This is a genomic window from Pseudomonas sp. A39 (assembly GCF_058145955.1).
Map to the genome: position 1 here is coordinate 1 of NZ_JBYVMD010000028.1, position 55,336 is coordinate 55,336.

The 55,336-nt window shown below is 60.9% G+C and carries 51 protein-coding genes and 1 other RNA gene (1 of these 52 cut by a window edge); 30 read left to right on the forward strand and 22 right to left on the reverse strand.

Going from position 1 to position 55,336, the window contains the following annotated elements; all coding sequences use genetic code 11:
* Positions 1 to 46 precede the first annotated feature (46 nt).
* The 7 genes from AC3ZU9_RS20120 to AC3ZU9_RS20150 all read left to right on the forward strand — a co-directional run bounded on the left by AC3ZU9_RS20120 (position 47) and on the right by AC3ZU9_RS20150 (position 6,439).
* Entirely contained in the window at positions 47 to 793 is a 747-nt protein-coding gene (locus AC3ZU9_RS20120) for a LytR/AlgR family response regulator transcription factor (RefSeq protein WP_015886493.1), read from the forward strand.
* Between the two features lie 136 nt (positions 794 to 929).
* Positions 930 to 1,871 (forward strand): hydroxymethylbilane synthase, encoded by a 942-nt coding sequence (gene hemC / locus AC3ZU9_RS20125; protein WP_015886492.1) that lies wholly within the window; start codon positions 930 to 932, stop codon positions 1,869 to 1,871.
* Positions 1,868 to 2,626 (forward strand): uroporphyrinogen-III synthase, encoded by a 759-nt coding sequence (locus AC3ZU9_RS20130; RefSeq protein WP_015886491.1) that lies wholly within the window; start codon positions 1,868 to 1,870, stop codon positions 2,624 to 2,626. Before hemC ends, AC3ZU9_RS20130 begins: the two co-directional genes overlap by 4 nt.
* Positions 2,627 to 2,644: 18 nt before the next feature.
* Positions 2,645 to 3,757 carry a uroporphyrinogen-III C-methyltransferase gene (locus AC3ZU9_RS20135; RefSeq protein WP_015886490.1) on the forward strand — a complete coding sequence of 371 codons (1,113 nt, stop codon included), beginning with the start codon at positions 2,645 to 2,647 and terminating at the stop codon, positions 3,755 to 3,757.
* A gap of 5 nt (positions 3,758 to 3,762) precedes the next feature.
* Entirely contained in the window at positions 3,763 to 5,004 is a 1,242-nt protein-coding gene (locus tag AC3ZU9_RS20140) for a heme biosynthesis protein HemY (protein WP_490091226.1), read from the forward strand.
* Between the two features lie 245 nt (positions 5,005 to 5,249).
* Positions 5,250 to 5,771, forward strand: coding sequence for a disulfide bond formation protein B (locus AC3ZU9_RS20145; RefSeq protein ID WP_490091227.1), 522 nt, complete (start codon positions 5,250 to 5,252; stop codon positions 5,769 to 5,771).
* Positions 5,772 to 5,980: 209 nt separating this feature from the next.
* The gene (locus AC3ZU9_RS20150) at positions 5,981 to 6,439 is read left to right on the forward strand and encodes an Rsd/AlgQ family anti-sigma factor (RefSeq protein WP_028618432.1); all 459 of its coding nucleotides are present in this window, start codon (positions 5,981 to 5,983) and stop codon (positions 6,437 to 6,439) included.
* A 53-nt stretch (positions 6,440 to 6,492) separates the two neighbouring features.
* Here the strand turns inward: AC3ZU9_RS20150 and AC3ZU9_RS20155 are convergent, their stop codons facing one another.
* Positions 6,493 to 7,170: an FKBP-type peptidyl-prolyl cis-trans isomerase gene (locus tag AC3ZU9_RS20155; RefSeq protein ID WP_490091228.1), complete on the reverse strand. Its 678-nt coding sequence runs from the start codon at positions 7,168 to 7,170 to the stop codon at positions 6,493 to 6,495.
* Positions 7,171 to 7,362: 192 nt separating this feature from the next.
* On the opposite strand from AC3ZU9_RS20155, the gene AC3ZU9_RS20160 reads away from it, so the two are divergent.
* Entirely contained in the window at positions 7,363 to 8,460 is a 1,098-nt protein-coding gene (locus tag AC3ZU9_RS20160; protein WP_490091229.1) for an AlgP family protein, read from the forward strand.
* Here the strand turns inward: AC3ZU9_RS20160 and AC3ZU9_RS20165 are convergent.
* Complete coding sequence (locus AC3ZU9_RS20165) at positions 8,457 to 8,924, reverse strand: TIGR02444 family protein (protein WP_015886484.1); 468 nt, start codon at positions 8,922 to 8,924, stop codon at positions 8,457 to 8,459. The genes AC3ZU9_RS20160 and AC3ZU9_RS20165 overlap by 4 nt on opposite strands.
* Before the next feature lie 50 nt (positions 8,925 to 8,974).
* Between AC3ZU9_RS20165 and AC3ZU9_RS20170 the strand changes: the two genes are divergently transcribed.
* From AC3ZU9_RS20170 to AC3ZU9_RS20180, 3 genes are all read left to right on the forward strand, one after another.
* Positions 8,975 to 10,885, forward strand: coding sequence for an ATP-binding cassette domain-containing protein (locus AC3ZU9_RS20170; protein ID WP_015886483.1), 1,911 nt, complete (start codon positions 8,975 to 8,977; stop codon positions 10,883 to 10,885).
* Entirely contained in the window at positions 10,885 to 11,457 is a 573-nt protein-coding gene (locus AC3ZU9_RS20175) for a mechanosensitive ion channel family protein (protein ID WP_015886482.1), read from the forward strand. Before AC3ZU9_RS20170 ends, AC3ZU9_RS20175 begins: the two co-directional genes overlap by 1 nt.
* 86 nt (positions 11,458 to 11,543) lie before the next feature.
* The gene (locus AC3ZU9_RS20180) at positions 11,544 to 12,176 is read left to right on the forward strand and encodes a LysE family transporter (RefSeq protein ID WP_015886481.1); all 633 of its coding nucleotides are present in this window, start codon (positions 11,544 to 11,546) and stop codon (positions 12,174 to 12,176) included.
* A gap of 106 nt (positions 12,177 to 12,282) precedes the next feature.
* Here AC3ZU9_RS20180 and AC3ZU9_RS20185 read toward each other — a convergent pair whose 3' ends face one another.
* From AC3ZU9_RS20185 to AC3ZU9_RS20200, 4 genes are read right to left on the reverse strand one after another with little or no spacing between them, the layout of a single operon-like run.
* Complete coding sequence (locus AC3ZU9_RS20185) at positions 12,283 to 13,023, reverse strand: hypothetical protein (RefSeq protein WP_046034882.1); 741 nt, start codon at positions 13,021 to 13,023, stop codon at positions 12,283 to 12,285.
* Positions 13,024 to 13,026: 3 nt separating this feature from the next.
* Entirely contained in the window at positions 13,027 to 13,614 is a 588-nt protein-coding gene (gene lpoB, locus AC3ZU9_RS20190) for a penicillin-binding protein activator LpoB (protein ID WP_015886479.1), read from the reverse strand.
* A gap of 35 nt (positions 13,615 to 13,649) precedes the next feature.
* Complete coding sequence (locus AC3ZU9_RS20195) at positions 13,650 to 14,021, reverse strand: YcfL family putative periplasmic lipoprotein (RefSeq protein WP_015886478.1); 372 nt, start codon at positions 14,019 to 14,021, stop codon at positions 13,650 to 13,652.
* A gap of 10 nt (positions 14,022 to 14,031) precedes the next feature.
* Positions 14,032 to 15,426, reverse strand: coding sequence for a COG3014 family protein (locus AC3ZU9_RS20200; protein ID WP_015886477.1), 1,395 nt, complete (start codon positions 15,424 to 15,426; stop codon positions 14,032 to 14,034).
* 267 nt (positions 15,427 to 15,693) lie between these two features.
* Between AC3ZU9_RS20200 and AC3ZU9_RS20205 the strand changes: the two genes are divergently transcribed.
* Positions 15,694 to 17,589, forward strand: coding sequence for an FTR1 family protein (locus tag AC3ZU9_RS20205; protein WP_102061193.1), 1,896 nt, complete (start codon positions 15,694 to 15,696; stop codon positions 17,587 to 17,589).
* A 2-nt stretch (positions 17,590 to 17,591) separates the two neighbouring features.
* Positions 17,592 to 18,047 carry a YaiI/YqxD family protein gene (locus tag AC3ZU9_RS20210; RefSeq protein WP_015886475.1) on the forward strand — a complete coding sequence of 152 codons (456 nt, stop codon included), beginning with the start codon at positions 17,592 to 17,594 and terminating at the stop codon, positions 18,045 to 18,047.
* A 352-nt stretch (positions 18,048 to 18,399) separates the two neighbouring features.
* Here the strand turns inward: AC3ZU9_RS20210 and elbB are convergent, their stop codons facing one another.
* Entirely contained in the window at positions 18,400 to 19,065 is a 666-nt protein-coding gene (gene elbB, locus AC3ZU9_RS20215) for an isoprenoid biosynthesis glyoxalase ElbB (RefSeq protein ID WP_093542621.1), read from the reverse strand.
* A gap of 116 nt (positions 19,066 to 19,181) precedes the next feature.
* Here elbB and AC3ZU9_RS20220 point away from each other — a divergent pair, with 116 nt between their 5' ends.
* Positions 19,182 to 20,417: a sterol desaturase family protein gene (locus AC3ZU9_RS20220; protein WP_015886473.1), complete on the forward strand. Its 1,236-nt coding sequence runs from the start codon at positions 19,182 to 19,184 to the stop codon at positions 20,415 to 20,417.
* Here AC3ZU9_RS20220 and AC3ZU9_RS20225 read toward each other — a convergent pair.
* Positions 20,398 to 21,033, reverse strand: a complete 636-nt coding sequence (locus AC3ZU9_RS20225; protein ID WP_015886472.1) for a DedA family protein — start codon at positions 21,031 to 21,033, stop codon at positions 20,398 to 20,400. The two genes, AC3ZU9_RS20220 and AC3ZU9_RS20225, sit on opposite strands and share 20 nt — an antisense overlap.
* 207 nt (positions 21,034 to 21,240) lie before the next feature.
* Between AC3ZU9_RS20225 and hemB the strand changes: the two genes are divergently transcribed.
* Entirely contained in the window at positions 21,241 to 22,254 is a 1,014-nt protein-coding gene (gene hemB / locus AC3ZU9_RS20230; protein ID WP_046034885.1) for a porphobilinogen synthase, read from the forward strand.
* Positions 22,255 to 22,272: 18 nt separating this feature from the next.
* Positions 22,273 to 24,495 carry a polyphosphate kinase 1 gene (gene ppk1 / locus AC3ZU9_RS20235; protein WP_015886470.1) on the forward strand — a complete coding sequence of 741 codons (2,223 nt, stop codon included), beginning with the start codon at positions 22,273 to 22,275 and terminating at the stop codon, positions 24,493 to 24,495.
* Positions 24,496 to 24,733: 238 nt separating this feature from the next.
* On the opposite strand, the gene ppx is transcribed toward ppk1, so the two are convergent.
* Positions 24,734 to 26,236: an exopolyphosphatase gene (gene ppx / locus AC3ZU9_RS20240; protein ID WP_015886469.1), complete on the reverse strand. Its 1,503-nt coding sequence runs from the start codon at positions 26,234 to 26,236 to the stop codon at positions 24,734 to 24,736.
* A gap of 443 nt (positions 26,237 to 26,679) precedes the next feature.
* Between ppx and AC3ZU9_RS20245 the strand changes: the two genes are divergently transcribed.
* The 4 genes from AC3ZU9_RS20245 to AC3ZU9_RS20260 all read left to right on the forward strand — a co-directional run bounded on the left by AC3ZU9_RS20245 (position 26,680) and on the right by AC3ZU9_RS20260 (position 31,224).
* Positions 26,680 to 27,330: a DUF1120 domain-containing protein gene (locus AC3ZU9_RS20245; RefSeq protein WP_490091230.1), complete on the forward strand. Its 651-nt coding sequence runs from the start codon at positions 26,680 to 26,682 to the stop codon at positions 27,328 to 27,330.
* Between the two features lie 133 nt (positions 27,331 to 27,463).
* Positions 27,464 to 28,162 carry a fimbria/pilus chaperone family protein gene (locus tag AC3ZU9_RS20250; protein WP_080943257.1) on the forward strand — a complete coding sequence of 233 codons (699 nt, stop codon included), beginning with the start codon at positions 27,464 to 27,466 and terminating at the stop codon, positions 28,160 to 28,162.
* Between the two features lie 7 nt (positions 28,163 to 28,169).
* Positions 28,170 to 30,686 (forward strand): fimbria/pilus outer membrane usher protein, encoded by a 2,517-nt coding sequence (locus AC3ZU9_RS20255; protein ID WP_052308691.1) that lies wholly within the window; start codon positions 28,170 to 28,172, stop codon positions 30,684 to 30,686.
* A 4-nt stretch (positions 30,687 to 30,690) separates the two neighbouring features.
* On the forward strand, positions 30,691 to 31,224 hold the full coding sequence (locus tag AC3ZU9_RS20260) for a DUF1120 domain-containing protein (RefSeq protein ID WP_490091239.1): 534 nt from the start codon (positions 30,691 to 30,693) through the stop codon (positions 31,222 to 31,224).
* Here AC3ZU9_RS20260 and AC3ZU9_RS20265 read toward each other — a convergent pair.
* The 4 genes from AC3ZU9_RS20265 to AC3ZU9_RS20280 are packed head-to-tail and all read right to left on the reverse strand — an operon-like array spanning position 31,211 to position 34,044.
* A complete protein-coding gene (locus tag AC3ZU9_RS20265; protein WP_046034888.1) occupies positions 31,211 to 31,942 on the reverse strand; it encodes an amino acid ABC transporter ATP-binding protein in 732 nt (243 codons plus the stop codon). The genes AC3ZU9_RS20260 and AC3ZU9_RS20265 overlap by 14 nt on opposite strands.
* A complete protein-coding gene (locus tag AC3ZU9_RS20270; RefSeq protein ID WP_490091231.1) occupies positions 31,929 to 32,579 on the reverse strand; it encodes an amino acid ABC transporter permease in 651 nt (216 codons plus the stop codon). Before AC3ZU9_RS20270 ends, AC3ZU9_RS20265 begins: the two co-directional genes overlap by 14 nt.
* Complete coding sequence (locus tag AC3ZU9_RS20275) at positions 32,576 to 33,244, reverse strand: amino acid ABC transporter permease (protein WP_010207407.1); 669 nt, start codon at positions 33,242 to 33,244, stop codon at positions 32,576 to 32,578. The genes AC3ZU9_RS20270 and AC3ZU9_RS20275 overlap by 4 nt, the downstream gene beginning before the upstream one ends.
* A 14-nt stretch (positions 33,245 to 33,258) precedes the next feature.
* Positions 33,259 to 34,044, reverse strand: coding sequence for a transporter substrate-binding domain-containing protein (locus tag AC3ZU9_RS20280; protein ID WP_015886462.1), 786 nt, complete (start codon positions 34,042 to 34,044; stop codon positions 33,259 to 33,261).
* 255 nt (positions 34,045 to 34,299) lie between these two features.
* Between AC3ZU9_RS20280 and AC3ZU9_RS20285 the strand changes: the two genes are divergently transcribed.
* The 6 genes from AC3ZU9_RS20285 to AC3ZU9_RS20310 all read left to right on the forward strand — a co-directional run bounded on the left by AC3ZU9_RS20285 (position 34,300) and on the right by AC3ZU9_RS20310 (position 41,573).
* Positions 34,300 to 34,995: a FadR/GntR family transcriptional regulator gene (locus tag AC3ZU9_RS20285; RefSeq protein WP_015886461.1), complete on the forward strand. Its 696-nt coding sequence runs from the start codon at positions 34,300 to 34,302 to the stop codon at positions 34,993 to 34,995.
* Between the two features lie 121 nt (positions 34,996 to 35,116).
* Positions 35,117 to 35,446 (forward strand): thioredoxin TrxA, encoded by a 330-nt coding sequence (gene trxA / locus AC3ZU9_RS20290; RefSeq protein ID WP_015886460.1) that lies wholly within the window; start codon positions 35,117 to 35,119, stop codon positions 35,444 to 35,446.
* Positions 35,447 to 35,680: 234 nt separating this feature from the next.
* Positions 35,681 to 36,940 (forward strand): transcription termination factor Rho, encoded by a 1,260-nt coding sequence (rho, locus tag AC3ZU9_RS20295; protein WP_003176825.1) that lies wholly within the window; start codon positions 35,681 to 35,683, stop codon positions 36,938 to 36,940.
* A 156-nt stretch (positions 36,941 to 37,096) separates the two neighbouring features.
* On the forward strand, positions 37,097 to 39,079 hold the full coding sequence (locus tag AC3ZU9_RS20300; RefSeq protein WP_093542614.1) for an acyltransferase family protein: 1,983 nt from the start codon (positions 37,097 to 37,099) through the stop codon (positions 39,077 to 39,079).
* 59 nt (positions 39,080 to 39,138) lie between these two features.
* On the forward strand, positions 39,139 to 40,605 hold the full coding sequence (ubiD, locus tag AC3ZU9_RS20305) for a 4-hydroxy-3-polyprenylbenzoate decarboxylase (RefSeq protein ID WP_490091232.1): 1,467 nt from the start codon (positions 39,139 to 39,141) through the stop codon (positions 40,603 to 40,605).
* A complete protein-coding gene (locus tag AC3ZU9_RS20310; RefSeq protein ID WP_015886457.1) occupies positions 40,605 to 41,573 on the forward strand; it encodes a CDP-6-deoxy-delta-3,4-glucoseen reductase in 969 nt (322 codons plus the stop codon). Before ubiD ends, AC3ZU9_RS20310 begins: the two co-directional genes overlap by 1 nt.
* A gap of 177 nt (positions 41,574 to 41,750) precedes the next feature.
* Here AC3ZU9_RS20310 and AC3ZU9_RS20315 read toward each other — a convergent pair whose 3' ends face one another.
* Positions 41,751 to 42,233 carry a hypothetical protein gene (locus tag AC3ZU9_RS20315; RefSeq protein WP_015886456.1) on the reverse strand — a complete coding sequence of 161 codons (483 nt, stop codon included), beginning with the start codon at positions 42,231 to 42,233 and terminating at the stop codon, positions 41,751 to 41,753.
* 325 nt (positions 42,234 to 42,558) lie between these two features.
* Here AC3ZU9_RS20315 and AC3ZU9_RS20320 point away from each other — a divergent pair, with 325 nt between their 5' ends.
* Together AC3ZU9_RS20320 and AC3ZU9_RS20325 are read left to right on the forward strand one after the other, a co-directional pair.
* A complete protein-coding gene (locus AC3ZU9_RS20320) occupies positions 42,559 to 44,946 on the forward strand; it encodes a TonB-dependent receptor plug domain-containing protein (RefSeq protein WP_093542609.1) in 2,388 nt (795 codons plus the stop codon).
* 27 nt (positions 44,947 to 44,973) lie between these two features.
* Entirely contained in the window at positions 44,974 to 45,627 is a 654-nt protein-coding gene (locus AC3ZU9_RS20325; protein WP_015886454.1) for a gamma-glutamylcyclotransferase, read from the forward strand.
* Here the strand turns inward: AC3ZU9_RS20325 and glpT are convergent.
* Both glpT and AC3ZU9_RS20335 read right to left on the reverse strand, forming a co-directional pair.
* A complete protein-coding gene (gene glpT / locus AC3ZU9_RS20330) occupies positions 45,624 to 46,961 on the reverse strand; it encodes a glycerol-3-phosphate transporter (RefSeq protein WP_015886453.1) in 1,338 nt (445 codons plus the stop codon). The two genes, AC3ZU9_RS20325 and glpT, sit on opposite strands and share 4 nt — an antisense overlap.
* A 295-nt stretch (positions 46,962 to 47,256) precedes the next feature.
* Positions 47,257 to 48,234 (reverse strand): NADPH:quinone oxidoreductase family protein, encoded by a 978-nt coding sequence (locus AC3ZU9_RS20335; RefSeq protein ID WP_490091233.1) that lies wholly within the window; start codon positions 48,232 to 48,234, stop codon positions 47,257 to 47,259.
* Between the two features lie 150 nt (positions 48,235 to 48,384).
* Here AC3ZU9_RS20335 and AC3ZU9_RS20340 point away from each other — a divergent pair, with 150 nt between their 5' ends.
* Positions 48,385 to 48,792 carry a flagellar basal body-associated protein FliL gene (locus tag AC3ZU9_RS20340; RefSeq protein ID WP_015886451.1) on the forward strand — a complete coding sequence of 136 codons (408 nt, stop codon included), beginning with the start codon at positions 48,385 to 48,387 and terminating at the stop codon, positions 48,790 to 48,792.
* Positions 48,793 to 48,889: 97 nt separating this feature from the next.
* Here AC3ZU9_RS20340 and AC3ZU9_RS20345 read toward each other — a convergent pair whose 3' ends face one another.
* From AC3ZU9_RS20345 to AC3ZU9_RS20360, 4 genes are all read right to left on the reverse strand, one after another.
* Positions 48,890 to 50,008, reverse strand: coding sequence for an ABC transporter permease (locus AC3ZU9_RS20345; RefSeq protein ID WP_102061186.1), 1,119 nt, complete (start codon positions 50,006 to 50,008; stop codon positions 48,890 to 48,892).
* Entirely contained in the window at positions 50,008 to 52,725 is a 2,718-nt protein-coding gene (rbbA, locus tag AC3ZU9_RS20350) for a ribosome-associated ATPase/putative transporter RbbA (protein WP_490091234.1), read from the reverse strand. Before rbbA ends, AC3ZU9_RS20345 begins: the two co-directional genes overlap by 1 nt.
* Entirely contained in the window at positions 52,722 to 53,687 is a 966-nt protein-coding gene (locus AC3ZU9_RS20355) for an HlyD family secretion protein (protein ID WP_046035028.1), read from the reverse strand. The genes rbbA and AC3ZU9_RS20355 overlap by 4 nt, the downstream gene beginning before the upstream one ends.
* 69 nt (positions 53,688 to 53,756) lie before the next feature.
* Complete coding sequence (locus AC3ZU9_RS20360) at positions 53,757 to 54,206, reverse strand: EVE domain-containing protein (RefSeq protein ID WP_015886447.1); 450 nt, start codon at positions 54,204 to 54,206, stop codon at positions 53,757 to 53,759.
* Between the two features lie 194 nt (positions 54,207 to 54,400).
* Here AC3ZU9_RS20360 and AC3ZU9_RS20365 point away from each other — a divergent pair, with 194 nt between their 5' ends.
* Complete coding sequence (locus AC3ZU9_RS20365) at positions 54,401 to 54,547, forward strand: hypothetical protein (protein ID WP_015886446.1); 147 nt, start codon at positions 54,401 to 54,403, stop codon at positions 54,545 to 54,547.
* 7 nt (positions 54,548 to 54,554) lie between these two features.
* Here AC3ZU9_RS20365 and AC3ZU9_RS20370 read toward each other — a convergent pair whose 3' ends face one another.
* Entirely contained in the window at positions 54,555 to 55,184 is a 630-nt protein-coding gene (locus AC3ZU9_RS20370; RefSeq protein WP_015886445.1) for a 5-formyltetrahydrofolate cyclo-ligase, read from the reverse strand.
* 56 nt (positions 55,185 to 55,240) lie between these two features.
* Positions 55,241 to 55,336, reverse strand: a non-coding RNA gene (gene ssrS / locus AC3ZU9_RS20375) — 6S RNA; it runs 83 nt beyond the window's last position.

Genomic DNA, 55,336 nt, shown 5'->3' on the forward strand with positions numbered 1-55,336 from the left:
GTCTACGCTATCCTTGTGCGAGACTCACGCAGGAATCCAGCGCAATATGAATGTCCTGATCGTTGATGACGAACCCCAAGCCCGCGAGCGACTGAGCCGTTTGGTCAGTGAACTCGAGGGTTATGCAGTACTAGAGCCGAGCGCCACCACGGGCGAAGAGGCGTTGACGCTGATCGACAGCCTCAAGCCGGATGTGGTGTTGCTCGATATCCGTATGCCAGGCCTTGATGGCCTGCAAGTTGCCGCCCGATTGAGCGAGCGAGAGTCACCACCCGCTGTGGTGTTCTGCGCAGCCGGTGAAGAGTTCTCTGCGGAGACGCTTGAAGCCAGTGGTGTCAGCTTCCTCACCAAACCGGTGGCGGGCGAAACCTTGCTCAAAGCCCTTAAAAAGGCCGAGCGCCCAACCCGCGTCCAGCTTGCTGCCCTGACTCAGCCTGCCGCCCAAAGTGGTAACGGGCCGCGCAGCCATATCAGCGCACGCACACGCAAAGGTATCGAGCTGATCCCCTTGGGCGAGGTGGTTTATTTTATTGCGGATCACAAGTACGTGACCTTGCGCCACCAAGGCGGTGAAGTCTTGCTCGATGAACCGCTCAAGGCCCTTGAGGATGAATTCGGCGACCGCTTCGTGCGTATCCACCGCAATGCGCTGGTGGCCCGCGAGCGAATCGAGCGCCTGCAACGTACGCCCCTGGGGCATTTTCAGTTGTTCCTCAAAGGGCTTAACGGCGATGCGTTGATCGTCAGCCGACGCCATGTCGCCGGCGTGCGCAAAATGATGCAGCAGCTTTAGGCCGAGGCGTGGCGAGGTCTGCAGTCGTTATCCCGGTGCGACGTGGCCAGGGAGGCCGCGCACTTGCTGATACAAATCAAGGCATATTTGCCTGAGCTGTTATTATCTGCCGTATCTATTCAGTACGGATTGATCCATGTCCTCTCGCGAAATCCGCATCGCCACCCGTAAAAGCGCCCTGGCCTTGTGGCAGGCCGAATACGTCAAAGCACGCCTGGAGCAGGCCCACCCCGGCCTCAAGGTGTCCCTGGTGCCCATGGTCAGTCGCGGTGACAAACTGCTCGACTCGCCACTGTCGAAAATCGGCGGCAAGGGCCTGTTTGTCAAAGAGCTGGAAACCGCGCTGCTGGAAAACGAAGCGGACATTGCCGTGCACTCGATGAAAGACGTGCCCATGGACTTCCCCGAAGGCTTGGGCCTGTTTTGCATCTGCGAGCGTGAAGACCCGCGTGATGCCTTCGTTTCCAATACTTACGCGTCCCTGGATGCGCTGCCTTTGGGCAGCATCGTCGGTACGTCGAGCCTGCGTCGCCAGGCACAGTTGCTGACCCGCCGCCCGGACCTGCAGATCCGCTTCCTGCGCGGCAACGTCAACACCCGCCTGGCGAAGCTGGATGCGGGTGAATATGACGCGATCATCCTCGCAGCGGCTGGCCTGATTCGGCTGGGTTTCGAAGACCGTATCACTTCGGCCATCAGCGTCGAGGACAGCCTGCCTGCCGGTGGGCAGGGCGCCGTCGGCATTGAATGCCGTACCGCCGACAGTGATATCCACGCCCTGCTCAAACCCCTGGATCACCACGACACTGAAGTGCGCGTCACGGCTGAGCGTGCCCTGAACAAGCACCTCAACGGTGGCTGCCAAGTGCCGATCGCCTGCTACGCCGTGCTCGAAGGTGAAAACCTGTGGTTGCGTGGCTTGGTCGGAGACCCGGAAGGCGGCAACCTGCTGACCGCCGAGGTCCGTGGTCCGCAGTGTGATGCTACGGCGTTGGGTATCCAGGTGGCGCAAGCGCTGCTGGATAAGGGCGCTGGTGCGATTCTGCAGAAAGTCTACGGCGAGGCCGGCCCGCAGTGACCGAATGGCGTGTGCTGCTGACGCGGCCTGCCGAGGAATCGATGGCCCTGGCGGCCTCGTTGTCCGAAGCCGGTATTTTCAGCAGCAGCTTGCCGTTGCTGGACATCGAGCCGCTCCCCGTCACACCTGAACAACAAGCCGTCTTCCGTGACCTGGGTCGCTACTGTGCCGTAATCGTTGTCAGCAAGCCGGCCGCGCGCCTTGCCGTGCAGCAGTTGGGTCAAGCCTGGCCGCATCTGCGATGGTTCAGTGTCGGTGCCGCCACCGCGCAGGTACTGGCCGAGCACGGCCTTAACGTTCAGTATCCCCCTACAGGCGATGACAGTGAGGCCCTGCTTCAATTGCCTGCTTTGCGCGAGGCTATCGCACCCCCACACGCCCGAGTCTTGATTCTGCGGGGTGAGGGTGGTCGGGAGCTGCTGGCGGAGCGTTTGCGCGAGCAAGGTGCTAGTGTCGACTATCTGGAGTTGTATCGCCGTTTGCTTCCGGCCTACGACGCCGGTGTACTGATGCAACGCATCCAGTTGGAACGCTTGAACGGCCTGGTGGTCAGCAGTGGACAGGGTTTTTTACACCTGCAAGCCCTGGCTGGCCCCGATTGGCCACAGGTGGCGCAGCTGCCGTTGTTCGTGCCTAGCCCGCGGGTCCAGGAGATGGCGCGGGCCGCTGGCGCAGAAAAAGTTGTGGATTGTCGCGGTGCGAGTGCCGCGGCTTTGTTAGTGGCGATACGGAGCTATACCGTTCCCACTCTCTGAAACGCAAAGGACGGATACGTGAGCGAAACAGCCTTGCCTAAAGATGAAACCCAACCCGCACTTGATGCGCCGGTTGCGTCACCGGTCACCGCGCCGCGCCGTGGTAATGGCCTGGCAATCGTCGCCCTGTTGCTCGGCGCCGCGGGTGTTGCCGCCGGTGGTTGGGGGATCTGGCAGGTCCGCGCCCTGCAGGCCAGCAGCCAGCAGCAGTTGGGCCAGGTGCAGACCCTCGATGACCAATCCCAGTCCCTCAAGCAAAGCCAGCAGCAACTGGCTGCGCGGCTGGCGCAGTTGCCGGGTGCGGATGAGCTGGAAGAGCGCCGTCGCCTGGTCGCCCAGTTGCAGGGTGATCAGCAGCGTCTGAGCCAGCGCCTGGAGACGGTGCTCGGGTCCAGCCGCAAAGACTGGCGCTTGGCCGAGGCCGAGCACTTGATTCGTCTGGCGAGTCTGCGCCTGTCTGCCCTGCAGGACATCAACAGTGCCCAGGCGCTGGTCCAGGGGGCCGACGAGATTCTTCGCGAGCAAAGCGATCCGGGTTCCTATGCCGCCCGTGAGCAATTGGCCAAGAGCCTTGCCGCGCTGCGCAGCACCGAGCAGCCGGACCGCACCGGGCTGTACCTGCAATTGGCAGCCTTGCGTGACCAAGTCGTGCAACTGGCGGCCATTGCCCCCGAGTATCAACTGACCGATCCTGCTTCCGAGGGGCGACCAACTACCGATACGCAAAGCCGTTGGAGCCAATGGTGGGAGCAGATTTCCCGTTACTTCCGTATCGACTTCAACCCCGACGATAACATTCGCCCACTGCTGGCCGGCCAAGGCCTGAACCAAGTGCGCCTGGCCCTGAGCCTGGCCCTGGAGCAAGCCCAATGGGCGGCGCTCAATGGCGAGTCGGCCGTCTACAGCCGCTCGCTGGGCGAGGCGCGCAGTGTGTTGCAGGACAACTTCAACCAGGACAACCCGCAGAGCAAGGCGATGCTGGCGCGTATCGCCGAACTTGAGCCGAAGGCGGTATCGGTGGTGACGCCGGACCTGGCCGCGAGCCTGGCTGCCGTGCAGGCTTACCTTGAGCGTCGTCATCTGTCTGCCGACGAAGCCAAGGCGGCGGCGACGTCGGCGAAGCAGGAGTAGAGCCGATGAAGCGTTTCTATGTGATCCTCGTGCTGGCGATTGCAATCGCGCTGGCACTGGCTGTAGGCATTTCGAAACACACCGGCTACGTGCTGATTACCTACCCGCATGTGCTGCATTACGAGTCGAGCCTGTGGGCGACGCTGGTGGCGGTATTTGCCGTCGGTTTGGCGATCTACCTGATCCGGGTGCTGTTGAGCCTGATTACCACCTCCGGCGGCGTGGTCAACCCGTGGTCGCGGCGTAACCGCAGCCGTCGTGTACAGGTCGCCATCGAGCAAGGCCAGATGGACCTTGCCGAAGGCCGTTGGGCCAGTGCCGAGCGCCACCTGCACCGTGCCGCCGAGGCCGAGCGCCAGCCGCTGCTGTACTACCTCGGCGCGGCGCGTGCCGCAAATGAACAGGGGCGCTACGAAGAGTCCGACGGCTTGCTGGAGAGAGCGTTGGAACGTCAGCCTCAGGCCGAGCTGGCGGTTGCCTTGAGCCATGCGCAATTGCAACTGGACCGCGGCGATACGGACGGCGCACTGATCACCTTGCAGGCGATGCACGAGCGCCATCCTCATAACGCCCAGGTCCTGCGTCAATTGCAGCGCCTGCATCAGCAGCGCGGTGATTGGTCGTCGGTGATCCGCTTGCTGCCCGAACTGCGCAAGGACAAGGTGCTGCCCGCCAGCGAGCTGGCCGAGCTTGAGCGTCGCGCTTGGGGGGAGAACCTGAGTCTCGCAGCCCAGCGTGAAGAACAGGGCGAAGCAGGCTTGCAGTCGCTTGAGCGGGCCTGGCAACAACTGACGTCCGCTCAGCGCCAAGAACCGCAACTGGTCTTGGCCTACGCCGAGCAACTGCGCCAGTTGGGTGCTGACACCCAGGCCGAAGAAGCGTTGCGTGGCGCGATCAAGCGCAGCTACGACAGCCACCTGATCCGACTGTACGGCCTGTTGCGCGGCAGTGATCCGGCCCGGCAGTTGAAGTTTGCCGAAGGTTGGCTCAAGGACCACCCCGGTGATGCCAGCCTGCTGCTGACGCTGGGTCGCCTGTGCCTGCAAAACAGTCTATGGGGCAAGGCGCGGGATTATCTGGAAAGCAGCCTCCAAGTGCAGCGCAATCCTGAGGCCTGTGCCGAGTTGGCGCGCTTGTTGGCTCAACTGGGTGACACCGAGCGCAGTAACCAGCTGTTCCAAGAGGGGCTGGGGCTGCTGGATAACCGATTGCTGGCGTCACCGCTGCCTGTTCCGGCGCGGGTCTGACGTAGGAAAGCGACGAGGGTTGGCTCAGCTATATCCAGCGGGCCACCTTTCGTTGCTTCGAAAACACTGCAAAAGACGGGTTTAGAGCGTTTGTGGGCAAGGTCCGACGCTCGATTGCGCAACGTCTTTCATCTTCTGGCGGCAAGTCCTTAACCGCTCGCGGAATCGTCTGCTCTAGTACGTATTGAAAGGGGTAAGGCCTTTCCTCTACCGTAGCGACCTATCTTTCGCGATGCGGATAAAGCATGTCTTTGGCCCCTTCACGCTCCTTGTTTTTCTTTGCGTTCCTGGCGGGTACGCTGACATTGGGCGCGTCCTTTTACCTCGAGTTCGGTGCTTCGTTGCGTCCTTGCTTCCTATGCCAGATGCAGCGGGGGTTCCTGGCGGCTTTCACATTGAACAATCTGGCCGCCACCCTCCATAACCCCAAGCGTAGCGTTATCTGCCGGTACGGGCTGGCGAGCATTAGCTTCGCGCTGCTCGGTGCCATTACCGCCGTGCGCCAGGTACTGCTACAAAATGCCGCGCCGGACCAGACGGCTGACTGCTGGCCCAGCCTGCACTACATGATCGAAAACCTGTCGTTTTGGCAGGCGCTGCAATTGACCGTCAAAGGCAGCGTTGACTGCATGGACATCAATTGGACGCTGTTTGACTTGAGCCTGCCGGAGTGGAGTCTGTTGTTCTTCCTAGGGATGTTGATCTTGGGCTTTATGCAGTTTTCACGGCTGTTTTTGAGCCAGCATTTGCGCCCGTTGGGGCGCTGAAAGGCAGTCGCAGTTTGTAGGACGGGATTAAACACTTGTATGAACTTTCTCTCCTGCGTACCTTGAAGCCATAGTCATGCGGGCATAATCTGGCCCGCACGTGTTATTGAAACCGTTTGTCAGATGTGGCCTTGTCCGGCTGCCGCTTTATCCTTGAAGTGTTGCGCGGGCACCAGGCGGCAGCGCCCCTATAGGGAAGAGAGATCATCATGCTGGAAAGTTGTCAGAATGCTCAGGAACGCTGGGGTGGGGTGCACAAGCTGATCGACAGCTGGCTGAAGGCACGTCACGAACTGGTTCGGGCCTTTGATGCTCTCGGTGCCAAGCCCGAGGCACTGGCGCAGAACCGTGAACCGTTGCAGGATTTCTGCGGTGTGTTGGTGGACTACGTGTCAGCCGGCCATTTCGGCGTCTACGAACAGCTGACCAAGGAGGCGGAAGCCTTCGACGATCAGCGTGGCCTGGAATTGGCTGAGACCCTTTACCCGCGCATCGATGCCATTACCGAGAAGCTGCTGGCGTTCACCGACCTGTGTGATGCCGGGCAATGTGTTGCAGAGAAATTCAAAGAATTGGGCGCACTGCTTCACGAGCGTTTCGAATTGGAAGACTGCCTGATCGAAGTGCTGCACAACGCCCATAAGGAAGAGCCTGCCACTCAGGCCTGACCCTCGATAGCTATATAAAAAACGGTGCGCATGGCGCACCGTTTTTTATTGGCTCAGTGTCGGGTACCGAGCAATTCGATCTCGAACACCAGGGGGGTATAAGGCGGGATCAATTCACCTGCACCGTCGGCGCCATACGCCTGGGCTGATGGGATCACCAGGCGCCATTTTGCCCCCACTGGCATCTGCTGCAACGCAGTGCTCCAGCCGCTGATCACACTATCAAGACGAAACCACTGAGGTTGGGTGCTCTGGTCGAACACCGTTCCATCGGGTAACCGCCCCACGTATTTCACTTGAACTTGATCGCTGGCCGTTGGCTTGTCGCCAGTGCCGGGAGTGAGTTCGGTGAGCAGGATTCCATTCGCCAATTCGCGCACGCCTTTTGCGGCTTTCTCTTTGCTCAGGAATTGTCGTTCGGCAGCCAGGGCTTTTTCGCTTTGAGGTGCCTGCGTATCTGCTTCATTCTGCGCTTCGTGCTGGGCCAGAATCTGTTCGATGCGCGCGTTATCCAGCGCCAGCGGCTTGCCTTGATAGGCTTGCTTTAGGCCGTCGATCAACGCCTGGATCTGCAGGTCAGGGACCTCCTGGCGCAGGCGTTCACCGAGGCTTGCGCCCAGGCTGTAGGCGAGGTCATGCTGATTTTGTTCAGTGGTTTTGGATGGTGATTGCTCGCTCGCATTGGCCACCGAAATCGCCAGGCCAAGCACAAGAAAAAGGTAACGCGACATGGGTGGTCTCCCGCCGAAAGTGCGACGGATTATGCCAGTGTGAGCCGGTAAAAAGTGCCGCGTACTTTCGTTATAACGATAAGAATTTTCGTACGGTGCAACGCAAGGCAAACGATACTGTCAACATGCCCTAGCGGCGGTAAGAGCAGAGGGCTAGTATGAGCCGCACCCACGTCAGCCAGGAGGTAAACCATGTCGGCCAAACAGAAGCCTGTTAATACCCCGTTGCATTTACTCCAACAACTTTCGGGCAGCTTGCTCGAACATCTGGAAAGCGCCTGTTCCCAAGCGTTGGCCGATGCAGAAAAACTGCTCGCCAAGCTGGAAAAACAGCGCGGTAAAGCGCAAGAAAAGCTGCACAAATCCCGCACCAAATTGCAAGACGCCGCTACTGCCGGCAAGGCCAAGGCCCAAGCCAAAGCCAAGGACGCAGTCAAAGAACTTGAGGACCTGCTGGACGCCCTCAAGGATCGCCAAGCTGAAACCCGCGCCTACATTTCCCAACTCAAAAAAGATGCTCAGGAAAGCCTGAAACTGGCCCAGGGCGTTGGTCGTGTGAAGGAAGCTGTGGCTAAGGTGCTGGGCGCTCGTACCCCTGCAAAAGCTGTTGCAGCAAGCGCGGCGAAAAAGCCGGCGAGCAAAGCTGTTGCTGCTAAGGCACCTGCTAAAGCCGCAGCAAAACCCGCTGCCAAAACCGCTGCTGCAAAACCAGCTGCTAAAACGGCTGCTGCAAAACCAGCCGCCAAGCCAGCTGCTAAAACCGCTGCTGCAAAACCAGCCGCCAAGCCAGTTGCTAAAACCGCTGCTGCAAAACCAGCTGCCAAGCCAGCCGCTAAAACCGCCGCTGCGAAACCAGCTGCCAAGCCAGCCGCTAAAACCGCCGCTGCGAAACCAGCTGCCAAGCCAGCCGCTAAAACCGCTGCTGCGAAACCAGCTGCCAAGCCAGCTGCTAAAACGGCTGTTGCAAAACCAGCCGCCAAGCCAGTTGCTAAAACGGCTGCTGCAAAACCAGCCGCCAAGCCAGCCGCTAAAACCGCTGCTGCGAAACCAGCTGCCAAGCCAGTGGCTAAACCGGCTGCTGCAAAACCAGCCGCTAAGCCAGCTGCCAAACCTGCTGCTGCAAAGCCAGCCGCCAAGCCAGCCGTTACCAAACCCGCTGCCGCAAAACCCGCACCGGCCAAGCCAGCAACACCTGTTGCCGCCCCGACAGCGTCCACCGCTCCAACTGCACCGGCCAGCAACACGTCTGCACCGGTAGCGCCAAGCACCACCCCAACCAGCGCTTCCTAAGCGCTGGTGGCCACGACGCGCAGCCGCTGCAGCGCGTCGTGGTCAAGGTTGGCGGCATCCTCAGCCGCCAGTCCTTCCAGCCACAGTTGCTGATTCATCGCTTCGCCAGTCGGCCACGTTTGTGCCAACGCTTCCAGTCGCATCAACAGCTGCCGTTCGGCGTCCAGCTCCAGAGCCTTGACCCGCTCGCGTAACCCCGCTAAATCCTCATCCTGCTGCGCCATGGCGCGCCATTGCATGCGTACGCGTCGTAGCGGCTCGATCACCTGTGCCTGCCAGGGCCTGGCGATTTGTTTCAGCGCCTGCATGCGCTCGGCGGTCACTGTCACAGCGCGCTGCTCCAGCCACGCGCCACACAGCAACAGGCACACATCCGCCCCTTGCTCCTGCAAGCGCAGGCAAGCGACTTCGACGTCCGGGCGGGCGTAAGTCGAGAGGGCAAAGCTCCACAGGTCAGCGTACATATTCACACCCAAGCCAGCGGCCAACGAAGCTGGTAGACTCCGCCGCCATTATGATCCGACTTCAAAGCCTAACATTACAGCGTGGCCCGCAACGTCTTCTCGAAGACGCCGAGCTGACCCTGCACGCCGGTCACAAAGCCGGCCTGATCGGTGCCAACGGTGCCGGCAAATCCACGTTGTTCGCCCTGTTGCTGGGTGAGCTGACCCCGGACTCCGGGGACTGCTTGCTGCCGGCCGACTGGCGTATCGCCCATATGCGCCAGGAGATCGACACCCTGGACCGCATCGCGATCGACTACGTGCTCGATGGTGACCTGCGCCTGCGCCAGGTGCAACACGACCTGGCCGAGGCCGAGAAAGCCCAGGATGGTGCCGCTCAGGCCCGCCTGCACTCGGAACTCGACAGCGCCGACGGCTACACCGCCGACGCCCGCGCCCGCAAGATGCTCGCCGGTCTTGGCTTTACCAACGAACAGATGGACCGCCCGGTCGCCGACTTCTCCGGCGGCTGGCGCATGCGCCTGAACCTGGCGCAGGCGCTGATGTGCCCCTCGGACCTGTTACTGCTCGACGAACCGACCAACCACTTGGACCTCGATGCGATCCTGTGGCTGGAAGACTTCCTCAAGAACTATCAGGGCACCTTGCTGCTGATTTCCCACGACCGGGACTTCCTCGACGCCGTGGTCGACAACATCGCCCACGTCGAACAGAAGAAAATCACGCTCTACCGGGGCGGCTACACCGCATTCGAACGCGCCCGCGCCGAACGTCTGGCCCAGCAGCAGCAGGCCTTTGAAAAGCAGCAGGCGCAGCGTGCGCACATGGAAAGCTATATCGCCCGCTTCAAGGCCCAGGCCACCAAGGCCCGCCAGGCCCAGAGCCGGATCAAGGCCCTGGAACGCATGGAAGAGCTGTCGGCGGCCCACGTCGATTCGCCGTTCGACTTTGTGTTCCGCGAGTCGGCGAAGATCTCCAGCCCTCTGCTGGACTTGTCAGATGCCCGCTTGGGGTACGGCGACAAAACCATCCTGGAAAAAGTGAAGCTGCAGCTCACGCCAGGTGCGCGCATCGGTTTGCTCGGCCCTAACGGTGCGGGCAAGTCGACGCTGATCAAGAACCTGTCGGGCGAGCTTTCGCCCCTGGCCGGGCGCTTGACCCGTGGCGAGAACACGGTGGTGGGCTACTTCGCCCAGCACCAGTTGGACTCCCTCGACGCCAAGGCCAGCCCGTTGCTGCACTTGCAGCGCCTGGCGCCGACCGAGCGCGAGCAAACCCTGCGCGACTTCCTCGGTGGTTTCGACTTCCGTGGCGCGCGCATCGATGAGCCGGTGCTGAATTTCTCCGGCGGCGAAAAAGCCCGCCTGGCCCTGGCGTTGATCGCCTGGGACCGCCCGAACCTGCTGCTGCTCGACGAACCGACCAACCACCTGGACCTGGAAATGCGCCTGGCGCTGACCATGGCCCTGCAAGAGTTCAGTGGTGCGGTACTGGTGGTGTCTCACGATCGCCACTTGCTCAAGAGCACCACGGATAACTTCCTGCTGGTGGCGGACGGTAAGGTCGAAGAATTCGACGGCGACCTGGATGACTACGCACGCTGGCTGACGGATTACCGCCTGCGCAATGCGCCGGTCAGCAATACCCCGGTCAACCCCGACAAGACTGACAAGAAAGCCCAACGTCAGGCTGCCGCTGCGTTGCGCCAACAATTGGCGCCGCACAAGCGTGAAGCCGACAAGCTGGAGGCCGAGTTGGGCAAGGTGCACGAGCGCCTGGCCAAAATCGAAACCAGCCTGGGCGACAGCGCCGTCTACGAAGCTGCCCGTAAGGACGAGTTGCGCGACCTGCTGGCTGAACAGGCCAAGCTCAAGGTCCGCGAAGGGCAATTGGAGGAGACTTGGATGGAAGCCCTCGAAGTGCTGGAAACCCTGCAAGCGGAGCTGGAGGCGCTGTCCTGATGGAAGCGTTGCAACTGCCACTGCCGGCGCAATGGATCGAACCCGTGTGGATCGGCGTGCAAATCCTGCTGATTCTGCTGGCCGGCTACCTCGCCCAGCGTTTTGTTGCCAAAGGCCTGACGCGCCTCGGTGAGCGTTACCCGTTCCCACCGCAATTGTTGATGCCGCTGCGCGGTGGCTTGCGCTGGCTGATCATGGGCAGTGCGCTGATCTTTGTGCTGGGTCGCCTGGGTGTGTCTGCAACGGTGTTGTGGACGGCGCTGTCGGGGTTTGTCGCGGTGGCGGCGGTGGCGTTCTTCGCCATGTGGTCGGTGCTCTCCAACCTGCTGTGCGCCATTCTGATCTTCACCGTCGGGCCGTTTCGCCTGGGTGACATCGTCGAGTTGGTGGACACCGTCGACAAACCGGGTGTGAAAGGCCGCGTCGTGGCGATCAACCTGCTCTACACCACGCTGGTCGAAGTAGCGGAAGCCGGAACCGACAGCGCGATGGTGCAAGTGCCCAACAGCTTGTTCTTCCAGCGCTCGGTGCGACGTTGGCCAGGTACCCATGTGTTTCCGGGCGACCGCTAGCAGTCATACTGTAAAAATCTATAGCCATTCTTTGGTCGGCGGAGTTAGCTTAAGGCACAACAGCAAACTCCCTCCTGAGGTGTGCAATGGCACTCGATACGTGGCTGGCCTTTTTCCTGGCCAGTTGGATCATCTCCCTTTCCCCTGGCGCCGGCGCCATCGCCTCGATGTCCAGCGGCCTGCAATACGGTTTCCTGCGTGGTTACTGGAACGCCATTGGCCTGCAACTGGGCCTGGCGATGCAGATTGCCGTCGTTGCTTGCGGCCTGGGTGCCATTCTGGCGACGTCGTCCACGGCCTTCTATGTGATCAAATGGTTTGGCGTGGCGTACTTGGTGTACCTGGCCATCAAGCAGTGGCGCGCCTTGCCCATGGACATGACCGATGACGCGGCCGTGCGCCCGATCGGCAAGCCGATGGCGATGATGTTTCGTGGGTTCCTGGTGAACGCCAGCAACCCGAAGGCTTTGGTGTTCATGCTGGCGGTGCTGCCGCAGTTCGTGAATCCGCAGGCGCCGCTGCTGATCCAGTACCTGATCCTGGGCGCGACGATGATCTGCGTCGACATGGTCGTGATGGCAGGCTATACGGGGCTGGCGTCGAAGGTGTTGCGCTTGTTGCGTACGCCTAAGCAGCAGAAGCGTATGAACCGCACGTTTGCCGGGTTGTTTGTGGGCGCTGCGGGTTTCCTGGCCAGCTTGCATCGCGCAACGGCGTAAACCGCACGCCAACTGAAGACACCGAATCAAAAATGTGGGCGCGGGCAAGTCGAATCGTCGCACCGCCGCTCCCACATTGGTTTTGTGTTGGCAGTGAGTTCTAGGCTCAGCGCAAAATCTTCGGTGCTTCATCCCTTGGCAGGTTGTTGCGTAGCGGCGGCTGGCCGGGGTCTTGATACCCACCACCCAACTGTTCCGCCAACTGCCGGGCCACATCTTCACCCAAGGCTTTCGACACTTCCTTCACCACGCGCGGCCGGTTCAGGCTCACGCGTATGTCACGGCTGTTCACCAGCTTGGTGTCCTGGCCTTCACCCATGGCGGTAAACGCCGAGGTGATCTCGTAGGTGCGCGTATTGATCAGGCTGAAATCCGCCACCAGCGTCAGGCCCAGCACCGCCGAGTAGCTGTTGGTGTGGTCCAGGGCGTTGATGTCCTGGGTGAAGTCGATGTCTGACAGTGTGCCGAACAGCACATAGTCGGCGCCCTTGAAATTACCGGCCTTGATGCGTTTGATCACGTCGTAGACGTCACCCTTGGCATCGGCGGTGTAGGGCGTGCCCTGCACCAGTTGGAACTGCCGGGACTTGAGGATCTCGCCCTTGATATCACCGCTGAATTTACGCAGCTCGGTCTGTTCGATGTAGCTGGTACGGCTTTCGTACTCGCTGTAGTTCGACGCCCCACTGGCGTGGTAAGCGCTGGCCTGGAAGTTGTTGCTCGCCGAAACCTGGTGGATGTATTCCTCGACCCGCGCCTCGTAGGCCAGGTCGGTCACCGCGATCTTCGGGGCGGCCGAGGCGCCGAAGGCACACAGCAGGCCGATCATGCCGATCCATGCACGCATTACTTAGCGCTCCGTGGTTTTGCGGATTTCTTTTTCGTCCATCCATTCGGCCAGGCCGCTCTCGACGTCGATCAGCTGCAGGCTGAATTTGTAGAACACGTCCTTGTAGTCCGAGCTGCGCTTGACGATGGAGCTGATGGAGCCTTCCAGGCGGTACTTGGCGGCGACCATATTGCCGGTCTTGCTGACGGTGGACTTCTTGTACAGGCCGCTCTGGTTCTGAAGCTTGAGCTGGTCGACCTGGCTCTGCATGTCGGTGTTGTCGCTGGCAAAGCGTGCGGTGCCGGTCTTCATCAGTTGGGTCTTGATCGACGTGGTGATTTCACGGGTGTCGATGTACTCACTGGTCTTGTTCTTCACGTCGTATACCTGCACCACCGGACGGCCTTGCAGGATGCCGGACTGAGCCAGGGAGCGGGTCATGCTTTCGGCGATCATCTGCAGGTCGGTGGAACCGAACTCATTGGTCACCAGTTCCACTGCCTTGGTATCGCCGTAGCTGATGTTTTTACCGCCCAGTACCGGGGAGGTGTTGGCGCAGCCGCTGGCCAGGACGGCGACGACGGCAAGGATCGAGAAGCGTGCAAACATTGGGAAATCTCTCAGCAGCAAAAAGGATGGACGGCTCAAGGGGTTTTCACTTCAAGACGGAAGTCCGCCGCCTGCGGCACATTGGCAATCGCAGGCAGGAAGGTCGCCTGGTTGGCGTACAGGTTCAGCACTTTCCAGGTTTCTTCATCGCCCACCGGGAAGCCGTCGGCACCCAGCCAGGCAAAGCGGTAATACATCATCTGGTTGCTGCTGGTGATGTTGCTCAACTGCACCTTGGCAGTGAGGAAGCCGTTCTCGCGGGCCACGCGAATGGCACCGACCGCGATGCCCTTGAACTTGCCCATCACCACGATTTTGCTCGCGGCGCTGCCAGGCTCCGGCGGCGGCGGGGTGGCACAGCCGGCCAGCAGGACCAGCGCCAGGGCGCCGAGGATGAAATGACGCATAACGTGCTCCTTAAGGTTGTTTGAGGGCGATGGCCTGGTTGGCGGTGTTCGGCTCCACGTGGGCGGCCAGGCCGCCGGCGAATACCTGGTTGCCGACCACGCGCAGGGTGATGACCTGATAACGCTGATCGGCCTTGACCGTCACCCGCGTGCCGCCCAGGGCGTTGGGCAGACTGACCTGATGCTCGCCATGCTTGAGGCGCAGGCGGGTCACCTGGGTCAGGTCCGGCAGGGTACGCCACGTGCGGGTGTCGGCGCCTTCGGTGACGGCCGAGGCGATACCCAGCACCAGGCCCGCCATGGGGTTGGTCTTGTTCAGGTTGTTTTGCGCCACGCCACGGGTGACCGCACGCACGGTGGTGCGCAGGATGATCCCCGGCATGTCATCGCGCAGGGCGCGGCGGGACATGGCCGTGGTGCTGTTGAGTGCAGTGAGGTTCTGTTGCTGGCCGTCGACGCCAATCTGCGCGAAGGTTGCGGTGGACGTATCAGCCTTGATCACCGGGAACGACAGCGGGGTGATCACCAGGTTGCCATTGATCGGGATCGGCAGCGGCAGGCGAATAGAGTCGCGGGCTGGTGCCAGGCCGCTCTGTACCACGATCAGCACGTCGGTTTCATCGGCGCCGACCTTGGATTTGTCCAGGTCCAGCAGGGCCTTTTCCAATAATGGCGTGTTGGGGCGCAGTTCAACGGCCTTGCGATAGCCGGGTGCCGCCAGGTCTTTTTCGCCGAGGGCTTCGTAGACAAAGCCAGCCAGGTAATGGCTGAACGCACTCTGGTAGCTGTTTTTCAGGCCGACCACTTCCGGCGCGTCCAGGGTTTCCACCGGGTAGCCGCGCAGGTCTTTCATCTGGGTGGTCACGCCTTCGCGCTGGGCTTCGTCCTCGCGCTTGAGGTATTCCTTGTCCCGCAGGTCGGCGATCACGGCTTCACGTTCATGGGTTTTCTTGATTTCGGTGCGTGCGCCGTCGAAGTCGTTCAGGGCCAACAGGTTCAGGGCCATCTGCGTGGTCAGCATGACCTTTTCGTAGTCATAGCCTTCGTAGCGACGCACCTTGTCATTGGCCAGGAAGCTGCCAAATTGGGCGAGGTACCTGGCGCTGTCGAACTTGACCGACTCTTCCCACTTGTAGACTTGCAGGTCGGCGCTGCGCCAGGCGGTCTGGCTGCCGGTCAAGTCACCCTTGGCACGCAGCAGCTCGCCCTTTTCGAAGAAATAGAGCAGGTCCTTGTCGTCGCCGGTGTTGTTCTTTTCCAGCAGGGTCAGGGCGGCGTCGACATTGCCGGTGGCCAATTGCTGATTGGTGGCTTGCAGCTCGGTATCGTAGCTGCGGAACATCGAGCAGCCGGACAACAAGGTCACCGCCGCGAGCGCGAGCGAGGGTAAGGCGCGAAATGCCATGCAGACTTCTTCCCTGAAAGTATCAACCGATGTGGTCACTCCTCATAAAAACGAGGAATGAAATTCCCTTTCGCACTAACAGGGCGCGGCATTATAAGCACCATTACTGGCAAAACAATGGCTTTTTGCCCCGACGAAGTCGCCAAACGCCACTAGTCCGCTTCTAAAAATGCCCCGCCCCCACCAACACCCAATCACTTACGCCTTGAGTCAAACCCATTAAGGCTCAACAATGTGTTACTTCGTATTTCCCTTTGAGATTCGTTCATGACTGCCCCCTTCCGTTTTCTCGCCTGGCTGATGTTGCCGGCGTTGATGTCGTGCAGCTTCAACCTGATGGCCGCGACTGCCGAGGGCGCCCCACAAGCCCTGCATTTGCTGGACTACATTGGCGCTGACTATCCTCCGACGGTGGAGGCGGGCAAGGTTATCGATGAATCCGAATACCGCGAACAACTGGAGTTTCTCGGCGTGTTGCAGGGCCTGGTGGCAGAACTGCCACAACGCCCGGAGCGCGCGGCGTTGGTCAAGGGCGTCGACGAACTGTTAGCGGCTGTAACTGCCCATCAAGACGGCGCGACAGTCGCTCGCCAAGCCCGTCAATTGGGCGCCCAGTTGGCCGTGGCCTATGAAGTCAGCCAGGCCCCGGCGATCACCCCTGATCCCACGCGCGGTGCGCCGCTCTACGCCCAGCATTGTTCGGTATGCCACGGCACTGCTGGCGCCGGTGACGGCCCGGCCAGCGTAGGCATGACGCCGCCACCCGCCAACCTGCGGGACGCCGTACGCCTGGACCGCCTGAGCCTTTACGCGATCTACAACACCCTTGGCCTGGGCGTCGAAGGCACTGACATGCCGTCCTTCGCCGACCAACTGGACGACCGCCAGCGCTGGGACCTGGCCACCTACATCGCCGGCTTCACCGCCGACCCGGCCGCTGCGAAAAGCGAGCAACCGTTCAACCTCGCCGACCTGGCCCGCCAGACCCCCAATGAAGTGCTGGCCGCCAGCGGTCCCGCGGCTGCCGCGACGTTCCGCGCCCAGCGTGCGCAACCGCCGCAGGTCAAGCGTGGCCCGGCGCAGTTGCTGGACTACACCGCCAGCACGCTGGACAAGAGCCTGGCGGCGTTCCAAAAGGGTGACCACGAACAGGCTTACGACCTGTCGGTGGCCGCGTATCTGGAAGGTTTCGAGCTGGTAGAAAGCTCGCTGGATAACGTTGACGCCAACGTGCGCAAGGACACCGAGAAGGCGCTGATGGCCTACCGGCAGTCGTTGCAGGACGGTTTGCCGGTCGAGCAGGTGCAACAACGCCTGGACGTGGCCAAGGGCAAGCTCACCGAGTCTGCCGGCTTGCTAGGCAGTGATGGCCTGAGTTGGTCGTTGAGCTACATCTCCGGCTTGCTGATCCTGTTGCGCGAAGGCCTGGAAGCGATCCTGGTGCTGGCCGCGATCCTCGCGTTCCTGCGCAACACCGGCCAGCAGTCGGCGGTGCGCAGCGTCAACGTCGGTTGGGGCCTGGCGCTGTTGGCGGGTCTGGCGACCTGGGCGTTGGCGGCGTATGTGATTGACGTGAGCGGCGCCCAGCGCGAATTGCTTGAAGGCTGCACAGCCCTGTTCGCCAGTGTGATGGTGCTGTGGCTCGGCGTGTGGATGCACGATCGCCGCCACGCCGCCGCTTGGCAGGACTACATCAAGAGCAGCCTGGTGGGCGGCGGCGGGCGGTTCGGCTTTGCGATGCTGGCGTTCTTCTCGGTGTACCGCGAGTTGTTCGAAGTGATCCTGTTCTACGAAACCCTGTGGCTGCAAGCTGGCCCGGCCGGGCACAACGCGGTGTTGGCCGGTGGCGCCACGGCGCTGGTGTTGCTGGTGGGCCTGGCGTGGGTGATCCTGCGCGGTTCGGCGAAGCTGCCGCTGGCGTTGTTCTTCGGGATCAACGCGGCATTGTTGTGTGCACTGTCGGTGGTGTTTGCCGGGCATGGCGTGAAGGCGTTGCAGGAGGCCGGCATTTTTGGCACGCGGCCGGTCGCCTTCTTTGACTTCGACTGGCTGGGCATCCACGCCGATGCGTACTCGCTGAGTGCGCAGGCCGTGGCGATCCTGGCGATTGTGGTGCTGTATGGCCGCAGCCGTTTGGCCGAGAAGCGCCGGGTGATGGCTTAAGTATGCGGGTGTGGATCGATGCCGACGCCTGTCCTCGGGCGGCCAAGGACCAAGTGGTGAAGTTTGCCCTCAAGCGCCAGTTCGAAGTGGTACTGGTGGCCGGTCAGAGCCAGATTAAGCCGAGCTTTTCTTGCGTGAAGTTGATCGTGGTGCCCAGTGGCCCGGATGCGGCGGATGACTACCTGGTGGAACACGCGGTGCCCGGCGAGTTGGTGATCTGCAGCGATGTGCCCCTGGCCGACCGCTTGGTGAAAAACGGCGTCACGGCCCTCGACCCACGCGGCAAGGAGTTCAGCCCGGCGAACATGAGCGAACGCTTGGCGGTGCGCAACCTGTTCACTGATCTGCGTGAGCAAGGCCAGATGGGCGGAGGGCCACCGCCGCACGGGGAGAAGGAGAAGCAGGCGTTTGCCAATGCGTTGGACCGGATCCTGACGCGGTTAATGCGCCAGGCCTGACCCTGTGGCGGGGTGGTTGTGCCGAGCAGGCTTGTTGTGGTGAGGGTGCTTGTTGTGGTGGTCAGGCTTGTTGTGGTGAGCGGGCTTGTGTGGTGCGGGCTTGTGTGGTGAGCGGGCTTGCCCCGCGCTGGGCTGCGCAGCAGCCCCAATTCAGCCGACGCGGTGAGTCCGTTAGAACATGACTGCCGGGTTTAGGGCGGCTTCGCCACCCAGCGCGGGGCAAGCCCGCTCACCACAACAAGCTCGCTCACCACACAAGCCCACCCACCCACAAGCCTACTCACAACAACAGGCCTGCTCACAAAACAGGCCCGGTCACCAGAACAAGCCCGCTCACCACAGTAGGGGGCTATCAGTCGTTCTCGTGGGTCAGTTCCAGCACCCGGTCCACCAGCTTGTTGATCCCCGACGCGACCTCGCTGATGTTCTTGCCGAGCATATAGGCCGGCGTGCTCACCAGTTTGCGTGCCGTGTCTTCGACGATATCTTCCACTGCACATTCCTGGTGTGTGGCGCCCATCTTGTCCAGCGCGGCAGCGGTGTCGGCACAGTTGCCGATGGTGCAGGTCACGCCTGGGCCGTAGATTTTGGCCGCCAGGGCCGGTGAAATGCAGATCAGCCCCACAGGCTTGCCTGCTTCGGCAAACGCCTCGGCCAGTTCCAGCACTTGCGGGTTGACGCTGCAGCCGGCGCCTTCAACGGCAAAGTTCGAGAGGTTTTTCGCCGCGCCGAACCCGCCGGGCACGATCAGCGCATCGAAGTCTTCGGCGTTGGCGTCGCGAAGGTTCTTCACGTTACCCCGTGCGATCCGGGCCGACTCCACCAGTACATTGCGCGACTCGGGCATCTCTTCGCCGGTGAGGTGGTTGATCACGTGCAATTGCGCGATATCCGGGGCAAAACATTGGACCTGAGCGCCACGCTGGTCCAGGCGCAGCAAGGTGATCACGCTTTCGTGAATCTCTGCGCCGTCGTACACGCCGCAGCCGGAAAGGATCACTGCAATCTTTTTGCTCATGGGCATTTCTCCTGGGTTCTTGGCGTTAAATGTCTACTAATTTGTCATCTGTTGCCAATGGGATCTCGCGCCGCTGCACCTAATCTTGATGTAACAAAAATAGACCGGACCAGACCATGGACTTTGTGCCTTACGCGGTACCGTTTTTCGTCGTCTTGATCATCGTGGAGCTGCTTGCCGACCGTTGGCGCGGCGAGCGCAACTACCGGGTGGCGGATGCTATCAACAGCCTCAGCACCGGGGTGTTGTCGACGACCACGGGGTTGTTGACCAAGGGTGTGGGGCTGTTGACCTACGCGTTCGCCCTCAAGCATCTCGCTGTCATCGAACTGCCTGCCCAAAGTGTCTGGACCTGGGTGTTCGCGTTTGTGTTCTACGACTTCTGCTATTACTGGCTGCACCGCATGGGCCACGAGCGCAACATCCTGTGGGCCGCGCACTCGGTGCATCACCAGAGCGAGGACTACAACCTCAGCACCGCACTGCGCCAGACCAGCACCGGCTTCCTGCTCAGCTGGATCTTCTACCTGCCCCTGGCTGTACTGGGCGTGCCATTGGTGGTGTTTATCAGCGTGGCATCGCTCAATTTGCTGTATCAATTCTGGGTGCACACCCGGCATGTGCCGAAGCTCGGCTGGTATGAGTGGTTTTTTGTCACGCCGTCCAATCATCGGGCCCACCATGCACAGAACGCTCTCTACATGGATCGTAACTACGGCGGGGTGTTCATTATTTGGGACCGACTGTTCGGCACCTTCCAAGAGGAAGACGACAACGAGCCGGTGATTTTCGGCGTGACCACGCCGCTGGCCAGCTGGAATCCGCTGTGGGCCAACCTGCAGTTTTATGCACAGTTATGGCGTGACGCACGGCGCACCGAGAGCCGGTGGGACAAGCTGCGCATCTGGTTCATGCGCACCGGCTGGCGCCCGGCGGACGTGAAGGCCAAGTACCCGTTGGCCAAACATGACTTGAGCCAGTTCCGCAAATTCGAAGTCCCGCTGGGTGTGCGCCAGCAGGTCTATATCGCCCTGCAGTTTGCGGCGTATGTAGGTTTTGGCAGCTATTTGATGAATGTTGGCGAAGGCTTGCCCACGGCGGCGTTGATCCTGGGCTGGAGTGCGATGGCGCTGGGGCTGTTTACGTTGGGCGTGGCCCTGGAGAACCGCCCGTGGGCGTGGAAGGCCGAGCTTTTGAGGCTGGCACTGAATGTGCCGCTGGTATGGCTGGCGCCGTTGACCGGGCTATGGCCCGCCAGCAACCTGGGCTGGCTGGGCCTGCTGAGCTACAGCCTGCTCAGCGTGATCGGCCTCTATTGCTGCAGAGGCCGGTTTACTCGACTGGCGTCTTAGGGGCTTCGACAGGGGCGGGTTCGGCGGCCAGTCGGGCCTTGGCTTCGGCGCAGGCCTCACGGGCAATACGCGCATTCTTGAAGCGGCGGCGCAGCCACAGGCCGAAGCCCAGTACCAGCAACGCACCCAATACCCACAGCTCATATTTCTTGACGCTACCGAGCATGCCTTCCAGTACGGCACCGAAGTGATACGCCGCAGCACCCAGGGCGGCAGCCCAGATCGCGGCTCCAATACCGTTGAGGATCAGGTAGCGCAGGGGTGGGTAGCCGGAAAGGCCGATCGCCACCGGCATGACCGTGCGCAATCCGTAGACAAAGCGAAAGCTCAGCACCCAGATATCCGGATGTTTGCGGATATGCTCCAGGGCCTTGTCGCCCATCAACTGCCAGCGTGGCTTGCGCGCTAACAGCTTGCGCCCGTGTTTGCGGCCCATGTAATACCAGAGCTGATCGCCGGCGTAGCTGCCGAAAAAGGCAACCACGACCACCAGGTTGATATCCATGTACCCACGGAACGCCAGGAAGCCTGCGAGCACCAAGATGGTCTCGCCTTCGAAGAAGGTGCCTAGGAAGAGGGCAAAGTAGCCGAAGTCATGCAGAAATTGTTGAAGCATGGTCTGGGTGCTGGCGAAATGAACGCGCAGCCTACGCCTTCACGAAGATTCATGAAAGTATCGAGATGTGTCACGAAGTGAACAATTCCTACGGAAATGACGAATGCGACTACAGGTCGCATCGTTAAGCACAACTGTCATACCTTCGTCATAATGGCCGCTTATAACTGCAACGCTCGCCCGTGAACCCGGGCTCAGGAGTCTGTCGTGAGCTTTACCCCTGCCAATCGCCTGTTTCCCGCCACCCGTCTGCGTCGCAATCGTCGAGATGATTTCTCTCGTCGCCTGGTACGTGAAAACGTGCTGACGACCAATGATCTGATCCTGCCGGTGTTTGTGCTGGACGGTGAAAATCGTCGCGAAGCAGTGGCTTCGATGCCCGGTGTGGAGCGCTTGACCATTGACCTGCTGATTGAAGAAGCCGCCGGTTGGGTCGAACTTGGGATTCCGGCATTGGCGCTGTTCCCGGTCACGCCGCCTGAACTCAAGTCTTTGGATGCTGCCGAAGCCTGGAACCCGGACGGGATCGCACAGCGCGCCACCCGTGCCTTGCGCGAGCGGTTCCCGGAGCTTGGGGTGATCACCGACGTGGCGTTGGACCCGTTCACCACCCACGGGCAGGATGGCATTCTTGACGAAGACGGCTATGTTCAGAACGACATCACTGTCGACGCGCTGGTAAAGCAGGCGTTGTCCCACGCAGCGGCAGGCGCCCAGGTGGTTGCACCGTCGGACATGATGGACGGCCGCATCCAGGCGATCCGCGAAGCCCTGGAGCTGGCCGGTCACGTCAACGTGCGGATCATGGCCTACTCGGCCAAGTACGCCAGCGCCTATTACGGCCCGTTCCGCGATGCGGTGGGCTCGGCGCTGAACCTGGGCAAGGCCAACAAGGCTTCGTACCAGATGGACCCGGCCAACAGCCATGAAGCCCTGCACGAAGTGGCGGCAGACCTGGCCGAAGGCGCTGACATGGTGATGGTCAAGCCGGGGATGCCTTACCTGGACATCCTTTACCGGGTCAAAGAAGAATTCAAAGTGCCGACTTTCGTCTATCAGGTCAGCGGCGAATACGCGATGCACATGGCTGCAATACAGAATGGATGGCTGAGTGAAGGGGTGATTCTTGAATCCCTGACAGCCTTTAAACGCGCCGGGGCTGATGGCATCCTGACTTACTTCGCCGCCCGCGCCGCCCAATTGCTTAGAGAGCAACAATAGCCCTCACAGGAACACTCGATGAATACCGAAGGACTCACAGAAGTTGCCGTAAAAGACGCTCACCCGGTGGTTGAACAGGTCAGCGAGACCCCGCCGGAGCACGAGCCTGCCGCGCCGGTCGTGGTCGCCGAGCCGCCCGTACCGGCCCCGGTGGTCGCCGTGACCAACCTGGATGACAGCAGCCTGTACATCCACCGCGAGCTGTCACAACTGCAATTCAACATCCGCGTGCTGGAGCAGGCGCTGGATGAGTCCTATCCGTTGCTGGAACGGCTGAAGTTCCTGCTGATCTTCTCCAGCAACCTGGACGAGTTCTTCGAGATCCGCGTCGCCGGCCTCAAGAAGCAGATCACCTTTGCCCGCGAGCAAGCCGGCGCCGATGGCCTGCAGCCGCACCAGGCCCTGGCACGCATCAGCGAGCTGGTGCACGGCCATGTGGACCGCCAGTACGCGATCCTCAATGACATCCTGTTGCCGGAACTGGAAAAACATCAGGTCCGCTTCATCCGCCGCCGTCACTGGACCACCAAGATCAAGACCTGGGTGCGCCGTTACTTCCGTGACGAGATTTCCCCGATCATCACCCCGATCGGCCTCGACCCGACGCACCCGTTCCCGTTGCTGGTGAACAAGAGCCTCAACTTCATCGTGGAGTTGGAAGGTATCGACGCCTTCGGTCGTGACTCCGGCCTGGCGATCATCCCGGCGCCGCGCCTGTTGCCACGGATCATCAAGGTACCCGAAGAGGTGGGGGGCGCTGGCGATAACTATGTATTCCTGTCGTCGATGATCCATGCGCACGCCGATGACCTGTTCCAGGGCATGAAGGTGAAGGGTTGCTACCAATTCCGCCTGACCCGTAACGCCGACCTGGCGCTGGACTCCGAAGACGTCGAAGACTTGGCCCGTGCCCTGCGCGGTGAGCTGTTCTCGCGGCGCTACGGCGATGCGGTGCGCCTGGAAGTGGCCGACACCTGCCCCAAACACCTGTCGGACTACCTGCTCAAGCAATTCAACCTGTCCGAGTCCGAGCTGTACCAGGTCAATGGCCCGGTGAACCTGACGCGCCTGTTCAGCATCACCGGCCTGGACAGCCACCCGGAGCTGCAATACACGCCGTTCACCCCGCAGATCCCGAAGCTGCTGCAAAACAGCGAGAACATTTTCAGTGTGGTGAGCAAGCAGGACATCCTGTTGCTGCACCCGTTCGAGTCCTTCACCCCGGTGGTCGACCTGCTGCGCCAGGCTGCCAAGGACCCGCACGTCTTGGCCGTACGCCAGACCCTGTACCGTTCCGGCGCCAACTCGGAAATTGTCGACGCCTTGGTCGACGCCGCGCGTAACGGCAAGGAAGTCACCGCGGTGATCGAGCTGCGTGCGCGGTTCGACGAAGAATCCAACCTGCAGCTGGCCAGCCGTCTGCAGGCGGCGGGTGCGGTGGTGATCTACGGCGTCGTGGGCTTCAAGACTCACGCCAAGATGATGCTGATCCTGCGCCGTGAAGCCGGTGAGATCGTGCGTTACGCCCACTTGGGCACCGGCAACTATCACGCCGGCAACGCCAAGCTCTATACCGACTACAGCCTGCTGACGTCCGACGATGCCTTGTGTGAAGACGTCGGCAAGTTGTTCAGCCAGCTGATCGGCATGGGCAAGACCTTGCGCATGAAGAAGCTGCTGCACGCGCCGTTCACCCTCAAGAAGGGCATGCTCGACATGATTGCCCGCGAAACCCAGTTCGCCCTGGAGGGCAAACCGGCGCACATTATTGCCAAGTTCAACTCGCTGACCGATCCGAAGATCATCCGCGCGCTGTACAAGGCCAGCCAGTCCGGCGTGCGTATCGACCTGGTGGTGCGTGGCATGTGCTGCCTGCGTCCGGGCATTGTCGGGGTGTCGCACAACATTCATGTGCGCTCGATCATCGGCCGCTTCCTGGAACACACACGGGTGTTCTACTTCCTCAACGGCGGCGAGGAGCAGATGTTCCTCTCCAGCGCCGACTGGATGGAGCGCAACCTCGATAAGCGTGTGGAGACCTGCTTCCCGGTGGAAGGCAAGAAGCTGATCATGCGGGTCAAGAAGGAGCTGGAAAGCTACCTGACCGACAACACCCACAGCTGGAGCCTGCAGTCGGACGGCCGCTACGTGCGCAACACACCGACCGGCAACCAGAACCCGCGCAGTGCGCAGGCGACGCTGTTGGAGAAGTTGGGTAGCCCGATCCTGTCGGTGAATTAATCCAGGCTAACGCGACCCCATGTGGGAGCAGGCTTGTTGTAGCGAGCAGGCTTGTGTGGTGAGCGGGCTTATGTGGTGAGCGGGCTTGCCCCGCGCTGGGCTGCGAAGCAGCCCTAAAACCAAACGCCGCATTCTGTCTGACAGAATGCGGCGTTTTTATTGGGGCCGCTTCGCAGCCCAGCGCGGGGCAAGCCCGCTCACCACATAAGCCCGCTCACACAGTTGTTTGCGGTGTTCATCAGCGCAAATTAAGGCTGAACCCCACCCGCGTCAGCCACTCCGCTTCCTGGCCAAAATCTGCCTGGGTCAGCTGGTTCTCATCCAGCCAGCCTTTCGGGAACACCACGTCCAGGCTGTCGCCGTCGGCGCGCAGGGTTACCTGAGGCATTTCCTGGGTGCCGCGAATGTGGTGGAACAGGATCGCAAAGCGCAGCAGCACGCACAGGCGAATCAGCTTGATGCCTTCGTCACCGAATTCAGCGAACTTGTCCCTGGGGATGTTGCGGCGATGGCCGCGCACCAACAGGGCGAGCATCTGCTGGTCTTCCCGGGAGAAACCCGCCAGGTCCGAATGCTCGATCAGGTAGGCGCCGTGCTTGTGGTAATGGTAGTGGGCGATATCCAGGCCCACTTCATGCACCTTGGCGGCCCAGCCCAGCAGCTCGCGCCATACACCGTCTTCCAAGTCCCAATCCTCGGCCACCTGGTCGAAGGCGTGCAGCGCTTTGCGTTCCACGCGGGCGGCTTGTTCCAGATCGACGTGGTAGCGCTCCATCAACGAGGTGAGCGTGCGCTCACGCACGTCTTCGTGATGGTGACGCCCCAGCAGGTCGTAGAGCACGCCTTCGCGCAGGGCGCCGTCGCAGTGGTCCATGCGCTGAAGTTCGAGGGCGTCGAAGATCGCTTCGAGAATCGCCAAGCCGGCCGGGAAGATAGTACGACGGTCGGGCTTGATGCCGTCGAAGTCGATTTTTTCTGCATCCCCCAGCTTGAACAGTTTGCGCTTGAGCCACGCCAGGCCTTCGGCGTTGACCTCGCCGGTGCCATGGCCGCCGGCTTTCAGGGCCAGGCCGATGGCGCGGATGGTGCCGGACGAACCGATGGCTTCATCCCAGGTCAGGCGGTGCAGGGCGTGCTCGATGCTCATGATCTCCAGTCGCGCCGCCGTGTAGGCCTGGGCATAGCGCGCCGGGGTGATCTTGCCATCCTTGAAATAGCGTTGGGTGTAGCTGACGCAGCCCATCTGCAGGCTTTCGCGCAGCAGCGGCTCGAAGCGCTGGCCAATGATGAATTCGGTGCTGCCGCCGCCAATGTCGGCGACCAGGCGTTTGCCAGGGGTGTCAGCCAGGGTGTGGGACACGCCGAGGTAGATCAGGCGCGCTTCTTCACGGCCGGAGATGACTTCTACGGGATGCCCGAGGATTTCCTCGGCGCGCCGGATGAATTCGCCGCGGTTGCGGGCTTCACGCAGGGCGTTGGTGCCGACGATTCGCACGGCGCCCAGGGGCATGCCGTTGATCAGTTGGGCAAAGCGCTTGAGACAATCAAGCCCACGTTGCATGGATTCTTCATTGAGTTGGCGCTCATCGTCGATCCCGGCAGCCAGTTGTACTTTTTCGCCGAGCCGCTCAAGGATGCGGATTTCGCCGTTCTGGGCCTTGGCCACGACCATGTGAAAGCTGTTCGAGCCCAGGTCGATGGCGGCGATCAGGGACAGATTCTTGGCTTGGGATTGCGGCATGGTTAGGGGGTCTCGGTCGATAACCCAGCCATCGTGCCACGATCGACCTTTGGTGCCAACGCGTACGGCTTCGGTAATTTTCATGTAGGTGTCTGTGAGGAATTCTTGTAGGTAATGTAGGGAGGTTTCTGAACCACCCTTGAATAGAGCTTCACTTTTGTAGGAATTATTAACCTTTTGTTGTCATTTTGCTGTTTATGATTTTGCCTACAAGGGAGCGATTAATAACTTATTGGTTTTGTATTTACGCCTACCTGGTGTTTTGGCTTGGCTCACTATTTGTTTTTACGGTTCCCACAATGACTGGCGTCTAATCTGATTCTTTAATCAGGTGCCAAAACGACAGACTGTCATCCGGCAATTACGCCGTGGTGTTATTTATTTAGGGTCGGAATGTTCGGCCTTCGTGAATGCACCGATTCATTACAGATGACAGGTTGACTATGAAAAAAATGCTTGGTGTGACAGTGGGGACTCTTTGCCTGGTCGCGAGTATCGGGGCTCATGCAACGAATGTTGCTGAACTGATTGTACGCGGGACTATCAAACCGGTGGCTTGCAACCTTAGCCTCGCCGGTGGCGGCATCGTTGATTACCAGACAATTCCCGCCGCAAGCTTGTCGCCGACGCAGTTCACTTCTCTTGCAGCGAAAACGGTCGGCTTGAGCATCAGTTGCGGCCAAACCCCAGCGCAGTTCCGAGTGGCACTGAGTGACCTGCAATCCGCCAGCAAGGTGACAGGCATCCTCGGTACCGGGTTCACCGAGGCGCAGAACTACGGCCTGGGTCTCGCCAATAGCAAGCGTACCGGTGGGTACTCCGTCACCCTCAAAAATCTGCAATCGTCCAGCGGGACCCTGAGCCCTATCATGCGCAGCAGCTCGGGCGCTGCCTGGCAGAGCAGTGACGGTAAAGTCGCCCAATCACCCGCCCAGTATTCGTGGCGTAGCGGTACCAGTGTGGTACCTGCATCCGTCACCAGTCTTACGGGCACACTTGAAGTGAAAGCCGTTATCAACCGCACACAGGATTTGGACCTGACCCGCGATGTAACGTTGGATGGTCGCACCAGCCTGTCAGTGGATTACATCTAAGTACGTCATTAACGGCCGACATTAACGCAAAGGTACTTATCTATCTCTGTTAAATGTCGGCTGTTTTAACGTGTGCGTTTATTGGTGTTTGATTTTATGGCCGTGGGGAAAATCGGTGAATGTTCTATCAATAATGGTTGTGTCGTTGCTGCGCTATATAAGCTTGTGCCTCTTTTGGTGTGGTTTGGCAGTCGCAGACGGAATGCAACCCGAAACAACCGTTGTCATTCTTAATGAAGAAGAGGGTGAGGCAACGCTTAATGTTAAAAATACCGACCCTGGCCCTGCGTTGCTCCATTCGGTCATACAAAACATACCCGAAGACCTGGAACCCTTGTTGATCGTAACGCCCCCGATTACTCGGGTCGAAGCGGGCGACACCCAACTTGTTCGCTTCATCAGTACCACGAAGAAACCGCTCAAGACCCAGCGCCTGAAACGGGTTTCCTTTGAAGGTATCCCCGAGGCACGTGCACCCGGCGGTGCGACCATTGGTATCACCCTGCGCCAGAGCCTGCCCTTGATCCTGCACCCTAAAGGCTTGCCCAGGCATGACGCGCCCTGGCAGTTGCTGACATGGAAGCGTGAAGGGGATCAGTTGAGGGTCCACAACAACAGCGCTTACGTCGTACGCCTGGGGATGGAAGTACAACTGCATCCGCAGGCAAGCGTTGCAACGTTGCCGCGAACCTACATCCTCCCGGGCGAAGTGCTGACGCTTGCGTCGGCAGGCCCGGTGGCGGGCGTGGTGGCCGTGGGGATTCAACCGGCCACGGTCTACGGGTTTACGGTGGATACCTACCGCGCACCCGTTACGGCTGATGCGGATTGACGCGCCTATGAAGAAGAGCAGGCATACCCGTCGCTCTGCCAATAGCGTGCCGAGCAATGTTTCCCAAGCGCGTTCCAGGATTCTGCTGGGGCTTGCGACGCTGTGGAGTCTGCCCGGTACCAGCGTAGCGGTCGGGCTGGGGGAAGGTTTTGATCTGGCTGCGTTGACCTCCCTTGGCATTGATCCACAGGTGTCGGAATACTTTCGTAGCGCCGCGCGCTTTCGCGAAGGTGTCCATGTGGTCGGGCTGCGAGTCAATGGCACCCCGCTGGGGTTGGTTGATGCACGTTTCGATTACCAGGGCCAGTTGTGCTTCACCCCTGCGTTACTGGCAAAGGCCGGTCTGGTCACCCCGTCCAGGGTTCTGCGCGAGGGCATTACCCCTGACCAGGCCTGCCATGACTTCGTCGGGGAATACCCGGCGACCATGGTGCGGCTACGCCCCAGCAGCGATGAGATCACCCTGGTGGTGCCCACGCAGTCCCTGCGCGAGCCCGAGTGGGAGACCGGGAATTTTTCCCAGGGGGGCGCGGCAGCCCTCTTTAACTACGACATATTGGGTTTCGATACCCACTCGCGCGGTGGGCCAAGTCGCTTCGTATCGGCCTATACCGAGGCGGGTTTCAACCTGGGTAATTGGATTGTCCGCAGCCGCCAGTTTTATGTGTCCGACAATGGCAAGACGCGCACCGAGCAGGTGAATGCTTATGCCCAGCGTGATATCGCGGCGTTGCAGTCGACCTTCCAGGTGGGGCAGATTTCCAGCAACAACCCGATATTTGGCGGTGTGCAACTGACGGGCTTGCAGTTCTCCCCGGATGGCCAGCAGCGCACCGGCGCGGGCGACAGCAACGTCGTGGTGGAAGGGCTGGCTCAAAGCCAGTCTCGGGTCGAAGTCCGCCAATCGGGCGCATTGATCCACTCCACCCTGGTGCCGGAAGGTCCGTTCAGGCTCACCGGTTTGCCATTGCTGAACAGCACCAGCGACCTTGACGTGAGCGTGATTGACGTGCGTGGGGCCAAGCGCAGTTTCGTGGTGCCCGCTGCTTCCTTTCGTGGTGGGGCGCCGGTGGAGCCGGGGTACTATTTTTCCCTCGGCAAGGTGCGTGAGACGTCCCTCGACAACCGGGAGTCCCCTGTGGTCGCCATGGGCAGCGGCACCTGGGGATTGGGCCAGCGATCATCGTTGGGCTTCGGTCTGCTGAGTACCGATGAGTACCAGTCGGCAGGCGGCTCCCTGAGCAGTGTATTTTTCCACCAGGTGACCGTGGGTGTGCGGCATAACCTGTCCCGTGATGCTCAAGATGAGGTGGGAGGCGCACGTAGCACGCTGTCTTTGGGGACTCCGTTATTTGCCAACCTTGATATCAACCTGAGTGCCTCGGCACAGAGCCGCGGCTACCGGGAAGTACTGGACGCCGGCCAGGCGTCGCGAGGGTACGATCTGGATGCGCGTTTCAAGCGCCAGTACACGGCAGGTTTGAGCTGGGCGGACCCGTCCCTGGGCGGTTTCTCCCTCGGCTTCACACGTAACTCGCAATTTGACGGGCACTCCAACGATCACCTCTTTGCCTCGTGGAACAACACCTTCAACGGCGTGGGGGTAGCCCTGATCGCCGACGCTCAGGTAGGTGCGACCGAGCCTCGGCGCCTGGACCCGGTTCGGGGCGGTCGCCGTGACGAGCGGCTGGACGAGGGCACGTCTGTCCGGCTGCAGGTCACGGTGCCGCTCGGCGATGATCGGCGTGTGAGCGCTTACGTCAGTCGTCGAGGTGACCGGCTGGATGCCGGCACCGCCCTCAGCGAGCGGGTCAACGACTATGTGAACTACGAGGTCGGTGTTGATCGGGACCTGAAAGAACGAGAGCAAAGCGTGCGTGGCCGTGTGGACATCTTGCCGCTCTATACCCGCGTGAGCCTGGGCGTCGATCGTGACCCGTCGAACACCAACTATTCCGGCCAACTGCAAGGCGGCATCGTGGCCCATGAGCACGGCGTGACCTTCTCGCCGTATGCGGTGCAGGACACCTTTGGCATTGTCTCGGTGGGCGATATCGGTGCGGCAAAGGTCTCGACGCCCCAAGGACCGGTATGGACCGATTTCAGTGGCCAGGCCGTGATCCCCGGGCTGCAGGCTTACAGCAACAACCATCTGCAGGTGCAGACCCAGTCGCTGCCCAAGCGCGTCGACTTGAAGAACGGGACCAAGGTGCTCGCCGCTGGTCGGGGTTCAGTCAATATTCTCAACTTTGATGTGGTGAAAGTCCGTCGCCTGTTGCTTGAAGCTCAGGATGAACAAGGTCGGCCCTTGCCTCAAGGGGCTGCTGTGTTTGGCCAGGACAACAACTTTGTAACCAGCGTGGTGGGTGAGGGCATGATTTTCCTCAGCAACATCGATGGGCCGCAAACCCTGAAGGTTTCATTGCCGGATTCGCAATCCTGCCTGCTGCAAGTCAACCCGGAGCAAGAGCCTGACGATGACCAACTCTACGAAACCGCACCCGTGGTATGCCATGTTCGCTGAACGGATGGACGGCCCGCGTGCCGCTGGCGTGTGTCTGGTGGTCGTCGCTCTGCTGGTGAACCAGGCGCGGGCTGAAGACTGCCGGATGACCTTGAGCGAGCCCCGGGTCGATTACGGGGTGATTCGTCCCTCGCAAACGTCGTCCGGTCGCTCGACACTGAGGCTGGATACGCAGCGTACGCTGCACCTGAGCGTGCTCTGCGCCAACCCGGCGGCAATGGCATTGCGCTTCAGTGGTGCGCCTACCGATGCCCAGGGTTTTCAGTTTGGCCGGCAAGGACGCTTCATGTTGAGCCTGAGGCGGGCTCAGGTCGACGGCAGGCCGGTGGCGTGGCAACCCGATGAAACGGCTGACGGGCGGCTGTTACCTGGCCGCACATTGGTGGCGAGCGCAGCCGGTGTGCCAGTGACGGGCCGCCGGTTGACGGCCCAGGTAGAGATTGAGGTTCACTTGCCCGCCGATGCCCTCTCGGTGCGGCGGGAGGTGCTGCTGGAGGGGCATGGCCAATTCGAACTGGTCAGTCCTACTGTTCCGTAGAGCCGATGAAGTTGGCCAGTTCGGCCGTTTGCGGGTTGGCGAACAGCTGCTTGGGGTCACCCACTTCATGCACCTTGCCCTGGTGCATGAACACCAGCTTATCGCCGACTTCCCGCGCGAAGCGCATTTCGTGGGTCACCATGATCAGGGTCATGCCGTCCTTGGCCAGTTGGCGCACCACGCTGAGCACTTCGTTGACCAGTTCCGGGTCGAGGGCCGAGGTGATTTCGTCGCACAGCAACACCTTGGGCGACATCGCCAGCGCGCGGGCAATCGCCACGCGTTGTTGCTGGCCGCCGGACAGGCGATCGGGGAAGGCGTCGAATTTCTCGCCCAGCCCCACGCGTTCGAGCATTTGCCTGGCCAATTGGGCGGCCTTGGCCTTGGGCACCTTCTGCACCACTTGTGGCGCAAGCATGACGTTTTCGCCGACAGTCAGGTGCGGGAACAGGTTGAACTGCTGGAACACCATGCCGACTTTCTGCCGCAGGCTGCGCAGGTCGGCGCGGGCGGCGTCCAGGTATTCGCCATCGACTTCGATCACGCCGTCGTTGATGGATTCCAGGCCGTTGAGGGTTCGCAGCAAAGTGGACTTGCCCGAGCCGCTGCGGCCGATGATCGCCACCACCTGGCCCTCTTCAACGGTCAGGTCGATGCCCTTGAGTACGTGGTGATCGCCGTAATACTTATGCAGGGCGGAAATTCTAAGCAGAGGCATGCAGTCTCCTTTCCAGGTAGCGCGCACTGAGGGACAAGGGGTAGCAGAGCAAAAAGTAACCAAGGGCCACCAGGCCGTAGACCATGAAGGGCTCGAAGGTGGCGTTGGCGAGCATGCCGCCGGTCTTGGTCAGTTCGGTAAAGCCTATGATCGAAGTCACGGCGGTGCCTTTGACGACTTGCACCGAGAAGCCCACCGTTGGCGCCACGGCAATTCGCAGCGCCTGGGGAAGGATCACGTAGCGCAGTTGCTCCAGTGGGTTAAGCGCCAGGCTGGCCGACGCTTCCCATTGCCCATGGGCAATGGAGTCGACGCAGCCGCGCCAGATTTCGGCCAGGTAGGCGCTGGTAAACAGGGTCAGGGCAATGGCCGCCGCCAGCCAGGGCGAGATATCCACGCCGAGCAGGGCAATGCCGAAAAACACCAGGAACAGCTGCATCAGCAGCGGTGTGCCCTGGAACAGTTCGATATAGGTGCGCGCCACGTTGCGCGAGAAGGCTTTGCGGCTGATGCGCATCGTCATCACCAGCAAACCGATCACGCCGCCACCAACAAACGCCACCAGCGACAGCAGGAGTGTCCATTGCAGGCCGGTGGCCAGGTTACGCACGATGTCCCAAAAGGAAAAATCACTCATCGGCTGTTCCTCATCACGAAGCGTCGACCGATCCAATTGAGCAACTGGCGAATCATCAGCGCCATGCACAGGTACACCAGGGTGGTCAGGGCATAGGTTTCGAACGCACGGAAGTTACGCGACTGGATAAAGTTGGCGGCAAAGCTCAGCTCCTCGGTGGCGATCTGGGAACACACCGCCGAACCGAGCATCACGATGATGATCTGGCTGCTCAGCGCCGGCCACACCTTGCCCAGCGCCGGCAGCAGCACCACATGACGGAAGGCTTCGAAACGCGTCATGGCCAGTGCGGCGGCGGCTTCCAGTTGCCCGCGGGGAATGGCTTGGATGCCGGCGCGGATGATCTCGGTGGAGTAGGCCCCCAAGTTGATCACCATCGCCAGCACAGCGGCTTGCCACTCGGTAATTTTCAGCCCCAATGACGGCAGGCCGAAGAAGATGAAGAACAGCTGCACCAGGAACGGTGTGTTGCGAATCAACTCGACATACACACCGAAGCACCAGGCGAAGGGCTGGATCTTCCACGCCCTCACCACCGCTCCGACGGTGCCCAGGGCTACCCCCAGGATCGCACCGATCGCTGTCAGCTCAAGGGTGAACAGTGCGCCGCGCAGCAGCAGGTCGGTATTGGCCAGCACCGGCACAAAGTCGAATTGATAGGCCATGGGTAAGCTCCGCCTTAGAGATCAGCAGGCAATGGTTCTTTGAGCCACTGCATCGCGTTCTTTTCCAGGCTGCCGTCGGCCTTGGCCGCAACCAGGATCTGATTGACCTTCTCCAGCAGGGCGGGCTCGTTCTTGTTCACGCCCACGTACACGGGGGAATCCTTGAGCTTCACCTTCAACGCCGGCACGCGTTTCGGGTTGCGCTCGCTGATCGCCACCATCACCACGTTACCGCTGGCAATCAGGTCGACCTGGCCGGCCAGGTAGGCGGCGATGGTCGAGTTGTTGTCTTCGAAGCGTTTGATCGTGGCTTCCTTGGGCGCGACGGCGGTCAGCTCGATGTCTTCAATGGCGCCACGGGTCACGCTGATGGTCTTGCCCTTGAGGTCGTCGACGCTGCTGATGGCGGCATCAGGCGGACCGAACACGGCCAGGTAGAACGGCGCGTAGGCCTTGGAAAAATCGATGACCTTTTCGCGCTCGGGGTTCTTGCCCAGGCTGGAAATCACCAGGTCGACCTTGCCGGTGGTGAGGAACGGAATACGGTTGGTGCTGTTCACCGGGGTCAGCTCCAGCTTGACCTTGAGCTGGTCGGCCAACAGCTTGGCGGTGTCGATGTCGAGGCCGCGAGGCTTCATGTCAGGGCCGACCGAGCCGAACGGCGGGAAGTCCTGGGGCACGGCGACCTTTAGGGTGCCACGGGCAACGATGTCGTCCAGACCATTGGCCTGGGCGGGTGCCTGGCTCAGCATCAGGCTGGCGAACAGGGCAGTAAGCAGGGCGCTGTAGCGCTTGGTCATGGCAACTCTCCGAGAAGGGCGAAGGGATTTTCTGGATTTGCCCAGTGCACAGCCCATGCCAGTACCGCTCAGATCGTCTGTAAGGCTGGTGTTTATTGAGCCGAGGTGGTCTTACTGGTCTGAACAGTTGTCGGGCTTTTCGCACCCTTTTCGAGCGCTGGCAGAATCGGGCGAGCGCCTTTGGGGCGTGGCTTGCCGCCTGCCGCGAATAGCTTTACAACTAGCCGCTCAGTTGACTGGAACCTTGAGTTTTTTATGAATTCCATCGCCCAAGCCGTACCGGAAGCGGCCCTGCAGGCCATCCGCAAACTGATCAAGGAGCAAGGCTTCGGGCCGGGCGATGCGTTGCCGTCCCAGCGTGACCTGGCCGTGCAGTTGGGCGTGAGCCGGGCGTCGTTGCGCGAGGCGTTGTCGTCACTGAGTGCCTTGGGAGTGGTGAGTGTGCAGCCTGGCAAGGGGGTGTTCGTGCAAGCGCCTGAGGAATCGCCAGGGTTTGCCTGGCCGTTCGCGGCGCAGGCCACGCCGCTGGATATCTTCCAGTTGCGCTACGCCCTTGAGGGGTTTGCGGCGGGGCTGGCGGCGGTCACGTTGACGACGGATGAACTGGACCGCCTGGAAGACAACGTCGAAGCGATGCGCAAGGTGCTCAAGGTCGGCGACTTTGAAGCCGCCGCGCGGCTGGACTTTGAATTTCACCAACGCATCCTGCTGGCCAGCGGTAACCAAGCCATGGTGAGTATCCTGAGCGCCAGCGCCGAGGTGTTCCTGGAGAGCCAGAAACTACCGTTCATCCGGCCGGAGCGGGCCATGGAAACCTGGCAGGAGCACCGCAAGATCCTGCGTGCCCTGGCCCGGCGCGCCAGTGCGGCGGCGCAGAAAACCATGCAGGAACACGTGCGCAATGCGGCGTTGCGCACGGGCATCGCCTTCGTGACTCCCGTAACGCCGTGAGTTGGGCTATACGCAAACTCATGCGCCACCATAGCAAGACTCAATCAGAGGCGGCTTCCTGAACGGGGGAAGGGCGGCTATGATGGGCCACGTTTTTTTTGCTTACAATCCGGAGACATCCATGAGCAACGATCTTATCAAGCACGTCACCGACGCGACCTTTGAGGCCGAAGTACTCAAGGCTGCTGGCCCGGTGCTGGTTGACTACTGGGCTGAATGGTGCGGCCCTTGCAAAATGATCGCTCCAGTCCTGGACGACATTGCGACCACCTACGAAGGCAAGTTGACCATTGCCAAGCTGAACATCGACGACAACCAGGAAACCCCGGCCAAGCATGGCGTGCGTGGTATTCCTACGCTGATGCTGTTCAAGAACGGCAACGTCGAAGCCACTAAAGTAGGCGCGCTGTCGAAGTCTCAGCTGCAAGCTTTCCTCGACGCGAACATCTAAGCGTCGTCAAAAAAGCCCCGCAAATAGCGGGGCTTTTTCGTGAAACAGGGCTAGACGCTCCCAAACTCAGGTGGTACATTCGGCCCCGCACTGGTTTCTCCACTGCCCCCTGCAAGCCGTCGCCGACGCATTCCTTTTCGATTAGTACGCGATCCTGTCGCCTTCTCTGCGGCGCGGCCTCATTAAGCCAAAAGCTTAATTTCCCCCCTCCATAAATGATTACGTCATTCCTATATGAATCTGACTGAACTCAAGCAAAAGCCGATTACCGACCTGCTCCAACTGGCCGAAGAAATGGGCATAGAAAATATGGCCCGTTCGCGCAAGCAGGACGTGATTTTCTCCCTGCTGAAAAAGCACGCGAAAAGCGGCGAGGAAATCTCCGGTGATGGCGTGCTGGAGATTCTCCAGGACGGCTTCGGCTTCCTCCGCTCTGCAGACGCCTCCTATCTCGCCGGCCCAGACGATATCTACGTCTCGCCGAGCCAGATCCGTCGCTTCAACTTGCGCACCGGCGACACCATTGTTGGCAAGATCCGCCCTCCGAAGGAAGGCGAGCGTTATTTCGCCCTGCTCAAGGTCGACACGATCAACTTCGATCGTCCCGAGAACGCGAAAAACAAGATTCTCTTCGAGAACCTGACGCCGCTGTTCCCGACCGTGCGCATGAAGATGGAAGCCGGTAACGGTTCCACCGAAGACTTGACCGGCCGTGTCATCGACCTGTGTGCCCCGATCGGCAAAGGCCAACGTGGCCTGATCGTCGCACCGCCAAAGGCCGGTAAGACCATCATGCTGCAGAACATTGCAGCGAACATCGCACGTAACAATCCTGAAGTTCACCTGATCGTGCTGTTGATCGATGAGCGTCCGGAAGAAGTGACCGAAATGCAGCGCACTGTGCGCGGCGAAGTGGTTGCCTCCACGTTCGATGAACCGCCAACCCGCCACGTGCAGGTTGCCGAAATGGTGATCGAGAAGGCCAAGCGCCTGGTCGAACACAAGAAGGACGTGGTGATCCTGCTCGACTCCATCACCCGTCTGGCCCGCGCCTATAACACCGTGATCCCGAGCTCCGGCAAGGTATTGACCGGTGGTGTCGATGCCCACGCCCTGGAGAAACCGAAGCGTTTCTTCGGCGCCGCGCGGAACATTGAGGAAGGCGGCTCGCTGACCATTATCGCCACCGCACTGGTTGAAACCGGTTCGAAGATGGACGAAGTGATCTACGAAGAGTTCAAGGGTACCGGCAACATGGAACTGCCCCTGGACCGTCGCATCGCGGAAAAACGCGTGTTCCCGGCGATCAACATCAACCGTTCCGGTACCCGCCGCGAAGAGTTGCTGACTGCCGATGACGAACTGCAGCGTATGTGGATCCTGCGCAAGCTGCTGCACCCGATGGACGAAGTCGCTGCCATCGAGTTCTTGATCGACAAGCTGAAAACCACCAAGACCAACGATGAGTTCTTCTTGTCGATGAAGCGTAAGTAAAACCACGTTTCAGGTCCGAAAAAATGGCGCCCTCAGGGGCGCCATTTTTTTTGTGTCGAAAAGGGGAGGTTTGAGTGCCTCAAGTGTCAGTTAAGAAACAAAAATAGGTGAGTGCGGCTACGCTCATCCCCATTCGTATCTGGCTGACCATTGTTTATGACCGTTCTTGCTTATCGAAGAGACATCGACGGCCTGCGTGCCATTGCTGTCCTGGCAGTCGTGCTGTTCCATTTTGGCGTTCCAGGCGTCACTGGCGGTTTTGTCGGCGTCGATGTGTTTTTCGTGATTTCCGGTTTTCTGATCACCTCGATCATCTGGCGCGAACGTCAGGCCGGGCGTTTCAGTTTCGTGGAGTTCTGGGCGCGCCGTGCCCGGCGTATTCTGCCGGCGCTGTTTGTGATGATGGCGGCGACGCTGGTGGTGGGTTGGTTCCTGCTGGCGCCCAAGGACTACGAAGCGTTGGGGCGCTCGGCGCACTATCAGGCGACCTTCAGCTCCAACCTGCTGTTTGCACGCCAGCACGGTTATTTTGATGCGGCCTCCGACATCAAGCCGTTACTGCATACCTGGTCGTTGGCAGTGGAAGAGCAGTTCTACATTGTCTTTCCGCTGTTGCTGACCCTGCTTTCAAGCCGTTTGAAACACTGGCGGCTGGCGTTGCTGGGTGTGTTGCTGGTGTCATTCGGCATGAGCGTCTGGGCGGTCACGCATCAGCCGCAAAAAGCGTTCTATCTGCTGCACCTGCGTGCCTGGGAGTTACTCGCCGGGGCCATGCTGGCGGTGATGCCCCTGCGTGACTGGCGCGCCCCGCCCGCCCTGGCCCAAGGGATCAGCCTGGTCTCCCTGGCGTTGATCCTGATTGCCGTGTTCGGTTTCGATCGACACACGCCGTTTCCTGGTGCTGCCGCGTTGCTGCCGGTGCTGGGCGTGGTCGGGTTGATCTGGGCCAACGGGCAGCAACACACCTGGGTCGGGCGCTTGTTGAGCTCTCGGGTGATGGTGGGCGTGGGGCTCATTTCATATTCCTGGTACCTGTGGCACTGGCCGGTGTTCGTGTACGCCAACTATGCGGCGGTGGACGGTTTGAGCCCGTTTGAGTTGGCGGGCCTGATGCTGGTGAGCCTGGTGCTGGGCTATCTGTCCTGGCGATTCGTGGAGGCACCGTTTCGCGAAAAGCGCTTGCTGGCGGGCCGCAAGGCGATCCTGGCGGCGGGTCTCGCCGGGATCCTGTGCCTTGGTTTTACCGGTTTGGCGTTGCGTGAAGCCAAAGGGGTGCCCTGGCGCCTGTCCGAACAGGCGCTGCGTTATGCCCAGGCGAAAACATGGAGCCCGGCGTTGATGGCGTGCATGGCCGACAAAAACACGCCGGATGAACGCCTGTTTTGCCACTTCGGTCCCAAAAACAGCTCAGTGTCCGCGCTGGTCTGGGGTGACAGCCATGCCACCGCATTGATTCCGGCACTCGAGGACGGCGCCAAACGTCACGATATCAGCCTGGTGCAGGCGAGCTTCGCTGGCTGCATGCCGTTGGATGGCCTGGAGAATATTGCCCGTTGCGCGCATTTCAACCAGCGGGTCGAGAAAGCCATGGCCGAACAGCCGTTCAGCGATGTAGTGCTGGTGGCGCGCTGGAGCCTGTACCTCTATGGGCAAATGTCAGGGGACAAAGAGCATGCGCTCAAAGACCCCGCCACCGGCAACTACGTACGCGCCGTGGCTGAAGAGCGCTTCGCCCAGGGCCTGCGCGAGCGCATTAAAGGGCTGCGCGCCGCCGGGCATCGGGTGTGGCTGGTCAAGGAGGTGCCGTTGCAGGAAATCATTGTGCCGTACCGCCTCAGTCGCCTGGCCATGATGCACCGTCCGGTGGACAAGGAAGGGCTGCCCGTGGAGGAACATATGAAGCGCCAGGCCTTTATCACTCAGTTGTTTGACGAACTGGCGGCGGCCGACAGCGGCGTGACCGTGTTGGACCCCGCGCCCCTGCTGTGTGGCGCCGATGGCCTGTGCCGGGTCGAGCTCAATGGTCGCGCGTTGTACACCGACGACAACCACCTCTCTGACGTGGGCGCGCGGCACATCGAGGCCTTCCTGGAACCGCTGTTCAGTTCCTTGCAATCACGGCGGCTGACGGCCAATTAAGCTGCCAGCTGCCTTCAGAGCAGGTAGGATGTACGCCTATTTTACGGGTGGCATGGTTAATGAAATTCAAGGATCTTCGGGATTTCGTGCAGCAACTTGAGCAGCGCGGAGAGTTGAAACGTATCCAGACGCCGATTTCCCCGGTGCTGGAAATGACTGAGATTTGCGACCGTACCCTGCGCAACAAGGGCCCGGCGCTGCTGTTCGAGAACCCGACCGGCTTTGATATCCCGGTGCTGGGCAACCTCTTCGGTACCCCCGAGCGCGTGGCTTTTGGCATGGGCGCCGAGTCGGTCAGCGAGCTTCGCGAGATCGGCAAGTTGCTGGCCTTCCTCAAGGAGCCCGAGCCACCCAAGGGGCTGAAGGATGCCTGGTCGAAGCTGCCGATCTTCCGCAAGATCATTGCCATGGCCCCCAAGGTGGTCAAGGACGCGGTGTGCCAGGAAGTGGTCATCGAAGGCGATGATGTCGACCTCGCCATGCTGCCGGTACAGACCTGCTGGCCCGGCGACGTCGGCCCGCTGATCACCTGGGGCCTGACCGTCACCAAAGGCCCGAACAAGGATCGCCAGAACCTCGGTATCTACCGCCAGCAAGTGATCGGCCGCAATAAGGTGATCATGCGCTGGCTGAGCCACCGTGGCGGTGCCTTGGACTTCCGCGAGTGGTGCGAAAAACACCCTGGTAAACCGTTCCCGGTCTCCGTGGCCCTGGGTGCCGACCCGGCCACCATCCTCGGGGCCGTGACCCCGGTGCCTGACAGCCTGTCCGAATACGCTTTCGCTGGCCTGTTGCGCGGCAACCGTACCGAGCTGGTGAAGTGCCGCGGCAACGACCTGCAAGTGCCGGCGACTGCTGAAATCATCCTCGAAGGCGTGATTCATCCCGGCGAAATGGCGGATGAAGGCCCTTACGGCGACCACACCGGCTACTACAACGAAGTCGACAGCTTCCCGGTGTTCACCGTCGAGCGCATCACCCATCGGATCAAACCGATCTACCACAGCACCTACACCGGCCGTCCGCCGGATGAGCCGGCCATTCTCGGCGTGGCGCTCAACGAAGTGTTCGTGCCGATCCTGCAGAAGCAATTCCCGGAGATCACCGACTTCTACCTGCCGCCGGAAGGCTGCTCGTACCGTATGGCCATCGTGACCATGAAGAAGTCGTACCCCGGTCATGCCAAGCGGGTAATGCTCGGTGTGTGGTCGTTTTTGCGACAGTTCATGTACACCAAGTTCGTTATTGTCACCGACGACGACATCAATGCCCGCGACTGGAACGACGTGATCTGGGCCATCACCACGCGCATGGACCCCAAGCGCGACACGGTGATGATCGACAACACGCCGATCGACTACCTCGACTTCGCGTCGCCCGTGTCTGGCCTGGGGTCGAAGATGGGCCTGGACGCTACCCACAAATGGCCGGGTGAAACCACCCGCGAGTGGGGCAGAGTGATCGTCAAGGATGAAGCCGTCACCGCGCGTGTTGATGCGATCTGGAAAGAATTGGGAATAGATTGATGCGTGTAACCCTGCAACCTTCCGGCGCTGTGCTGGAGCTGGTCCCTGGCGAGCGAATCCTCGAAGGTGCGCGCCGCCTGGGCTACGAATGCCCCCAGGCCTGCCGCAACGGCGTGTGCCATGTGTGCGCGGCGCTGTTGGTGGAAGGCCGCGTGCAGCAAGCCGGTGAGGTGCGTGACCACGGCGAGTTCTACACCTGCATCGCTGAACCGCTGGAAGACTGCATTGTGTTGTGGGATGGCGTGCTGGCGCCGGGAGAGTTGCCGTTGCGCAAGTTGTCGTGCCAATTGAGTGAATGTGTAGAGGTCGGTGGCGACGTGTGGCGTGTGCGCCTGCGGGCGCCAGCCGGCAAGGCGGTGCGTTACCACGCCGGGCAATACTTGATGATCGAGCGGGAGAATGGCGAGAAGTCGGCGTTTTCCCTGGCGTCGGCGCCCCATGCCGGGCGCGAGCTGGAGCTGCATGTGCTGGCCCGCGAGGACAGCGCGCGTAGCTTGCTGGAGCAACTGCAGCGCAATCAGATGGCCCGTGTGGAGCTGCCGTTCGGCGACACCCATTTGGCCGAGTTGCCGGATGGGCCGCTGGTGTTGATCGCCGCCGGCACCGGCATGGCGCAGATGCATAGCCTGATCGAACATTGTCGCGCGTCCGGCTTCAAGCACCCGGTGCACCTGTACTGGGGCGTGCGTCGCCCGGAAGATTTCTACCAGATAGAACACTGGGACCAGTGGCTGCAACTGCCCAACCTGTTCCTGCACAAAGTCGTCAGTGACTTGTGCGGCTGGGAAGGGCGCTGCGGGTTGCTGCACGAAGCGGTGTGCGAAGACATCACCGACCTCAAGTCGGTGCACGTCTACGCCAGCGGTTCACCGGCGATGATCTACGGCACCCTGGATGCCCTGGTCGAGGCCGGTATGGATGCGCACCAGATGCGTGCCGATGTGTTTGCCTACGCGCCACGGCCCTGAGCCGGGCAAAACATCACGGTTGCATGCCGATCAAATTGTGCGGGCTTGCTGTGGCGAGCACGCTGGCTTGCGCTGGGGGGCGAAGCGCCGCCCAAAGAGCCGGCTCCAGCTGCGCTGTCGAACGGGAGCAAGCTCCCTCGCCCCAGTAAGCCCGCTACCACGCTGGACGGTGCCTGCTTAGAATCGCAATCCCGTCGTCACCATCGCCGCATTGAACCCCAGCAACACCAACTCCGCCGCCACCGGCCCGTAATGCGTGCCCACGGACGGAATGATCACCGGCGCCACGCCGAAACGATTCAACGGGATCTTGTCGCGGTACTTGCCGCGATAACCTTGGATCGCCCCGCCTGTCAGCTTCAAATACACCGGATAGTCGGCCATGTCATAGCGCTTGCCCGCATAGGCGTAGTACGAGCGTTGGCGGAACGAGTTGCGGAACGTCGCCCCGCCGTACACAAAACCGGATGCTTCGTTGCGCTCCAGGCCGATCAGATCCTGGTTGTTGTTGTGGTCCGGGTCGGGCGCGAAGTGCCGCGTGTAGACGCTGGTCTGTGCATACCAGAAGCCTTTGTCGTCCTCGGTAGCGGATGTTTCGCCCGCCAGTGCGGTGGTGGCCTGGGCCAGCAGCAACAGGCCAGGCAGTCGGAATTTCTTCATGGGTGCGACCTCGGTAGTCGATTATTGGGCGGCTAGGTGGGTCGTGATGTGTGCGTTATTTTGAGGGTTTGGCACGTTCCCAGGCTGAACCGGGGCTGAAAGTAGCGAGATTGGCGCGCTCAATCCTGATGAATGGGCGGTTTTGCTTATGCATTCGCTTATTCTTTAAAGGTATTTAATTTGTTTCATAAATATCATTAGGCTATATATCAACGGACTACCGAACACTCACAACAACCAATCACTGACCGCCACCGCCCGCCAGCCGGACCGATCGTACGAACTCAGAGCACGACGTTCTGGTTTTTGATTCAAGGGGAGCGGTATGGGGAGCTACAAGCAACACGCGCTGTACACGGCGATTTTGTCGGCCAATTTGCTGACCGCTGTGGGTTTCAATCCCGTCTTTGCGGCCGAAACGTCCGCCACCGATACACCCAAGCTCGACACTGTGATCGTCACCGGTACCCGCGCCCAGGAGCGTACGGCCAGTGCTTCGCTGTCACCGATCGATGTGATTTCCGGAGATACCTTGCGCAGCACGGGTTCCGATGAGTTGGGCGCGGTGTTGGCGCGGCTGATTCCGTCGATCAATTTCCCACGCCCAAGCCTGGTGGACGGCGCCGAACTGGTGCGTCCTGCGCAATTGCGCGGCCTGTCGCCGGATCAGGTGCTGGTGCTGGTCAATGGCAAACGTCGCCACACCAGCGCCTTCGTCAACCTGGGTGGGGCGGTGGGCCGTGGCTCTGCACCGGCGGACTTGAACGCGATCCCGCTGTCGGCGGTGGACCATATCGAAGTGCTGCGCGACGGCGCGTCCGCCCGCTATGGCTCCGATGCGATTGCCGGGGTGATCAACGTGATCCTCAAGCACGCCGACCAGGGCGGCTCGATCTCCACCAAGTTCGGCGAGTACAAGAAGGGCGACGGTATCCAGCGTAATGTCAGCGGCAATACCGGCCTGGCGCTGGGCGACAACGGCTTTATCAACCTGTCGGCCGAAGGCGCCGATAACGATTACACCAACCGCGCCGGCAATGATTACCGCCCAGCCAGCATCGGTTCCACCACCTACGGCCAGCGCGTGTTCCGCCAGGGCGAGCCGGCCACCGATGAAGGCAAATTCCAGTTCAACTCGGAATATGCCTTCAACGATGCCGCCGAGTTCTACAGCTTCGGTGGCTACAGCAAACGGCGCGGGGAGACGGCAGCGTTTTACCGGGCGAGCAACGCCTCCAACAACATCGCGGCACTCAACCCCAACGGCTACCTGCCGCTGATCAAGGGCAACCTGGAAGACACCTCGCTGGTGGTGGGCCTGCGTGGGCTATTGGCCTACGACTGGCATTACGACCTGTCGGCCAACTACGGCAAGAACCAGTACGAGCTGGGCACCGAAACCATCAACACGTCCCTGGGCCTGGCCACGCCGCGCAAGTTCAACAACGGCACCCTGAGCAACGATCAGAAGCAGATCAGCCTGGACCTGTCGCGTGAGTTCGACGTGGGCTTCCTGCCTTACCCGGTCTCCGTGGCCTTTGGTGGCGAATACCTGCACCAGGGTTACGAGATCGAAGCGGGTGAGCCGGCGTCCTACTTCCAGACCGGCAGCTCCGGCCTGGGCGGTTTCCGCGACGCCGACGCCGGTACGAGCACACGGCATAACTGGGCGCAGTACCTGGACCTGGAAACCAATTTCACCGAAAAACTCAGCGCCTCCGCCGCCGTGCGCCATGAGGACTACAGCGACTTCGGTTCCAACGTCAGTGGCTCGCTGTCGGCCCGCTACGACTTCACCCCGCAGGTGGCCTTGCGCGGCAGTATTTCCAATGGTTTCCGCGCGCCGTCCCTGGCCCAGCAGAACTTTGCCTACACCTCATCGCAACTGATCGGCAGTACCGTCCAGGAAGCGGGCACCTTCCCGGCCAACAGCCAGGTGGCTCGCTTGCTCGGCGCCGAAGACCTCAAGGCTGAAAAGTCGCGCAACTACAGCCTCGGCCTGGTGCTGGAGCCTGCCGATGACCTGACCGTGACGCTCGATGTGTACCGTATCGACATCCGCGACCGCATCAGCCTGTCGTCAAACCTGAACCTCAACCCGGCGGCGATTGCCTACCTGCAAGCCAATGGCGTGGGCAACATCAACTACACCAGCGCCCGCTACTTCACCAACGCGACCGACACCAGCACCGACGGTGTCGACCTCGTGGCCAACTATCGCTACCAGTTCGATAACGGTATCCGCTGGAACAGCACCGTGGGCTATAACTACAACCACACCAAAGTCACCGACGTAAAAGCCAACCCGGCGATTCTCGACAGCCTGGGTGTGAACCTGTTGCGCGTGGACCGTCGCGAGCGTATCGGTTTGCTCGGCGATACCACGCCACAACACAAGCTGAGCCTGGGTAACGACTTCACGTTCGGCCGTTGGGCGCTGCACAGCAACCTGGTGCGCTATGGTGAATTCACCAGCTACCAGGCAGACAAGGTCAATGACCAGACCTTCAAGGCGGCCTGGGTGCTGGACCTGTCGGCAGACTACAAGCTGAAGAACTGGACCTTCACCCTGGGCGGCGACAACGTCACTGATAAGTACCCGGAGAAGGTCAACGCCTTCGCCAGCAGTGGTGGCAATTTGGCCTATAGCACTTTTTCGCCGTACGGTTACAGCGGCGCGTTCTATTACGGTAAAGTTGCCTATAACTGGTAAGAGCACAGGAGACCTAAGCGATTTGCCATGACCGCCATTGAAACCGATCTTTTGCAATTGGCTTACCCTCCGCGACTCGATCTTGGGCCGCAACTCACTCACGAACAATTGATGAGCTCGATGCAAGCCACCATGGCTCGGCATAAGGGTGGGCCGGTCTGGCTGTTTGCGTATGGTTCGCTGATCTGGCGGCCTGAATGCTCGTCGACTGAGCGCGTGCGGGCGCGGGTTCACGGTTATCACCGGGGCCTGTACCTGTGGTCTCACGAGCATCGGGGCACGCCGGAGTTGCCGGGGCTGGTGTTTGGTCTGGACCGTGGAGGCTCTTGCAGTGGGTTCGCTTACCGCTTGCCGGAAGATCAGCTGGAGGCCTCGCTGTATGCCCTGTGGCAGCGCGAGATGCCTTACCCCTCCTATCGGCCGCACTGGCTCAGTTGCCGTCTTGAGGATGGCAGTACCGTGCAGGCGCTCGGGTTTGTATTGGAGCGACACCTGCCCAGCTACGCCGGCAACCTGCCCGACATCGTGCTGAACCATGTGTTGCAAAGCGCTTGCGGGCGTTACGGCACCACTCGCGATTATGTCGAGCAGACCGTCAACGCCCTGCGTAGCCACGCCATGCCAGATAAAAACCTGGAGGCGCGGCTCAAGCGTTGTGCAAAGGATTGCTCAGGCGATTAACGCGCCGAGCTGACGCTGTTGGTGTGCCACAGCGTGGGGATCAGGAAGGCGATCGCCAATACGCACGCGCCAATCAGCAGCACAAAACCACCGTCCCAGCCGAAATGGTCCACGGTGTAGCCCATGGCCGCGCTCGCCGCCACCGAACCGCCCAGGTAACCGAACAGACCGGTGAAACCTGCCGCGGTGCCGGCGGCTTTCTTCGGTGCCAGTTCCAGCGCCTGCAGGCCGATCAACATCACCGGGCCGTAGATCAGGAAGCCGATGGACACCAGCGCGATCATGTCGACCATCGGGTTGCCCGGCGGGTTGAGCCAGTACACCAGGGTCGCCACGGTCACCAGCGCCATGAACACGATACCGGTCAGGCCACGGTTGCCACGGAAGATCTTGTCCGACATCCAGCCGCACAGCAGCGTGCCTGGGATACCCGCCCATTCGTAGAAGAAGTACGCCCAGGATGATTTATCGACCGTGAAGTGCTTGGCTTCCTTGAGGTAGGTCGGTGCCCAATCCAGTACGCCGTAGCGCAGCAGGTAGACGAAGACGTTGGCGAAGGCGATGTACCACAGCATTTTATTGCGCAGCACGTACTTGACGAAAATTTCCTTGGCGCTGAATTCGTCTTCGTGGCTGGCGTCGTAGCCTTCCGGGTAATCGTTCTTGTATTTCTCAATCGGCGGCAGGCCGACCGACTGCGGCGTGTCGCGCATGGTGATGAAGGCAAACGCCGCCACTGCCAAGGCCACTGTCGCCGGTACATAGAACGCCGCATGCCAGTCGTTGAACCAGGCCATGCCCAGCAGGAACAGCGGGCCGATCAGGCCGCCGCCGACGTTATGCGCCACGTTCCACACCGACACCACGCCACCGCGTTCTTTCTGCGACCACCAGTGCACCATGGTGCGTCCGCTCGGCGGCCAGCCCATGCCCTGGGCCCAGCCATTGATGAACAGCAAAATGAACATCATGGTCACGCTGGACGTCGCCCAAGGTGCGAAACCGAAAATGAACATCACCCCTGCTGAAACCAACAGGCCGAAGGGCAGGAAATAGCGCGGGTTCGAGCGGTCGGACACCAGGCCCATGAGGAATTTGGACAGGCCGTAGGCAATCGCGATGGCGGACATCGCCAGGCCCAGTTCACCACGGGTGTAACCCTCGTCGATCAGGTACGGCATGGCGAGGGAGAAGTTTTTGCGCAGCAGGTAGTACCCGGCGTAACCGAAGAAAATACCGGCGAAGATCTGCCAGCGCAGGCGTCGGTAGGTACTGTCTATTTTTTCTTCAGGCAGGGGCGCCTGATGTGCGGCAGGACGAAAGAAAGCAAACATTCAAGGGCTCCAGATTTCTTGTTTTGACTGCGGATGCGAATGTTACAGTTTCGTTACCGAAAATAGCATCGCCTCTTAGTGGCAAACACAGGAAATGAGCGCAATTGCATGTTCTCTTATGAACATGTCGCTAATAGATAAGTGCGGGTCGTGGTTGAGTTCTTCAGGATGATGGAGACCCAAATGTGGGAGGGGGTTTGCGCCCGATAGCGGTGGCTCAGTCGACAGATTCAGTGACTGACACCCTGCAATCGGGAGCAAGCCCCCTTCCACCTGTGAGCGCATTTCACATCGCTCAGCGCGTTTGGACGACGACCTTGCCCACCGCCCTGCGCTGCCCCAGGTCATTGATCGCCTGGGCGGCTTGTTCCAGCGGATACACCTGCGACACCAACGGCTTCAACTTGCCCTCGGCGTACCAGCCGAACAATTGCTGGAAATTCGCCGCATTGTCCTGCGGCTGCCGCTGGGCAAATGAACCCCAGAACACCCCCACCACCGCCGCACCCTTGAGCAGCGCCAGGTTCACCGGCAGCTCCGGGATGCGCCCGCTGGCAAACCCCACCACCAGCAAGCGGCCGTTCCAGGCGATGGCGCGGATGGCTTGGTCAAACAGGTCGCCCCCCACCGGGTCGTAGATCACATCGGCACCGTTGCCGTCGGTCAGGCGCTTGATCTCGTCTTTCAGGCTGGTTTCGCTGTAGTTGACCAGCTCATCGGCGCCGGCGGCCTTCGCCACCGCCAGTTTGTCGGCGCTGCTGGCGGCAGCGATCACCCGTGCGCCCATGGCCTTGCCGATTTCCACGGCGGCCAGGCCCACGCCTCCGGAGGCGCCCAGGACCAACAGGGTTTCGCCGGGTTGCAGGTTGGCCCGTTGTTTCAGCGCGTGCATGGACGTGCCGTAGGTCATGCTGAACGCGGCGGCCGTGTTGAAGTCCATGCTCGGCGGGATCGGCAGCACGTTATAGCCCGGCACCGCGACCTGTTCGGCAAAGCTGCCCCAGCCGGTCAGCGCCATGACCCGGTCACCGACTTTGAGGTGGCTGACTTTTTCGCCCACTTCACTGACCACGCCCGCCGCTTCGCCACCCGGCGAGAACGGGAAGGGCGGCTTGAACTGGTACTTGCCCTCGATAATCAGGGTGTCCGGGAAGTTGACCCCGGCGGCATGCACGTCCAGCAGGATTTCGTTCTTCTTGATCGCCGGGCTGGCGATCTCTTCCAGCACCAGGGTTTCGGCGGGGCCGAAGGCTTTGCACAGCACAGCTTTCATCGGACTATTCCTTTTGGCGTCGTGGCCGATAAGTGTAGGAGGGTATGCCCCTGGGTCAACGAGCATGCCCGGGCCTGATAAGTCGCCATAAGCTTGTGCTCTGCCTTGCTAGCGTTATGCTACCCGGCAACCGAATGTGAGGAATGAACTGTGAAAGCGTGGATCCTATTGATGCTGGCCCTGACCTTGCCGATGGCAGCCCAGGCCGAAGAGGCCAAAGAAGGCGAGGCGCCGAAAGTCAGCTATATCAGCCTGAGCCCGCCGTTCGTGGGTAACTATGGCCTGGATGGCACGGCGAAGCTCAAGGTGTTCAAGGCCGACATCGCCCTGCGCGTGACCGGCACCGAGGCGGCAGCACTGGTCAAAGCCAATGATCCATTGATCCGCAACCAGCTGGTGGCACTGTTCACCCAGCAGACCAACGAGGCCATGAGCACCGTTGAAGGCAAGGAAAAGCTGCGCCAGGAAGCGTTGAAGCAAACCCAGCAAGTGATGAACGACGAGACGGGCAAGCCGGTGGTGGAAGACCTGTTGTTCAACAACCTGATCATCCAATAAGTCGCTACGCGACTATCGGGGGCAAGCCCCCTCCCACAGTTGGAATGCGATCAAATGTGGGAGGGGGCTTGCCCCCGATGACGGCGGTACAGACGCCTCAGGACGCCAGGCTCTTCCTGAACCGCGCCAACGCCACCGCAAAAAACACCAACCCAATCCCCGCCAGCGCCAGCAGGTCCGGCCACACCACGCTTACTCCCGCATCCCGAAACAGAATCGCCGCGCTCAGACTCACAAAATGCGTCGACGGCGAGCCCTGCATTATCCACTGCAGCCACTCGGGCATGCTGTCCAGCGGCGTGCTGCCGCCTGAGAGCAGCAGCATCGGGATGATCACCGGGATTGCCAGCAAGCCGAACTGCGGCGTCGAGCGGGCGAGGGTGGCGAGGAAGATGCCCAGCGCGGTGCTGGCAAACAGGTACAGCGCCGTCACGAACAGAAACAAGCTCAGCGACCCGGCCAGCGGTACGCCGAGCAGGCCTTTGACCACCACTTCCAGCGACACCCAGGTGCACAGCACCACCACGAGCATGTTGCTCCAGATTTTCGCCAGCATGATTTCCAGCGCCGTCAGTGGCAGTACCAGCAGATGGTCGAGGGTGCCATGCTCGCGTTCGCGCAGCAGCGCCGTGCCGGTCAGCACGATAGCCAGGATGGTGATGTTGTTGACGATCTGGATCACCGCCAGGAACCAGCCACCTTCCAAGTTGGTGTTGAACAGGGCGCGGGTGGTCAGCAACGCGGGCGCCTGGCCGGCGGCATCGGCTTGTCCGCTGTTGGTCAGCAGTTCGCGTTGAAATATCCGCCCAATGTAGCCCGCGCCCATGAACGCCTGGCTCATCGCCGTGGCATCCACATTCACCTGCACGCCCGGCTGGCGCCCTGCCAACAGGTCGGCCTGGAAGTTCGCTGGCACATTGATCACGAAGGTGTATTCGCCGCTGTCCATGACCTTGTCCAACTGGTCATAGGGTAACGGCACAGGCGCTTGGAACTCGGGCGGCTGCAACGCCTCGGCCATTTGGCGTGAGAGTGAGCTGTGGTCTTCGTCCACAAACGCCACGCTGGCGTTGTGCACGCCGATCACCGAGCCGGCGGCGGGCATATAGATGGCGACGGTGAAGGCGTAGAACAAAAACAGCAGCAACACGCTGTCGTGTCGCAGGCTGGTCAGCTCCTTGACCCCCAGCCGCAGGATGTGCGCGAACGTGTGCATCAGGCCTCCTGCTTCTTGAGCATGATCAGGCTCAGCCCGGTAAACCCGACGAAAAACCCGAACAGCGCCAGGCATTGCGGCCACAACTGGCGCAGGTCCAGGGCCTTGGTGAACGTGCCCACGGCGATATCCAGAAAGTGCCCGGCCGGAAACAGCATGCCCATCAATGCCGCCGCTCCTTCCAGTGACGAGCGTGGCACGATCAGCCCGGAGAACTGGATTGTCGGCAGGCTGGTGATGATCATCGTGCCGAGGATCGCCGCGATCTGCGTACGGGTGAACGCCGAAATCAGCAAGCCCATGCTGGTGGTCGCCAGCACGTACAGCAACCCGCCGAACGCCAGTGTCAGGCCGCTGCCCTTGAACGGTACGCCGAACAACCAGCGGTTCATCGCCACCAATACCGCCAGGTTGACCAAGCTGACGGCCAGGTAGGGCGCCTGTTTGCCAAGCAGGAACTCCAGGCGGGTCAGCGGCGTGGCGTAGAAGTTGGTGATCGAGCCCAGCTCCTTCTCGCGCACGATGCCGAGGGCGGTGAGCATCGCCGGGATAAACGCCAGGATCAGCGCCATCACTCCGGGGCCGATGGCGTTCACGCTGACCACGTCCTGGTTATAGCGAAAGCGCGTCTCCAGCCTGGCGGCGGTCAGGTCGTTGCGGGGCAGGCTGCTCAGTTCGGCCAGTTGCGCAAGGTTGCCCTGGTGTACGGCCTCGACGTAGTTGCGGCTGGTTTCCGCGCGAAACGGCATGCCGCCATCGAGCCACGCGGCCACTGTGGGCTGGCGACCGGCGTAGAGGTCGCGGCCAAAACCGGGCGGAATCTCCAGGGCCAGTTTGATTTCCGAACGTTGCAGGCGTCGGTGCAACTCAGTCGAATCCTGAATGGGCGACTGCTCGGCGAAATAGCGTGAGCTACGAAAGGCTTCCAAATAGGCGCGGCTTTGCGGCGTCTGGTCCTGGTCGTAGACGGCGAACGCGAGGTTTTCCACGTCCAGGGAAATGCCATAGCCGAAGATCACCATCATGAACATCGCTCCCAGCAGCGCGAAGGCCATGCGCACTTTGTCGCGCAGCAGTTCCTTGCCTTCGCGGCTGGCCACGGCCAACAGGCGAGCCAGGCTGAATCCACGCTTGCTCACGGGCGGTGCGCTGGTCGCGCTGACGGTTGCGGTGGCTGCAGCGGGCTCGGCTTCGCCCTGGGCCTGTTCCAGGCAGGTAACGAACGCGGCTTCCAGCGTGTCACCGTGAAATTGCCGTCGCAGCGCATCCGGTGTATCGCAGGCCAGCACCTTGCCCGCATGCATCAGGGAGATGCGATCGCAGCGCTGGGCTTCGTTCATGAAGTGGGTGGACAGGAAGATGGTCACGCCTTGTTCGCGGGATAGCTCGATCAGCAGTCGCCAGAAATCATCCCGCGCAGCCGGGTCGACGCCCGAGGTGGGCTCATCGAGGATCAGCACTTCCGGGCGATGCAATACGGCCACCGCCAATGACAGTCGCTGACGCAGGCCGAGAGGCAGTTCACCGGACGGTTGCTCGGCGACGTCAATGAGATCGAAGCGTTGGATCAGCTCGTCAATGCGCGGACCGCTATCAGCTGTGGGCAAGTCGAACAATTGCGCATGCAGCACCAGGTTCTGGCGCACGCTGAGTTCGCCATACAGCGAGAAGCTTTGCGACATGAACCCCACGCGCTTGCGGGTGGCCAGGTCCTTGGCATTGACCGGGTTGCCCAGCAGCGTCGCACTGCCCTCAGTGGCTGGCATCAGCCCGGTGAGGACTTTCATGGTGGTGGTCTTGCCGCAGCCGTTGGAGCCGAGGAACCCGAATATTTCACCTCGGCCGATGGCGAAGCTGACGTTGTTGACCGCGATGAAATCGCCGAAGCGCAGGGTCAGGTCGTGGGCTTCGATGGCGATGTCGGTGTTGTCGCTTTCGCGCGGCGGAATCACCAGCGGTTGGTTGTCGTGGGCGCTGTCACCCTGGAAGTGGGTGAACGCCTCGTCCAATTTGCCGCTGGATGTTGCGCCAGCCAATTCACTGCTCAGGCCGTCGGCGATCAACTTGCCGCGATCAAGCATCAGGCAATGCTCGAACTGCTCGGCTTCTTCCATGTATGCCGTGGCCACCAGCAGCGTCAGTTGTGGCCGCTCGCTGCGTACACTGTCGACCAATTCCCAGAAGCGTCGACGTGACAACGGATCGACGCCAGTGGTGGGCTCGTCGAGGATCAACAGGTCGGGGTCGTGGATCAGCGCGCAACACAGGCCAAGCTTCTGCTTCATACCGCCAGACAGCTTGCCGGCCGGACGGTCGGCGAAGCGTGCGAGGTCGGTGGCCAGCAGCAGGTTGTGCATGCGCTGGTCGCAATCGGCTTTCGACAGGCCGAACAACGTGGCGAAGAATCGGATGTTTTCGCGGATAGACAGCTCGGGGTACAGGTTGCCGCCCAAACCCTGGGGCATAAAGGCAATGCGTGGGTACAGGCTGTTGCGGTGACGGCGGTCTTCGATGGCGCCGCCGAGCACGTGCAACTGGCCATCCTGAAGTTTTTTAACCCCGGCGATCAAACCCAGCAGGCTCGACTTGCCCGCGCCATCCGGACCGATCAACCCGCAGCGCGTACCGGCCGGCAAGCTGAACGTGATGTCGACCAGTGCCTGCTGCTTGCCGTAGCGATGATTGATGCCCGTGGCCTGCAGCGCCAGGGCGGTCATTGCAGGTTGGCCGGCCAGTCAGTGTCAGCCGTGCGCACATAACCTGCGCCGGGCATGCCCGGTTTGGCTTGGGGCACGGCGCTGGGCTGGGTGAGGCGCAGTTTGACGCGGAAGACCAGTTTTTGGCGCTCGTCGCGGGTTTCCACTTCCTTGGGGGTGAACTGGGATTTGGCGGCGACAAAACTGATCTTGGCCGGCAGTGGCTGGCCGGGCAGGGCGTCGAGCAGGATACGCGCGTCGCTGCCGACGGTCAGGCGACCGGTGACGGACGCGGGCAGGTAGAGGTTCATGTATTGATCATTGGGATCAATCAACAGCAGCACGCGCCCACCCGCGCCCAGCACCTCACCTGGCTCGGCCAGGCGCAATTGGATAATGCCGTCGATGGGGGCGCGCAGGCTGCTGTCGTCGATTTCGCTGGTAAGTTGGGCCACCTGGGCCTGGGCGGCTCCGATGGCGGCCTTTCCCGAGTTGACCTGCGCTTGGGCGGCAATCACTGCCGCATTGCCGGTGTTTTGCCGCGCTTGCTGCTGGTCGATCAACTGGCTGCTGGCGAAGCCGCGCTTGTACAGCTCCTGGGTGCGCTTGAGTTCCTGGTTGGCCAGCAGTTGCTCGCTCTGGCGCAGTTGCACATTGGCTTCGGCGGCGGCGAAGTTTTCCTTGGCGCGCAGTACTTCGGCTTCGGCCTGGGCGCGCTGGGCTTCGAGGGTGCGGGTGTCCATGCGTGCAAGCAATTGGCCCTTGAGCACCTTGTCGCCTTCGTCAACCCGCACTTCGGCCAGGCGCCCGGGGATCTTGGCGGCGATCTGCACTTCGGTGGATTCCAAGCGGCCATTGCCCATGCCAATGCCTTCCGGCAGGCGGTCCTGGGTGGAGCGCCAGTAACCAAAGCCACCGGCACCCAACAACAAAGCGATGAGTGCGACGGCGAAAAGACGGGAGGTGTGGTGATTCGTCGACATGGCGGCTTCCTGCGGCATTAGCGTCCTAGTTTGAGCGGTTTGCCCCGGCGGGGCGTTGATACCGGTCAGTTAAAGCAAGTTGATTACTGCAGCCCATTGCTCGGGCGTGACGGCCATCACCGACAGCCGGCTGCCTTTTTGCACCAGGGGCAGTTCGGCAAGGGCGGTTTGCTGCTTCAGGTAACCGAGGCCGAGCACTTTGGGAAAGGTCTGGACGTGGGCCACGTTGATCGCACTCCACGGGTTTTTCTCCGGGGTGGCCTTCGCGTCGAAGTAGTGGCTTTGTGGCTCCAATGCAGTAGGGTCCGGATAGGCCGCCTCGACGATCTTGCCGATACCGGCAATACCCGGCTCCGGGCAACTGGAGTGATAAAAGAAAAATTCGTCACCCACCGCCATGGCGCGCAGGAAGTTGCGGGCCTGGTAGTTACGCACCCCGTCCCAGCGTGCTTCACCGAGCTTTTCCAGACCGTTGATGGAGAGTTCGTCGGGCTCGGATTTCATCAGCCAATAGGCCATTTTTGGGCTCCTGAAAAAGGCATTGGGCAAGTTGTCAGGCAATTTGATGACAAACCGACAGTCGGTTGGCGCCAAGGTTTGCGTGTTGGTTCACGTTACCGCAAAATGCCGGCCTTTAAGCTTGACGCAGCTGCAACGGACTACTTTGGAACGTTGTTGTCATCGTGTACGAGGTGCCTGAAGGGGGGCAATCGATGCAACGTAAACCGGATTTACTATGGATTTTGGTGATTTTGTTTGGTCTGGGCGTCGTGACCACCGGGTATGCGCAAAGCTTGTGGTCGAACAAGACCGATGCGCCGGTTGAACTGTCACCCGTGCAGCAGCAATTCAAGCGTTAACACGGCTTCAAGGCGCCGCTGATTCCAGTGGCGTCCCTGCGATATACCACTGCTTATCGGTGACGGTGCCAGCCAGCGGCACATCCCAACTCGCCTGCACCAAACGCTCGACCTTCTGACATTCATGGGCCAGGCCCAGCAGCGTCGGTTTGCGCCAGCTTTGGCGGCGCGCCAGATATGCCAGGCTGCGATCGTAAAACCCGCCGCCCATGCCCAGGCGTCCCCCCGCATCATCGAACCCCACCAACGGCAGCAGCACCAGGTCCAGCGCCCAGACCTTGCGTTGGCGGCTGATATTCACGCGTGGCTCCAGGATGCGAAAGCGATTGGGCAGCAGCTTTTCCCCAGGTCTTACCCGTTGGAACACCATCTTGGTCCGTGGCCAGGCGCTGAGCACCGGCAGGTAGGTGGCCTTGCCACGGCGCTGGGCGGCGCGCAGCAGCAGGCGCGGATCGATTTCACCGTCCGTCGGTAAATACAAAGAGATATGTTTGGCGCGGCGAAACAGCGGGTGCTGTGCCAGTTGCCGATACAGGCCGTGGGCGGCCTTGCGCTGCTCGCTCGGCGTGAGGGCGCGGCGGGCATTGCGCAACATGCGTCGAAGTTGCGGACGGGAAAGCGGCGCAGGTTCGGTCATGGTTTCGGCTCATAAAACAATGCCAGTCCGAGGACTGGCATTGAGTTTGGGAATTCAGGCTCCCCGACAGAGCCGCTGTCGACTTAGCCCTTGAACCCGAAAGTTCAAGGTGGAAGATGCAGTAGGCTTTAAGGCTTTCCGTCTAGCGGACA

Excerpts from the sequence above, each read along its gene's own strand:
- AC3ZU9_RS20120 (WP_015886493.1), top strand. The coding sequence starts at position 47 with ATGAATGTCCTGATCGTTGATGACGAACCCCAAGCCCGCGAGCGACTG.
- hemC (WP_015886492.1), top strand. The coding sequence starts at position 930 with ATGTCCTCTCGCGAAATCCGCATCGCCACCCGTAAAAGCGCCCTGGCC.
- AC3ZU9_RS20140 (WP_490091226.1), top strand. The coding sequence starts at position 3,763 with ATGAAGCGTTTCTATGTGATCCTCGTGCTGGCGATTGCAATCGCGCTG.
- AC3ZU9_RS20145 (WP_490091227.1), top strand. The coding sequence starts at position 5,250 with ATGTCTTTGGCCCCTTCACGCTCCTTGTTTTTCTTTGCGTTCCTGGCG.
- AC3ZU9_RS20150 (WP_028618432.1), top strand. The coding sequence starts at position 5,981 with ATGCTGGAAAGTTGTCAGAATGCTCAGGAACGCTGGGGTGGGGTGCAC.
- AC3ZU9_RS20155 (WP_490091228.1), bottom strand. The coding sequence starts at position 7,170 with ATGTCGCGTTACCTTTTTCTTGTGCTTGGCCTGGCGATTTCGGTGGCC.
- AC3ZU9_RS20160 (WP_490091229.1), top strand. The coding sequence starts at position 7,363 with ATGTCGGCCAAACAGAAGCCTGTTAATACCCCGTTGCATTTACTCCAA.
- AC3ZU9_RS20165 (WP_015886484.1), bottom strand. The coding sequence starts at position 8,924 with ATGTACGCTGACCTGTGGAGCTTTGCCCTCTCGACTTACGCCCGCCCG.
- AC3ZU9_RS20170 (WP_015886483.1), top strand. The coding sequence starts at position 8,975 with ATGATCCGACTTCAAAGCCTAACATTACAGCGTGGCCCGCAACGTCTT.
- AC3ZU9_RS20175 (WP_015886482.1), top strand. The coding sequence starts at position 10,885 with ATGGAAGCGTTGCAACTGCCACTGCCGGCGCAATGGATCGAACCCGTG.
- AC3ZU9_RS20180 (WP_015886481.1), top strand. The coding sequence starts at position 11,544 with ATGGCACTCGATACGTGGCTGGCCTTTTTCCTGGCCAGTTGGATCATC.
- AC3ZU9_RS20185 (WP_046034882.1), bottom strand. The coding sequence starts at position 13,023 with ATGCGTGCATGGATCGGCATGATCGGCCTGCTGTGTGCCTTCGGCGCC.
- lpoB (WP_015886479.1), bottom strand. The coding sequence starts at position 13,614 with ATGTTTGCACGCTTCTCGATCCTTGCCGTCGTCGCCGTCCTGGCCAGC.
- AC3ZU9_RS20195 (WP_015886478.1), bottom strand. The coding sequence starts at position 14,021 with ATGCGTCATTTCATCCTCGGCGCCCTGGCGCTGGTCCTGCTGGCCGGC.
- AC3ZU9_RS20200 (WP_015886477.1), bottom strand. The coding sequence starts at position 15,426 with ATGGCATTTCGCGCCTTACCCTCGCTCGCGCTCGCGGCGGTGACCTTG.
- AC3ZU9_RS20205 (WP_102061193.1), top strand. The coding sequence starts at position 15,694 with ATGACTGCCCCCTTCCGTTTTCTCGCCTGGCTGATGTTGCCGGCGTTG.
- AC3ZU9_RS20210 (WP_015886475.1), top strand. The coding sequence starts at position 17,592 with ATGCGGGTGTGGATCGATGCCGACGCCTGTCCTCGGGCGGCCAAGGAC.
- elbB (WP_093542621.1), bottom strand. The coding sequence starts at position 19,065 with ATGAGCAAAAAGATTGCAGTGATCCTTTCCGGCTGCGGCGTGTACGAC.
- AC3ZU9_RS20220 (WP_015886473.1), top strand. The coding sequence starts at position 19,182 with ATGGACTTTGTGCCTTACGCGGTACCGTTTTTCGTCGTCTTGATCATC.
- AC3ZU9_RS20225 (WP_015886472.1), bottom strand. The coding sequence starts at position 21,033 with ATGCTTCAACAATTTCTGCATGACTTCGGCTACTTTGCCCTCTTCCTA.
- ppk1 (WP_015886470.1), top strand. The coding sequence starts at position 22,273 with ATGAATACCGAAGGACTCACAGAAGTTGCCGTAAAAGACGCTCACCCG.
- ppx (WP_015886469.1), bottom strand. The coding sequence starts at position 26,236 with ATGCCGCAATCCCAAGCCAAGAATCTGTCCCTGATCGCCGCCATCGAC.
- AC3ZU9_RS20245 (WP_490091230.1), top strand. The coding sequence starts at position 26,680 with ATGAAAAAAATGCTTGGTGTGACAGTGGGGACTCTTTGCCTGGTCGCG.
- AC3ZU9_RS20250 (WP_080943257.1), top strand. The coding sequence starts at position 27,464 with ATGGTTGTGTCGTTGCTGCGCTATATAAGCTTGTGCCTCTTTTGGTGT.
- AC3ZU9_RS20255 (WP_052308691.1), top strand. The coding sequence starts at position 28,170 with ATGAAGAAGAGCAGGCATACCCGTCGCTCTGCCAATAGCGTGCCGAGC.
- AC3ZU9_RS20260 (WP_490091239.1), top strand. The coding sequence starts at position 30,691 with ATGGACGGCCCGCGTGCCGCTGGCGTGTGTCTGGTGGTCGTCGCTCTG.
- AC3ZU9_RS20265 (WP_046034888.1), bottom strand. The coding sequence starts at position 31,942 with ATGCCTCTGCTTAGAATTTCCGCCCTGCATAAGTATTACGGCGATCAC.
- AC3ZU9_RS20270 (WP_490091231.1), bottom strand. The coding sequence starts at position 32,579 with ATGAGTGATTTTTCCTTTTGGGACATCGTGCGTAACCTGGCCACCGGC.
- AC3ZU9_RS20275 (WP_010207407.1), bottom strand. The coding sequence starts at position 33,244 with ATGGCCTATCAATTCGACTTTGTGCCGGTGCTGGCCAATACCGACCTG.
- AC3ZU9_RS20280 (WP_015886462.1), bottom strand. The coding sequence starts at position 34,044 with ATGACCAAGCGCTACAGCGCCCTGCTTACTGCCCTGTTCGCCAGCCTG.
- AC3ZU9_RS20285 (WP_015886461.1), top strand. The coding sequence starts at position 34,300 with ATGAATTCCATCGCCCAAGCCGTACCGGAAGCGGCCCTGCAGGCCATC.
- trxA (WP_015886460.1), top strand. The coding sequence starts at position 35,117 with ATGAGCAACGATCTTATCAAGCACGTCACCGACGCGACCTTTGAGGCC.
- rho (WP_003176825.1), top strand. The coding sequence starts at position 35,681 with ATGAATCTGACTGAACTCAAGCAAAAGCCGATTACCGACCTGCTCCAA.
- AC3ZU9_RS20300 (WP_093542614.1), top strand. The coding sequence starts at position 37,097 with ATGACCGTTCTTGCTTATCGAAGAGACATCGACGGCCTGCGTGCCATT.
- ubiD (WP_490091232.1), top strand. The coding sequence starts at position 39,139 with ATGAAATTCAAGGATCTTCGGGATTTCGTGCAGCAACTTGAGCAGCGC.
- AC3ZU9_RS20310 (WP_015886457.1), top strand. The coding sequence starts at position 40,605 with ATGCGTGTAACCCTGCAACCTTCCGGCGCTGTGCTGGAGCTGGTCCCT.
- AC3ZU9_RS20315 (WP_015886456.1), bottom strand. The coding sequence starts at position 42,233 with ATGAAGAAATTCCGACTGCCTGGCCTGTTGCTGCTGGCCCAGGCCACC.
- AC3ZU9_RS20320 (WP_093542609.1), top strand. The coding sequence starts at position 42,559 with ATGGGGAGCTACAAGCAACACGCGCTGTACACGGCGATTTTGTCGGCC.
- AC3ZU9_RS20325 (WP_015886454.1), top strand. The coding sequence starts at position 44,974 with ATGACCGCCATTGAAACCGATCTTTTGCAATTGGCTTACCCTCCGCGA.
- glpT (WP_015886453.1), bottom strand. The coding sequence starts at position 46,961 with ATGTTTGCTTTCTTTCGTCCTGCCGCACATCAGGCGCCCCTGCCTGAA.
- AC3ZU9_RS20335 (WP_490091233.1), bottom strand. The coding sequence starts at position 48,234 with ATGAAAGCTGTGCTGTGCAAAGCCTTCGGCCCCGCCGAAACCCTGGTG.
- AC3ZU9_RS20345 (WP_102061186.1), bottom strand. The coding sequence starts at position 50,008 with ATGCACACGTTCGCGCACATCCTGCGGCTGGGGGTCAAGGAGCTGACC.
- rbbA (WP_490091234.1), bottom strand. The coding sequence starts at position 52,725 with ATGACCGCCCTGGCGCTGCAGGCCACGGGCATCAATCATCGCTACGGC.
- AC3ZU9_RS20355 (WP_046035028.1), bottom strand. The coding sequence starts at position 53,687 with ATGTCGACGAATCACCACACCTCCCGTCTTTTCGCCGTCGCACTCATC.
- AC3ZU9_RS20360 (WP_015886447.1), bottom strand. The coding sequence starts at position 54,206 with ATGGCCTATTGGCTGATGAAATCCGAGCCCGACGAACTCTCCATCAAC.
- AC3ZU9_RS20365 (WP_015886446.1), top strand. The coding sequence starts at position 54,401 with ATGCAACGTAAACCGGATTTACTATGGATTTTGGTGATTTTGTTTGGT.
- AC3ZU9_RS20370 (WP_015886445.1), bottom strand. The coding sequence starts at position 55,184 with ATGACCGAACCTGCGCCGCTTTCCCGTCCGCAACTTCGACGCATGTTG.